The sequence below is a fragment of the Mycobacterium seoulense genome (assembly GCF_010731595.1).
Classification (GTDB): domain Bacteria; phylum Actinomycetota; class Actinomycetes; order Mycobacteriales; family Mycobacteriaceae; genus Mycobacterium; species Mycobacterium seoulense.
Genome location: NZ_AP022582.1, coordinates 1,145,559 through 1,203,229 on the forward strand (window position 1 = coordinate 1,145,559; position 57,671 = coordinate 1,203,229).

Annotated in this window: 45 protein-coding genes, 1 tRNA gene and 1 pseudogene (2 of these 47 cut by a window edge); 25 read left to right on the forward strand and 22 right to left on the reverse strand. The window is 69.0% G+C overall.

Translation table 11 applies throughout. From position 1 onward, the window contains the following. The 6 genes from trpA to G6N37_RS05420 all read left to right on the forward strand — a co-directional run. Positions 1 to 456 carry the 3' portion of a tryptophan synthase subunit alpha gene (gene trpA, locus G6N37_RS05395; RefSeq protein WP_163676965.1) on the forward strand. It extends 357 nt beyond the left edge of the window, so only the last 456 of its 813 coding nucleotides appear in the window; its start codon lies off the left edge, out of view; the stop codon is at positions 454 to 456. Further along, on the forward strand, positions 456 to 1,844 hold the full coding sequence (locus G6N37_RS05400; RefSeq protein ID WP_163676968.1) for a prolipoprotein diacylglyceryl transferase: 1,389 nt from the start codon (positions 456 to 458) through the stop codon (positions 1,842 to 1,844). Before trpA ends, G6N37_RS05400 begins: the two co-directional genes overlap by 1 nt. A 58-nt stretch (positions 1,845 to 1,902) precedes the next feature. Then, positions 1,903 to 2,313: a DUF2752 domain-containing protein gene (locus G6N37_RS05405; protein ID WP_232075477.1), complete on the forward strand. Its 411-nt coding sequence runs from the start codon at positions 1,903 to 1,905 to the stop codon at positions 2,311 to 2,313. A 65-nt stretch (positions 2,314 to 2,378) separates the two neighbouring features. After that, complete coding sequence (gene pyk, locus G6N37_RS05410) at positions 2,379 to 3,797, forward strand: pyruvate kinase (protein WP_163676974.1); 1,419 nt, start codon at positions 2,379 to 2,381, stop codon at positions 3,795 to 3,797. Between the two features lie 35 nt (positions 3,798 to 3,832). Then, positions 3,833 to 4,708, forward strand: coding sequence for an acyl-CoA thioesterase II (locus G6N37_RS05415; protein WP_163684640.1), 876 nt, complete (start codon positions 3,833 to 3,835; stop codon positions 4,706 to 4,708). Between the two features lie 143 nt (positions 4,709 to 4,851). Next, complete coding sequence (locus G6N37_RS05420; protein WP_163676977.1) at positions 4,852 to 6,249, forward strand: bifunctional lysylphosphatidylglycerol flippase/synthetase MprF; 1,398 nt, start codon at positions 4,852 to 4,854, stop codon at positions 6,247 to 6,249. Here the strand turns inward: G6N37_RS05420 and cydC are convergent. From cydC to G6N37_RS05450, 6 genes and pseudogenes are all read right to left on the reverse strand, one after another. Next, positions 6,162 to 7,894, reverse strand: a pseudogene (gene cydC / locus G6N37_RS05425) (thiol reductant ABC exporter subunit CydC). The gene G6N37_RS05420 and the pseudogene cydC overlap by 88 nt on opposite strands. Further along, positions 7,881 to 9,494 (reverse strand): thiol reductant ABC exporter subunit CydD, encoded by a 1,614-nt coding sequence (cydD, locus tag G6N37_RS05430; protein WP_232075480.1) that lies wholly within the window; start codon positions 9,492 to 9,494, stop codon positions 7,881 to 7,883. The pseudogene cydC and the gene cydD overlap by 14 nt, the downstream one beginning before the upstream one ends. Before the next feature lie 74 nt (positions 9,495 to 9,568). Further along, positions 9,569 to 10,609, reverse strand: a complete 1,041-nt coding sequence (gene cydB, locus G6N37_RS05435; protein WP_163676985.1) for a cytochrome d ubiquinol oxidase subunit II — start codon at positions 10,607 to 10,609, stop codon at positions 9,569 to 9,571. 33 nt (positions 10,610 to 10,642) lie between these two features. Next, a complete protein-coding gene (locus G6N37_RS05440) occupies positions 10,643 to 12,115 on the reverse strand; it encodes a cytochrome ubiquinol oxidase subunit I (protein ID WP_163676988.1) in 1,473 nt (490 codons plus the stop codon). 84 nt (positions 12,116 to 12,199) lie between these two features. Next, on the reverse strand, positions 12,200 to 12,796 hold the full coding sequence (locus G6N37_RS05445; RefSeq protein WP_163676991.1) for an HdeD family acid-resistance protein: 597 nt from the start codon (positions 12,794 to 12,796) through the stop codon (positions 12,200 to 12,202). A gap of 51 nt (positions 12,797 to 12,847) precedes the next feature. Continuing rightward, the gene (locus tag G6N37_RS05450; protein ID WP_163676994.1) at positions 12,848 to 14,176 is read right to left on the reverse strand and encodes an adenylate/guanylate cyclase domain-containing protein; all 1,329 of its coding nucleotides are present in this window, start codon (positions 14,174 to 14,176) and stop codon (positions 12,848 to 12,850) included. Between the two features lie 217 nt (positions 14,177 to 14,393). Here G6N37_RS05450 and G6N37_RS05455 point away from each other — a divergent pair, with 217 nt between their 5' ends. Further along, positions 14,394 to 14,582 (forward strand): hypothetical protein, encoded by a 189-nt coding sequence (locus G6N37_RS05455; RefSeq protein ID WP_163676996.1) that lies wholly within the window; start codon positions 14,394 to 14,396, stop codon positions 14,580 to 14,582. Positions 14,583 to 15,009: 427 nt separating this feature from the next. Here the strand turns inward: G6N37_RS05455 and G6N37_RS05460 are convergent. Continuing rightward, positions 15,010 to 15,086: transfer RNA gene (locus G6N37_RS05460), tRNA-Leu, on the reverse strand. 114 nt (positions 15,087 to 15,200) lie between these two features. Here G6N37_RS05460 and G6N37_RS05465 point away from each other — a divergent pair. Further along, the gene (locus tag G6N37_RS05465) at positions 15,201 to 15,815 is read left to right on the forward strand and encodes an ANTAR domain-containing response regulator (protein WP_163676999.1); all 615 of its coding nucleotides are present in this window, start codon (positions 15,201 to 15,203) and stop codon (positions 15,813 to 15,815) included. Positions 15,816 to 15,908: 93 nt separating this feature from the next. On the opposite strand, the gene G6N37_RS05470 is transcribed toward G6N37_RS05465, so the two are convergent. After that, a complete protein-coding gene (locus tag G6N37_RS05470; RefSeq protein WP_174813911.1) occupies positions 15,909 to 17,117 on the reverse strand; it encodes a lipid-transfer protein in 1,209 nt (402 codons plus the stop codon). Continuing rightward, positions 17,114 to 17,554, reverse strand: a complete 441-nt coding sequence (locus tag G6N37_RS05475) for a Zn-ribbon domain-containing OB-fold protein (protein WP_163677005.1) — start codon at positions 17,552 to 17,554, stop codon at positions 17,114 to 17,116. The genes G6N37_RS05470 and G6N37_RS05475 overlap by 4 nt, the downstream gene beginning before the upstream one ends. Positions 17,555 to 17,699: 145 nt before the next feature. Here G6N37_RS05475 and polA point away from each other — a divergent pair, with 145 nt between their 5' ends. The 3 genes from polA (at position 17,700) to coaE (ending at position 23,255) form a co-directional block, all read left to right on the forward strand. Beyond that, a complete protein-coding gene (polA, locus tag G6N37_RS05480) occupies positions 17,700 to 20,360 on the forward strand; it encodes a DNA polymerase I (protein ID WP_163684641.1) in 2,661 nt (886 codons plus the stop codon). 228 nt (positions 20,361 to 20,588) lie between these two features. Beyond that, positions 20,589 to 22,028, forward strand: a complete 1,440-nt coding sequence (gene rpsA / locus G6N37_RS05485; protein WP_163677007.1) for a 30S ribosomal protein S1 — start codon at positions 20,589 to 20,591, stop codon at positions 22,026 to 22,028. Between the two features lie 12 nt (positions 22,029 to 22,040). Further along, on the forward strand, positions 22,041 to 23,255 hold the full coding sequence (coaE, locus tag G6N37_RS05490; RefSeq protein ID WP_163677010.1) for a dephospho-CoA kinase: 1,215 nt from the start codon (positions 22,041 to 22,043) through the stop codon (positions 23,253 to 23,255). Here the strand turns inward: coaE and G6N37_RS05495 are convergent. The 4 genes from G6N37_RS05495 to G6N37_RS05510 all read right to left on the reverse strand — a co-directional run bounded on the left by G6N37_RS05495 (position 23,252) and on the right by G6N37_RS05510 (position 26,206). Beyond that, positions 23,252 to 23,668, reverse strand: a complete 417-nt coding sequence (locus tag G6N37_RS05495; protein WP_163677013.1) for a hypothetical protein — start codon at positions 23,666 to 23,668, stop codon at positions 23,252 to 23,254. The genes coaE and G6N37_RS05495 overlap by 4 nt on opposite strands. A 243-nt stretch (positions 23,669 to 23,911) precedes the next feature. After that, positions 23,912 to 24,802, reverse strand: coding sequence for a non-homologous end-joining DNA ligase (gene ligD / locus G6N37_RS05500; protein ID WP_163677016.1), 891 nt, complete (start codon positions 24,800 to 24,802; stop codon positions 23,912 to 23,914). Next, the gene (gene ligD, locus G6N37_RS05505) at positions 24,789 to 25,781 is read right to left on the reverse strand and encodes a non-homologous end-joining DNA ligase (RefSeq protein WP_163677019.1); all 993 of its coding nucleotides are present in this window, start codon (positions 25,779 to 25,781) and stop codon (positions 24,789 to 24,791) included. The genes ligD (G6N37_RS05500) and ligD (G6N37_RS05505) overlap by 14 nt, the downstream gene beginning before the upstream one ends. Then, positions 25,766 to 26,206: a DUF402 domain-containing protein gene (locus G6N37_RS05510; protein ID WP_163677023.1), complete on the reverse strand. Its 441-nt coding sequence runs from the start codon at positions 26,204 to 26,206 to the stop codon at positions 25,766 to 25,768. Before G6N37_RS05510 ends, ligD (G6N37_RS05505) begins: the two co-directional genes overlap by 16 nt. A 145-nt stretch (positions 26,207 to 26,351) precedes the next feature. On the opposite strand from G6N37_RS05510, the gene G6N37_RS05515 reads away from it, so the two are divergent. Further along, entirely contained in the window at positions 26,352 to 27,098 is a 747-nt protein-coding gene (locus tag G6N37_RS05515) for an SDR family oxidoreductase (protein ID WP_163677025.1), read from the forward strand. Between the two features lie 12 nt (positions 27,099 to 27,110). Here G6N37_RS05515 and G6N37_RS05520 read toward each other — a convergent pair whose 3' ends face one another. Then, on the reverse strand, positions 27,111 to 29,690 hold the full coding sequence (locus tag G6N37_RS05520) for an ATP-binding cassette domain-containing protein (protein WP_179961877.1): 2,580 nt from the start codon (positions 29,688 to 29,690) through the stop codon (positions 27,111 to 27,113). Positions 29,691 to 29,911: 221 nt separating this feature from the next. Here G6N37_RS05520 and G6N37_RS05525 point away from each other — a divergent pair, with 221 nt between their 5' ends. From G6N37_RS05525 to G6N37_RS05535, 3 genes are all read left to right on the forward strand, one after another. Next, positions 29,912 to 31,945, forward strand: a complete 2,034-nt coding sequence (locus tag G6N37_RS05525) for a serine/threonine-protein kinase (RefSeq protein WP_163677027.1) — start codon at positions 29,912 to 29,914, stop codon at positions 31,943 to 31,945. A 179-nt stretch (positions 31,946 to 32,124) separates the two neighbouring features. Then, positions 32,125 to 34,284 (forward strand): excinuclease ABC subunit UvrB, encoded by a 2,160-nt coding sequence (gene uvrB / locus G6N37_RS05530; RefSeq protein WP_179961878.1) that lies wholly within the window; start codon positions 32,125 to 32,127, stop codon positions 34,282 to 34,284. A gap of 57 nt (positions 34,285 to 34,341) precedes the next feature. Continuing rightward, positions 34,342 to 35,751, forward strand: a complete 1,410-nt coding sequence (locus tag G6N37_RS05535; protein ID WP_163677029.1) for an MFS transporter — start codon at positions 34,342 to 34,344, stop codon at positions 35,749 to 35,751. 45 nt (positions 35,752 to 35,796) lie between these two features. On the opposite strand, the gene G6N37_RS05540 is transcribed toward G6N37_RS05535, so the two are convergent. After that, positions 35,797 to 37,368, reverse strand: coding sequence for a mannosyltransferase (locus G6N37_RS05540; RefSeq protein ID WP_163677031.1), 1,572 nt, complete (start codon positions 37,366 to 37,368; stop codon positions 35,797 to 35,799). Positions 37,369 to 37,653: 285 nt separating this feature from the next. Here G6N37_RS05540 and G6N37_RS05545 point away from each other — a divergent pair, with 285 nt between their 5' ends. Beyond that, complete coding sequence (locus G6N37_RS05545) at positions 37,654 to 38,097, forward strand: universal stress protein (protein ID WP_083171936.1); 444 nt, start codon at positions 37,654 to 37,656, stop codon at positions 38,095 to 38,097. A 174-nt stretch (positions 38,098 to 38,271) separates the two neighbouring features. Here G6N37_RS05545 and G6N37_RS05550 read toward each other — a convergent pair whose 3' ends face one another. Beyond that, a complete protein-coding gene (locus G6N37_RS05550; protein WP_179961879.1) occupies positions 38,272 to 38,970 on the reverse strand; it encodes an MBL fold metallo-hydrolase in 699 nt (232 codons plus the stop codon). A gap of 111 nt (positions 38,971 to 39,081) precedes the next feature. Between G6N37_RS05550 and uvrA the strand changes: the two genes are divergently transcribed. Then, on the forward strand, positions 39,082 to 41,985 hold the full coding sequence (gene uvrA / locus G6N37_RS05555; protein WP_163677033.1) for an excinuclease ABC subunit UvrA: 2,904 nt from the start codon (positions 39,082 to 39,084) through the stop codon (positions 41,983 to 41,985). Between the two features lie 7 nt (positions 41,986 to 41,992). On the opposite strand, the gene G6N37_RS05560 is transcribed toward uvrA, so the two are convergent. The 5 genes from G6N37_RS05560 to lysX all read right to left on the reverse strand — a co-directional run bounded on the left by G6N37_RS05560 (position 41,993) and on the right by lysX (position 49,383). Beyond that, positions 41,993 to 43,735: a serine/threonine-protein kinase PknH/PknJ gene (locus G6N37_RS05560; protein WP_163677035.1), complete on the reverse strand. Its 1,743-nt coding sequence runs from the start codon at positions 43,733 to 43,735 to the stop codon at positions 41,993 to 41,995. Positions 43,736 to 43,764: 29 nt separating this feature from the next. Beyond that, positions 43,765 to 44,013: a PspA/IM30 family protein gene (locus tag G6N37_RS05565; protein WP_163677037.1), complete on the reverse strand. Its 249-nt coding sequence runs from the start codon at positions 44,011 to 44,013 to the stop codon at positions 43,765 to 43,767. A 10-nt stretch (positions 44,014 to 44,023) separates the two neighbouring features. After that, positions 44,024 to 44,461, reverse strand: a complete 438-nt coding sequence (locus tag G6N37_RS05570; RefSeq protein WP_276066066.1) for a DUF6653 family protein — start codon at positions 44,459 to 44,461, stop codon at positions 44,024 to 44,026. A 6-nt stretch (positions 44,462 to 44,467) separates the two neighbouring features. After that, positions 44,468 to 45,949 (reverse strand): alpha/beta hydrolase, encoded by a 1,482-nt coding sequence (locus tag G6N37_RS05575; RefSeq protein ID WP_179961880.1) that lies wholly within the window; start codon positions 45,947 to 45,949, stop codon positions 44,468 to 44,470. A gap of 77 nt (positions 45,950 to 46,026) precedes the next feature. Further along, positions 46,027 to 49,383, reverse strand: coding sequence for a bifunctional lysylphosphatidylglycerol synthetase/lysine--tRNA ligase LysX (gene lysX / locus G6N37_RS05580; RefSeq protein WP_372514652.1), 3,357 nt, complete (start codon positions 49,381 to 49,383; stop codon positions 46,027 to 46,029). A gap of 428 nt (positions 49,384 to 49,811) precedes the next feature. On the opposite strand from lysX, the gene infC reads away from it, so the two are divergent. From infC to G6N37_RS05600, 4 genes are all read left to right on the forward strand, one after another. Next, on the forward strand, positions 49,812 to 50,420 hold the full coding sequence (gene infC / locus G6N37_RS05585; protein ID WP_163684662.1) for a translation initiation factor IF-3: 609 nt from the start codon (positions 49,812 to 49,814) through the stop codon (positions 50,418 to 50,420). 44 nt (positions 50,421 to 50,464) lie between these two features. Next, positions 50,465 to 50,659 (forward strand): 50S ribosomal protein L35, encoded by a 195-nt coding sequence (gene rpmI / locus G6N37_RS05590; protein WP_083171942.1) that lies wholly within the window; start codon positions 50,465 to 50,467, stop codon positions 50,657 to 50,659. A gap of 63 nt (positions 50,660 to 50,722) precedes the next feature. Beyond that, the gene (gene rplT, locus G6N37_RS05595; protein ID WP_046184507.1) at positions 50,723 to 51,118 is read left to right on the forward strand and encodes a 50S ribosomal protein L20; all 396 of its coding nucleotides are present in this window, start codon (positions 50,723 to 50,725) and stop codon (positions 51,116 to 51,118) included. A gap of 3 nt (positions 51,119 to 51,121) precedes the next feature. Then, entirely contained in the window at positions 51,122 to 51,913 is a 792-nt protein-coding gene (locus tag G6N37_RS05600; protein WP_163684664.1) for a TrmH family RNA methyltransferase, read from the forward strand. On the opposite strand, the gene G6N37_RS05605 is transcribed toward G6N37_RS05600, so the two are convergent. Then, positions 51,900 to 52,955: an oxygenase MpaB family protein gene (locus G6N37_RS05605; RefSeq protein WP_163677042.1), complete on the reverse strand. Its 1,056-nt coding sequence runs from the start codon at positions 52,953 to 52,955 to the stop codon at positions 51,900 to 51,902. The genes G6N37_RS05600 and G6N37_RS05605 overlap by 14 nt on opposite strands. 191 nt (positions 52,956 to 53,146) lie before the next feature. Between G6N37_RS05605 and G6N37_RS05610 the strand changes: the two genes are divergently transcribed. From G6N37_RS05610 to pheT, 4 genes are all read left to right on the forward strand, one after another. Further along, a complete protein-coding gene (locus G6N37_RS05610) occupies positions 53,147 to 54,061 on the forward strand; it encodes an adenylate/guanylate cyclase domain-containing protein (RefSeq protein ID WP_163677045.1) in 915 nt (304 codons plus the stop codon). Between the two features lie 17 nt (positions 54,062 to 54,078). Beyond that, positions 54,079 to 54,882: a rhomboid-like protein gene (locus G6N37_RS05615; RefSeq protein WP_163677048.1), complete on the forward strand. Its 804-nt coding sequence runs from the start codon at positions 54,079 to 54,081 to the stop codon at positions 54,880 to 54,882. Positions 54,883 to 55,002: 120 nt separating this feature from the next. Beyond that, complete coding sequence (pheS, locus tag G6N37_RS05620; protein ID WP_163677051.1) at positions 55,003 to 56,046, forward strand: phenylalanine--tRNA ligase subunit alpha; 1,044 nt, start codon at positions 55,003 to 55,005, stop codon at positions 56,044 to 56,046. Then, positions 56,046 to 57,671: the 5' portion of a phenylalanine--tRNA ligase subunit beta gene (gene pheT, locus G6N37_RS05625; protein ID WP_163677054.1), read on the forward strand. Its footprint extends 873 nt past the window's final position; the window shows 1,626 of its 2,499 coding nt (coding positions 1–1,626); the start codon lies at positions 56,046 to 56,048; its stop codon lies beyond the right edge, outside the window. Before pheS ends, pheT begins: the two co-directional genes overlap by 1 nt.

The following is a 57,671-nucleotide window of genomic DNA, read 5'->3' on the forward strand; positions in this document are numbered from 1 at the left end:
GCGCGGGATCTCGCGTCGGCCGGAGGGCACGGCCTCATCACTCCGGACCTCATCCCCGACGAGGCCGGGCAGTGGCTGGCGGCAGCGGAGGAGCATCGGTTGGATCGCATTTTCCTGGTGGCACCGTCGTCGACGCCGCAACGGTTGGCGATGACGGTCGAGGCATCGCGGGGATTCGTCTACGCTGCTTCCACGATGGGGGTAACCGGAGCGCGTGACGCGGTGTCGCAGGCCGCGCCCGAACTGGTGCAACGGGTGAAGGCGGTGTCGGACATACCCGTCGGCGTCGGCCTGGGCGTGCGCTCACGCGAGCAGGCCGCGCAGATCGGCAGCTACGCCGACGGCGTCATCGTCGGTTCGGCGCTGGTGTCGGCGCTCGGCGACGGTGGGTTGCCCGCGTTGCGGGCGCTGACCGAGGAGCTGGCCGCCGGTGTCCGGCAGAGGGCGTCCGCCTGATGACGATGTTGCCGGAATACTTTCCCAGTCCTCCCCAGGGTGTCTGGCACCTCGGCCCGCTGCCCATTCGCGCCTACGCGTTGTTCATCATCACCGGCATCGTGGCGGCGCTGCTGATCGGCGACCGGCGCTGGGAGGCCCGCGGCGGGCAGCGCGGAGTCATCTATGACATCGCGCTGTGGGTAGTGCCGTTCGGACTGGTCGGCGGCCGGCTTTATCACCTGGCCACCGACTGGCGAACCTATTGGGGACCGGGCGGCGCCGGGTTGGGTGCCGCGGTGCGCATTTGGGACGGCGGCCTGGGCATCTGGGGCGCGGTAGCCCTCGGCGGCGTCGGCGCCTGGATCGCTTGCCGGCGTCACGGCATTCCGCTGCCTGCCTTCGGCGACGCGATCGCGCCGGGAATCATTCTGGCGCAGGCCATCGGCCGGCTCGGCAACTACTTCAACCAGGAGCTCTACGGCCGGGAAACCACACTGCCGTGGGGTCTGGAGATCTTCTACCGCCGCGACCCCTCGGGATACATCGACCCCCATTCGCTGGACGGTGTCTCGACGGGGCAGGTGGCGCTCGTCGTCCAGCCGACCTTCCTCTACGAATTGATTTGGAACGTCCTGGTTTTCGCCCTCTTGATCTACGCGGACCGACGGTTCAGGCTGGGCCACGGGCGGCTGTTCGCACTGTATGTGGCCGCCTATTGCATCGGGCGCTTCGGCGTGGAGTTGCTGCGCGACGACACCGCCACCCACATTGCGGGCATCCGGATCAATTCGTTCACATCGACTTTCGTGTTCATCGGCGCCGTGGTGTACCTCATGGTGGCGCCCAAGGGGCGGGAGGACCCCGAGAGCCTGCGCGGCACCGGTCACGTTGCCGAGGAGGAGCCCGCGGAGGCGGTGCCGGCGGACGAGTCACCGACCGTCGTCTCGGCTGAGGCGCCGACTACGGCGGTCGCGGCGGGTGCCGGCGGAGACGACGATGAACCCGCCCCCACGCCGGCTGAGGATGAGACTCCCGAGGACGCCGAGCCCGAGACCGTCAAAGCGGAGGCCGCGGAAGAGCCCGAAGCCGAGGAGTCGGAAGCGGAACAGGCCGAGCCCGAAGCCGAGGAGTCGGAAGCGCAAGAGCCCGAAGCCGAAGCCGAGGAGCCCGAAGCGGAGGAGCCGGAAGCCGCCGAACCGGAAGCGGAGGAGCCGGAAGCCGCCGAACCGGAAGCGGACGAAGAGCCGGAAACGGAAGAGGCCGAGGAGTCGGAGGCCGAAGGCGAAGAGCCGGACGAAGACTCCGAACCGGTGCAGGAGCCCGGCGAAAACGCTTCCGCCACCGAGCCGCAGACGCAAACCCGCGGCCGGTGGAGGCTGCGAAGGAACCGGTCGTCGAACCCCTGATGGCCGCGCGGTCTGGCATGCTGAACACGTGACGCAGCCCAACCCCGCCGGACGAGCGGTGGAACAGTGTCACGGACCGCGCCGTCGGCGCCGGTACGCCGCGGCCGGTACCGCGTTGGTGCTGGGCGGCGCACTCGGCTACGTCGGCCTGGTCGACCCGCACGACACGAATTCGCTGTATCCGCAGTGCCCCTTCAAGTTGCTCACCGGCTGGAACTGCCCGTTCTGCGGTGGTCTGCGCATGACGAACGACCTGCTGCACGGCGACCTGCTCGCCGCCATCAACGACAATGTCTTCCTGCTCGTCGGCATCCCGCTGCTGGCCGGATGGCTGCTGACGCGTCGCCGCAGCGGCAAACCGGCGCCGTCGACGCCGGTTTGGCTGACGATGGTGGTGGCCGTCATCGCATGGACGGTGCTGCGTAACCTGCCCGGCTTCCCGCTTTTTCCGGCGATTAAGAGTGGTTAGGCGCCCAGAGCGCGAACCCCGTTCGGTCGGACCGGGCGGCCCGCACGCGACTATGCTGTGTCGGCGTGAGTAGACGCGGGAAGATCGTCTGCACCCTTGGCCCTGCGACGAATTCGGACGAAGTGATTCTGGCGCTGGTCGAGGCCGGAATGGACGTCGCCCGGCTGAACTTCAGTCACGGCGACTACTCCGACCACAAGGCCGCCTACGAGCGGGTGCGGGCCGCTTCCGACACCACCGGCCGCGCGGTCGGTGTGCTCGCCGACCTGCAGGGCCCGAAGATCCGGCTGGGGCGTTTCGCCACCGGGTCCACGTACTGGGCCGACGGCGAAACCGTGTGCATCACCGTCGCGGACTGCGAGGGCACCCACGACCGCGTGTCGACCACCTACAAGAAGCTGGCCGCGGACGCGACGGTCGGGGACCGGGTGCTGGTCGACGACGGCAAGGTCGGGCTCGTCGTCGAGCGCATCGACGGCGACGACGTCATCTGCACCGTCGAAGAGGGCGGCCCCGTCAGCAACAACAAGGGCATCTCGCTGCCCGGCATGAACGTGTCCGCGCCGGCCCTGTCGGAGAAGGACATCGAGGACCTCGCCTTCGCGTTGGAACTCGGTGTCGACCTGGTCGCGCTGTCATTCGTGCGTTCGCCGTCCGACGTCGAATTGGTGCACGAGGTGATGGACCGGATCGGGCGGCGGGTGCCGGTGATCGCCAAGCTGGAAAAGCCGGAGGCTGTCGACAATCTGGAAGCGATCGTGCTGGCCTTCGACGCCATCATGGTGGCCCGCGGCGACCTCGGCGTCGAGCTGCCCCTCGAAGAGGTGCCGCTGGTGCAGAAGCGGGCCATCCAGATGGCCCGGGAGAACGCCAAACCCGTCATCGTGGCGACCCAGATGCTCGACTCCATGATCGAGAACTCACGGCCGACGCGCGCCGAGGCCTCCGACGTCGCCAACGCGGTGCTCGACGGCGCCGACGCGGTGATGTTGTCCGGCGAAACGTCGGTCGGGAAGCATCCGTTGGTGGCCGTCCGCACCATGTCGCGGATCATCTGCGCGGTTGAGGACAACTCGACCGCCGCCCCGCCGTTGACGCACGTGCCGCGCACCAAGCGCGGCGTGATCTCCTATGCCGCCCGCGACATCGGCGAGCGCCTGGACGCCAAGGCGCTGGTCGCGTTCACCCAGTCCGGCGACACCGTCAAGCGGCTGGCACGCCTGCACACCCCGCTGCCGCTGCTGGCCTTCACCGCGTGGCCCGAGGTGCGCAGCCAGCTCGCCATGACCTGGGGCACCGAGACGTTCATCGTGCCGATGATGACCTCGACCGACGGCATGATCCGCCAGGTCGACAAGTCGCTGCTCGAACTCGGCCGCTACAAGCGCGGCGACCTGGTGGTGATCGTCGCCGGCGCGCCACCTGGCACAGTGGGTTCGACCAACCTGATCCATGTGCACCGGATCGGGGAGGACGACGTTTAGCGCCAAGCCCATAGGACCCAGTAGGAGACGCCGCGATCAGCACCAATTCTGATTTCGAGGAACTGCTGGCGGTTCTCGACCTCAACCGCGTCACCGATGAGCTCTTCGTCGGATCGCACCCCAGCAAGAACCCGATGCGGACCTTCGGCGGGCAGCTCATGTCGCAATCGTTCGTCGCGAGCAGCCGCACGCTGGTCCGGGACGACCTGCCGCCCAGCGCGCTGTCCGTGCACTTCGTCAACGGGGGTGACACCGCCAAGGACATCGAGTTCCACGTCACCAGGCTGCGGGACGAGCGGCGCTTCGCCAATCGGCGGGTGGACGCGGTGCAGGACGGTGTGCTGTTGTCCTCGGCGATGATCTCCTACATGTCCGGCGGCCGCGGCCTCGAACACGCCGTCGACCCGCCGCAGGTGGGCGAGCCCGAAACGCAGCCGTCGATCGGCGAGCTGCTCCGCGGTTACGAGGAGACCGTCCCCCACTTCGTCAACGCCCTGCAGCCGATCGAGTGGCGCTACACCAACGACCCGGCCTGGGTGATGCGCGAGAAGGGCGACCGGCTGCCGCACAACCGGGTCTGGATGAAGGCGGGCGGCATCATGCCCGACGACCCGGTCCTGCACACCGCGACCATGGTGTACTCCTCGGACACCACGGTGCTGGACTCGGTGATCACCACCCACGGCCTGTCGTGGGGTTTCGACCGCATCTTCGCCGCCTCCGCCAACCATTCCGTGTGGTTTCACCGGCAGGTCGACTTCGACGACTGGGTGCTGTATTCGACGTCATCGCCGGTGGCCGCGGATTCGCGGGGGCTCGGCACCGGCCACTTCTTCGATCGCTCCGGGCAGGTCGTCGCCACGGTGGTGCAAGAAGGAGTGCTGAAATACTTTCCGCCCGCCCGCCGATAGACAGGGCGGAATACCCGCAGGACATCGCCGTGATTTGGGCCCGGCAGGGCCGAGGCCGCGCGTATGTTCGTAGCAGCCGGGTATTCGGTGCAGTGGCGGCAAACAGCCGCCCAGCTGGAACATCAGCGCATCGGGAGGTGAGTGTGAGCGGCCCTTTGGTCGACGTCTCAGCGAAGGCCCGCGCGCGGGAACGCGTGGTCGTCTCGGTCGATTCGCGGGCGGCCCGGTTGATCGGTGCGCTGGCCCTGCTCAGCGCCACCTGCTGGTTGGCGGAAATCCTTGTTCGCCACCACGACCAGCCGGCGTGGCACTACACCGACCGGTTGGCCTGGTCGCTGACGGTTCTGGTCGCGGTGGCGTGGATCGCGCGCGGCATCTTCCTGGGCCGTCCGGTCACGGTCACGCACGCCGCCGCCGCCGGCTTCTTCGTGCTCGCCGGGCTGGGCCTGCACGTGCTGGCCTTCGACCTGCTCGGCGACGTGGTGATCGCCAGCTCCGGTGTGGTGCTGATGTGGCCGACGTCGTCGCATCCGCGTCCCGGGGATCTGCCCCGGGTCTGGAAACTGATCCAGGCCACCGCGGACGATCCGCTGGCGCCGTTCGCGATGCAGACCGGCAAGAGCTACCACTTCACCGCGGACGGCAGCGCGGCGCTGGCCTACCGGACGCGCCTGGGCATCGCCGTGGTCGGCGGCGACCCGATCGGCGACGAGACCCGATTCCCCGAGCTGGTCGCCGACTTCGCCGCCATGTGCCATACCCACGGGTGGCGCATCGCGGTGGTCGGCTGCGGTGAGCGGCGGCTCGACCTGTGGAACGACGCCGCGGTGATCGGGCAGTCGTTGCGCGCCGTGCCGATCGGGCGCGACGTCGTGGTCGACGTCACCGATTTCGACATGGTGGGGCGCAAGTTCCGCAACCTGCGCCAGGCGGTGCAGCGCTCCCACAACTGCGGCATCACCACCGAGATCGTCGGGGAGCAGGAACTCAGCCCCGAGCAACTGGCCGAGCTGACCGACGTGGTGCGGGCGTCGAGCAAGGGGGCCCACACCGATCGCGGATTCCACATGAACCTTGACGGTGCGCTGGAGGGCCGGTTCCCCGGCATCCAGCTGATCGTCGCCAGGGACGCCTCGGGCAAGGTGCAGGGGTTCCACCGGTACGCGACGGCCGGCGGCGGCAGCGACATCACCCTCGACGTGCCGTGGCGCCGGCGCGGGGCGCCCAACGGCATCGACGAACGGCTCAGCGTCGACATGATCATGGCCGGGAAAAACAATGGCGCACAACGGCTTTCGCTCGCGTTCGCGGCCTTCCCGGAGATCTTCGACGAGAAGAATCGCAGCCGCGCCCAGCGCGTCTTCTATCGGTTGATCCATGTCCTCGACCCGTTGATCGCGCTCGAGTCGCTGTACCGGTACGTGCGCAAGTTCCACGCCCTGGACGCCCGGCGCTACGCGCTGATCTCGCTGACGCAGATCGTCACGTTGTTGATCGTGTTGCTCTCGCTGGAGTTCATGCCGCGCCGACGACACCTCTGAGCGCATCGATGCGCAGTTCGCGACAGCCGATGTCGTTGGGAAGGTGGTGGGTGGCCACCACCACGGTCCGATCGGCGGACATCAGAACGGAATTCGGCCCCAACAGGTCGCGCAGCATCGGTTCGGCGTCCGCGGCGTCCAGGTGTTCGGTCGGCTCGTCGAGCAGCACGATCCGCGCGGGTGAGAGCACCGCCCGCGCCAGCAGCAGCCGCCTGCGCTGACCGCCCGAAAGCGCTTGCGCGCCGCCGGTCAGCACCGTCGACAGGCCCGCGGGCAATCCGGCGAGCCAGTCGCCGAGCCCGACCGTATCCAGCGCGACCTCCAGTTCGCCGTCCCGGCAGTCCCCGCGGGCGACCAGCAGGTTGTCCCGGACGGTGGTGGCGAAGACGTGCGCATCCTCGGCGAAAAAGCCGACGGCGGCGCGCAAGTCCTCTTCCCGAAGGTCGATCACGTCGATGCCGTCGAGCGTCACCCGTCCCTCCAGCGGCGGCAGCAGCCCGGCGAGCGTCATCAACAGCGTGGTCTTGCCGCAACCGCTGGAACCGGTGACGGCCAGCCGGGCGCCCGGGGGCAGATCCAGGGTGACGCGGTTCGAGCGGGTCGCCGCCGCGTGCCCGGACCGGATGTCGGCGGACAACTTGGCGGTGCCGGCGGCTCCCGGCGGGGCCGCCGGCTGCTCGGGCCGGCCTGAGTCGTCGGTCGTCAGATCGAGCAGCCGGCGCGCGGCGATGCGCGACCGCGTCAGCTGGACCGCGGCGGCCGGCAGCGGGGTCATCGCCTCGAACGCCGACAGCGGCAACAGCATGAGGACCGCGAGTGTGGTGGGCGCGACCGACGGCGCCAAGCCGATGCCCGCCACCACCGCGCCGAGCACGCTGGCCCCGATCGCGGCGGTCGGCACCGCTTCGGCGACGGCGGCCGGCCTGGCGGCGGCGTCCAGTGCGGCGCCCCAGGCGCGTTGGCGGCGTTGCGATTCGGCGATGACGCGAGGAAGAAGGCCGGCGACGCGGAGCTCGGGCGCGTGTTCCAGCGCGATCATCGCCGCCGTGTCACGCTGCGAATGATGCTGCCGGGCAAGGGTTTCCTGCCTGGCGGCGGCCTTGCCCGCGAGCCGCGGCGCGACGAGGCCCGCGACCAGCAGGCAGATCGCCAGCACCGCCGCGGCCGGCAGCGAGATGGCCGCGACCACCGCGGTCGCCGCCAGCCCCAGCACCACCGCGACGCCGATGGGCACCACGGCACGCACCAACACGTTGGCCAGTTCTTCGACGTCGGAGCCCACGCGCGCGACGAGCTCGCCGCTGTGCAGCCGAACGGCGGCCGCCGCGGGCCCGTGCGCCAGCCGCTGATAGATCGCCGCGCGGGCGGTTCCGGCCGCGCGTAGCGCGGTGTCGTGGGTGACCAGCCGCTCGCAGTAGTGCAAGACGCCCCGCGATATCGCGAGCGCGCGCACCGCGACGGCCGCGACCGACAGGTCCAGCACCGGCGGCATCTGCCAGGCCCGGGTGATGAGCCAGGCCGAGACGCCCGCCAGCGCGAGCGCGCTGCCCAGCGACAGGACGCCCAGCGCGATGGCCGCCACGATGCGGGGGAGCCGCGACCGCAGCAGCGCCGCGGCCGCCAACAGCGGATCAGACTGGGGCATAACGCGCTCCACTGTCGGCGGCCACTTCGACCACCCGGTCACCGATGGCGAGGACCGGCTCGCGGTGCCCGACGACGACCACGGTCGCACCGGCCCGGGCGCGCTCGACGATCGCCCGCAACACGCGGTCCTCGGCGCGGGTGTCCAGGTGTGCGGTGGGCTCGTCGAGCAATAGCACGGCCGCCGTCGATCCGAGCGCCCGGGCCAGGCCCAGCCGTTGGCGCTGCCCCAGTGACAGTCCGACGCCGCCGCGGCCGAGCACGGTGTCCAGCCCGTCAGGCAGCTCGGCCAGCACCGTATCGAAACCGGATGCCGCGCATGCCCTTTCGAGGTCGTCGAGCTCACCGAACAGCACCAGGTTGTCCCGGACCGTGCCCGGGACCAGCGCCGGTCGCTGCGGAAGCCAGGACAACTGCCGCCACCATGCGCCGGGCTCCAGGTCGGCCACGTCGACTCCGGCCACGGTGACCCGGCCGGAGGACGGCACGGTGACCCCGGCGATTGCCTGCAGCGTGGTGGTCTTGCCCGCGCCGTTGCGCCCGGTCAGCACCGTCACCGAGCCGGGTTCGACGACCGCGGTGAGGTCGCGCGGCGCGTGGCCGTCGCGGCCGGCGACGCTGAGCCCCTCGAGGCGGATCTGGGCCCCGCGGGCGGTGACCGTGCGCTCCCGGGTCTTTGCGGGGGTCGGCTCGCCGATGAGGGCGAAGGCCTTGTCGGCGGCGGTCCGTCCATCTTGCGCGGCATGGAATTCCACGCCGATGCGGCGCAACGGCCAGTACACATCGGGTGCCAGCAACAGCACCGTGAGGCCGGTCGCCAGCGTCATCTCGCCGAACACCAGGCGGAGGCCGATCCCGACCGCGATCAGCGCCACGCCCAGGGTCGCCAGCAGTTCCAGCACCAGCGCCGACAGGAAGGCGATCCGAAGCGTCGCCATGGCCGAGCGGCGATGCGCGGCAGCGAGTTCGGCGATGCGGCGTTCCGGTCCCCGGCCGCGTCCCAACGCCCGCAGGGTGGGGATGCCGGCGATGAGGTCGAGCAAGCGCCCCTGCAACGTCGTCATGGCGGCCAGCGCCGCGGCGGACCGGTCGGCGGTTGCCAGCCCGATGAGCACCATGAAGATCGGTATGAGCGGCAAGGTGATGGCCACGATCGCCGCCGATTTCAGGTCGTAGACCGCGATCATGGCGACGGTCGCCGGTGTCAGGATCGCGGCGAGCAGCAAGGTGGGCAGGTACCCGGTGAAGTAGGGTCGCAGGCCGTCGAGGCCTCGGGTGACCACCACCGCGGCCTCATCGCGTTGGGCCGCGAGTTCACCGGGCTGGCGGGCGGTGACCGCCGTCAGCACCTGACCGGACAGATCGGCGATGACCGAGCTGGCGCCCCGTTGGCCCAGGCGGCCCTGCAGCCACTGCGCCAGCGTGCGAACGGTCCACAGCGCCAACAGGATCGACAGTGGCCCGAGCCACGCCCGCAGGCTGTGCGACGAGCGATCGTTCACGGCGCGGGCGACCACGCCCGCCAGCACGATCGCCGAGCCGATCGCGCAGCCGGCGATCACCACCCCGCAGCAGACCGTCGCGGTCAGGTAGCGGCGCAACGCGCCCGATGCCCGCCACAATCGCGGGTCCAGGGGGCCCCGCGCTCGTGATCCGGGCGGCGAGTCCGTTGCGCTCAGGACATCCGCCTCGCCAGGCCGATGGACGGCGGTATCCGGTCCGCCGAGATCCGTTGCCGGAACACCCAGTACGTCCATGCCTGGTACACCACCGTCAGCGGAGCCATGAATACGGTCACCCACGTCATGACCTTGAGGGTGTAGGGCGTCGACGAGGCGTTGTAGATGGTCAGGCTCCACTGCTCGTTCAGCGTCGAGGGCACCAGGTTGGGGTACAGCGCGCCGAACAACAGGATCACCACCGACAGAACGACGGTCGCCGCGCACGCGAACGCCCAGCCGTCGGACCCGCGCCGCCACACCAGCAGGACGGCCGCGAGCTGCGCCACCACCGCCACCGCGAGGACCAGCCACGTCCAGTCCTTGCCGTGGGCCAGTTGCGTCCAGATCCCGAAGCCCGCAACCAGTCCGGTCACCGGAAGCGACAGCCACACCGCCAGCCGGTGGGCGTCGTCGCGGATGGCGCCGGAGGTCTTCAACGAGATGAACACCGCGCCGTAAAGCAGAAACAGTCCGGCCGTGGCCAACCCGCCCAGCAGGGTGTACGCGTTGAGCACGTCGGTGATCGACAAGTGGACCTGGCCGTCGCCGCCCACCGGGAGCCCGCGCACCAGGATGGCGAACGCCACTCCCCACAACACGGCCGGCAGCCAGGAACCGGCGGCGATGCCGAAATCGGCCCAGGCCCGCCATTTTGTGTCGTCGACCTTGCCGCGCCACTCGATGGAAACGGCGCGCAGGATCATGCCCAACAGGATGGCCAGCAGCGGCAGGTACAGCGCGGAGAACACCGTGGCGTACCAGCCGGGGAAGGCCGCGAACATGGCGGCGCCGCCCACGATCAGCCACACTTCGTTGCCGTCCCAGACGGGGCCGATGGTGTTCAGCGCCGTCCGTCGGATGGGCTCGGGCTCACCGATACCGACGCGGGCGAGCGGCTCCATCAACATGCCGACGCCGAAGTCGAAGCCCTCCAGGACGAAGAAACCGAGGAACAGCAATCCGATGATGCCGAACCACAACTGCTGCAGTCCCATCGGTCAGCTCCTTTCTGCCGTTGGTGGGCCGGGCTAGTAGGCGAACGAAAGTGGCGCCACTTCGTCCTCGCCGGGTGCCGGCGGGGGAGCCGGTTCGGCGTCGTGCTCCCGCGGCCCTTCGGTGACGTACCGCTTGAGCAGCCAGAACCAGATGACCGCCAGCACCGCGTAGACGAGGGTGAAGGTCACCAGCGAGGTGATGACCATGCCCGGCGCATGCTGCGAGACGGCCTCCTGGACGGTGAACCGAACCTGTTGGTCGCCCGTGGGATTCGGCGCGACGATCCAGGGCTGCCGGCCCATTTCGGTGAACACCCACCCGGAGATGTTCGCCAGGAACGGGGTGGGAATCGTCAGCAGCGCCAGCCAGGAAAACCACCGCTGGTTGGGCACCCGCCCGCCGCGGGTGAGCCACAGCGCCGCGAGCGCGAACAGGATCGGAACGGCGAGGAAACCGATCATCGCGCGGAACGACCAGTAGGTGACGAACAGGTTCGGCCGATAGTCGTTCGGCCCGAATCGATACTCGAAGTCCCGCTGGATATCCCGCACGCCCTGCAACGTGACGTCGCTGATGCGGCCCTCGGCGAGGAACGGCAGCACGTAGGGCACCTGCAGGACACCTTTGACCCCGTCACAGTTGTTGTGCCGGCCTACCGTCAGGATGGAGAAGTCCGGGTCTGTTTGGGTGTCGCACAGCGTCTCGGCCGACGCCATCTTCATCGGTTGCTGGACGAACATCAGCTTGCCCTGCCGGTCGCCGGTGAAGAACAGGCCGACGGCCGCGAGCAGCACCACCCAGCAGCCCAGGATGGCCGCCGGGCGGAACATGGTGCGGGCGTCCGATTCGGCGGCCGGGGTGGCGGTCGCCGCGCGGCGGGAGCGGACCAGGAACCAGGCGCTGACGGCCGCGACGAACGTCGCAGCGGTGAGCAACGCGCCGGTGACCGTGTGGGTAAACGCCCATCGCGCAGTGTTATTGCCCAGCAGCGCGGTGATGCTGTCCAACTCGGCGCGATGCGTCGTCGGGTTGTAGTGCGCGCCGACCGGATGCTGCATGAAGGAGTTCGCCACGATGATGAAGAACGCGGACACGTTGACACCGATCGCGACGATCCAGATGCAGGCCAGGTGGATCAGCTTCGGCAGCCGATCCCAGCCGAATATCCACAACCCGATGAAGGTGGACTCGAAGAAGAAGGCGAACAGCCCTTCCATCGCCAGCGGCGCGCCGAAGATGTCGCCGACGAACCGCGAATACTCGCTCCAGTTCATGCCGAACTGGAATTCCTGGACGATGCCCGTCGCCACGCCGATGGCGAAGTTGATCAAGAACAACTTGCCGAAGAATTTGGTCAGGCGGTACCACGCGGTGTTACCCGTGGCCACCCACACCGTCTGCATGACGGCGAGCAGCGGTGCCAGGCCGATGGTGAGCGGCACGAAGATGAAGTGGTAGACGGTGGTGATACCGAACTGCCACCGCGAAATATCGACGACATTCATCTGTCACTCCCGGGACCGCGTAGCAGCAGGCGCGCTACTACGCAGTGTAGTAGAAGGGTCGGGACGGCGCCACCACGAGCCGCCTCAGCCGGTCAGGGTCTTCGAAGCTTTCCGGATGGCGAAGGACGACACGATCTCGAAGACGCCCAGGACCACGAACCACACCCCGACCACCAGCGCCAGCGTGACGATCGATTCGAGCGGCGACGCGAGGACGACGATGCCGGCGAGCAGGCTGATCACGCCGATGAAGATCGCCCATCCGCGCCCCGGCAGATACGGATCCTGGATGGCCGAAACCGTCGTCCCGACGCCACGGAAGATGAATCCGATGCCAATCCAGATGGCCAGCAACAGGATTGCGTAGCCCTGACCGAAATGGCGAAACGCCAACAACGCCAAGATGAGTGAGGCCGCGCCGCTGATGAACAACAGGATCCGGCTTCCCGCCGAGACGTGCAGGCTGAAAGCGAAGAACACCTGTGCGGCGCCGGTGATCAGCAGGTACACGCCGAAGGCGACCGCCGCGACGACGATCGATATTCCGGGCCACGCCAGCACCACCACGCCGAGGGCCAGCGAGAGAAATCCCGACAGCAGGGTCGATTTCCATAGATGCGGCAACAAACTTGGAACGGGGGGAGATCCAGGTGTGGTTTGCATGGGCGCAGTCTGACACAAACGCCGCCCTCGGTATAGGGCACTTCGGCGATACGTGATAGGGCACTTCGGCTATACGCGGGCGGTGCGTGAATCGTCGGCCGGCACCTCGGCCGGCTCGTCGGCCGCCTTGCGCCCGATCAGGTACCAGGTGCGCATGAGGCCCTTGCCTTTGACGTCGATGTGGCCGCGTTCCTGCAGCACGAATTCGTCCTCGAGGCGCTCGTACATGGCCTCCGGCACCTGAATTCGGCCCACCGAGTCGGTGGACTCCATCCGGGACGCGACATTGACCGCGTCGCCCCAGACGTCGTAGAAGAAGCGCCGGGAACCGACGACACCCGCAACCACCGGTCCGCATGCCATGCCGACCCGCAGGGGAACCGCGTTGCCGTGCGGATCCCGAAGTCCGCCAACCACATTGGCCATGTCGAGGGCGAAGTCCGCCAGCGCCTGCGCGTGGTCCGGCCGTGGGCGCGGAACCCCGCTCACCACCATGTAGGAGTCGCCGCTGACTTTGATCTTCTCCAGCCCGTGCTTGTCCACGAGCGCGTCGAACGCGCCGTACAGCCGGTCGAGGAAGCGCACGAGGTCGGCGGGCGCCGTGCCGCTGGCCCGCTCGGTGAAGCCGACGATGTCGGCGAACAGCACGGAGGCGACGTCGTACTTGTCGGCGATGACGCCGCGCCCGGGTTCCTTGAGCCGCTCGGCGATGCTGGCCGGCAACATGTTGGACAGCAGCGCCTCCGAGCGCGCGTACTGCGCCTCCATCACGCTCTCGGCGCGGGCGGTGTCGCGCAGGGCGAACCACACCGTCACGACCACCATCACCACACTGGAAATCGTCGTGATGACAAAACCGGTCGACTGGACCCAGGCCGGCTGCAGCCCGGTGTCGCGGGGGACCAGGAACTCGACGGCCACGATCAGGCCCGCGGCGACGGCGGCGAGCGCGGAGGCCAAGACGATGTGCTCGATACCCAGTAGCAGCACGACGATGCAGGCGCCCACCAGAAAGAAGAACTGAGCCCCCGAGCCGGTGCCGACGTCCACGCAGCTGGCGAAGACCGACACGTAGGCCGTTACCAGGAAGGTAAGCGGCGCAACCAGTTCGCCGAACCGTTGCAGCCACGGGACCAGCGCGAAGACCATCGCGCCCAGGACGTTGATTGAGCTCACCTGCCACAGCCAGGCTCCGCTGAGGATCTGCACGAGAACGAAGCTCACGCTTACCGTGACGGCGAGCCACGACGTGATGGTGAGGATCCTGGCACGGCGCGCGGCGCTGGCCGCGTAATGCTGATTGCGGTCGCGCGTCTGCGCCCGCACCGCGGCTACGCAGTCCGGGCTTCTCGACGAGCCATCTGGCACGGGTGGGGCGCCGCACTTCTTAGCCGCCACGTTCAAAGCGTAACCCGCTGAGCTCGGATTTGTCGGCCCGGTCAACGGCGAATCGGGGCCCCGTACCGGATGCCCGGCGCAGGGCTTGGCCTCGCCGGGCGTCGAGGAATTAAAAAAGATTTTCCGTCGAGGGGTGTCACAAAATTTTCCGACATGTTATTAAACATATGTATGGCTGTGATGCGGGTCACTTGTTCCTCTAATGCGGGGGTGCGGTATGGCAAATCTGCGCAGCAGGATCGGCATCGCGCTAATGCTGGCTTGCACCGCGGCCGCAACGCCCGCCTGCGGGGTGGGGTGTGGCGGAGCGGCGTCATTGTTGCGGGTTGCCACCGACTCCATGCAGAACGATCCGATGCAGGTCAACGTGGTGCACTCAGAAGAACAGGTGTGCATCAGCCACTGACGCGGCAATGACACCACCCTGTCGGCGCCCGCTCGCCCGGTGGGCGAATGGGCCCTCGTGAGAGTGCTGGGATCCGCTTCGAATTGTGTATTTGCATCGTGAGTCGGCGGCACCGGAAATATTATGAATTCATCGTGTGTGTGTCGCGCTTCTGTTGAATCCAACGCGCAGCAGTAAATGCGTCCGGTATCTAAATTCAGACGAACTCATACTTTTGGCACGCATTTTGCCGATTTCCCAAGCCGCAGGGTTGGGGTGGCCCGGATCGCCGCTACATCGGTATCGGAAATCGGCCTGGCGGCCCCCGGCCGGTTTGCCGTATGGCCCCGCGATGGGAGCGGGATGGCCGCGCACGACATCGGTGTGGGCGGCGGCGCGACCGGGGCCACCGGTACGCCGTGACGGGGTTGCTTGCCAATCGCGTCTGTGGTGCCCTCGGTGGGATTCGAACCCACACTGGACGGGTTTTGAGTCCGTTTCCTCTGCCAGTTGGGATACGAGGGCTAACTCGGCCTCCTACCTTAGAGGCAGCCTCCCACCATAGAGGATCTGGCGGCGCCCACCGTCTCACCGCCCCCGAGGTCGCTGGTCTCACGCGTTCACGACACAATATCCGTCATGACAGGCCCCACGACCGACACCGACGCCGCTGTGCCGCGCCGGGTCCTGATCGCCGAAGACGAAGCGCTCATCCGTATGGACCTCGCCGAGATGCTGCGAGAGGAGGGTTACGAGATCGTCGGGGAGGCCGGCGACGGGCAGGAAGCCGTCGAGTTGGCCGAACAACATCGACCCGACCTGGTGATCATGGACGTCAAGATGCCGCGCCGCGACGGGATCGACGCGGCGTCCGAGATCGCCAGCAAGCGCATCGCGCCGATCGTCGTGCTGACCGCCTTCAGCCAACGGGACTTGGTCGAGCGCGCGCGCGACGCCGGGGCGATGGCCTATCTGGTGAAGCCCTTCACGATCAGCGACCTGATTCCGGCGATCGAGTTGGCGGTCAGCCGTTTCAGCGAGATCACCGAGCTGGAGCGGGAAGTGGCGACGCTGTCCGAGCGGCTGGAGACCCGCAAGCTCGTCGAGCGCGCAAAGGGCTTGCTGCAGACCAAACAGGGCATGACCGAGCCCGAGGCGTTCAAGTGGATTCAGCGCGCCGCGATGGACCGGCGCACGACCATGAAGCGGGTGGCCGAAGTCGTCCTGGAAACCCTGGACACCCCCGACGAATAGCCCCGCTCTGTCGCGAGCGTGCGTGTCTGTACATCGACACGCCGTTGCGGGCGTACAACTGCGCACGCTCGCGGTTAAAGAGCCCGGCGAGCCTCAGCGCGCCACGATCACCGACGAGCCGTGTCCGAACAGGCCCTGGTTGGCGGTGACGCCGACCGTCGCGTTCTCCACCTGCCGGCCGGTCGCCTGACCACGCAGCTGCCAGGTCAGCTCGCAGACCTGGGCGATGGCCTGCGCGGGGATGGCCTCGCCGAAGCAGGCCAGCCCGCCCGACGGGTTGACCGGGACCCTGCCGCCGATGGTGGTGGCGCCGCTGCGCAACAGCGCCTCGGCCTCACCCTTGGGGCACAGCCCGAGGTGCTCGTACCAGTCGAGCTCCAGCGCGGTGGACAGGTCGTACACCTCGGCCAGGCTGACGTCCTCGGGCCCGATGCCCGCCTCGGCATACGCCGCATCGAGGATCTGGTCCTTGAACACCCGGTCCGGTGCGGGCACCGCCGCCGTGGAATCCGTTGCGATGTCCGGCAATTCGGGCAGGTGCTGCGGGTAGCGGGGGGTGACGGTGCTGACCGCGCGCACCGACGGGACGCCGTCGAGGGAGCCGAGGTGCTTGCGGGCGAACTCGGCGCTGGCCACGATCAATGCCGCCGCACCGTCGGAGGTGGCGCAGATGTCGAGCTGTCGCAGCGGGTCGGCCACCACCGGGCTGGCGAACACGTCGTCGGCCGAGGCCTCCTTGCGGTAGCGGGCGTTCGGATTCTGCAGGCCGTGCCGCGAGTTCTTCACCTTCACCTGGGCGAAGTCCTCGGGGGTTGCGCCGTAGAGGTCCATCCGCCGGCGCGCCAGCAGCGCGAAGTACACCGGGTTCATCGCGCCGATCAGGTGGAACCGCTGCCAGTCGGGGTCGTTCTTGCGTTCCCCGCCGACGGGGGCGAACGCGCCCTTCGGGGTGGTGTCGGCGCCGATCACCAGCGCGACGTCGCAAAAACCGGCCAGGATCTGCGCCCGGGCGCTCTGCAGCGCCTGGGAGCCGCTGGCGCAGGCGGCGTAGCTCGAGCTGACCGGCACGCCGTTCCAGCCCAGCTTCTGGGCGAACGTCGACCCGGCGATGAAGCCCGGGTAGCCGTTGCGGATGGTGTCCGCCCCGGCGACCAACTGGATCTGCGTCCAGTCCAGGCCCGCCTCGGCCAGCGCGGCGCGCGCGGCCACCACCCCGTATTCGGTGAAGTTGCGGCCCCACTTGCCCCACGGGTGCATGCCGGCGCCGAGGATGTAGAGCGGTTCGGGCGTGCTCATCGTCAGGCCACCTTCCACGCGTGCACCATGCGCTGCACGCCGTCGTCGTCGGTGAACAGCGGCATGGTGGTCAGCTCCATCTCCATGCCGACCTTCAGATCGGCGGCCAGCGTGCCCTCGACCACCTTGCCCAGCACGATGAGCCCCTCGTGGGCGAGTTCGACCGCGGCAATGGCGAACGGCTCGAAGGGATCCGGGGCGGGGTAGGGCGGCGGCGGCGGATACCGGTTCTCGGTGTAGCTCCACAGCGTTCCCCGGGTGGACAACGCGACGGACTCCAGGGTGTCGCTGGCGCAGCCCGGGTTGGGGCAGTTGTTCTCCCGCGGCGGGAAGACGTAGGTGCCGCACTCGGGGCACTTGCTGCCGATCAAGTGGGCGCTGCCGGCTTCGTCGGTGGCGAACCATCCGTCGATCGCGGGTTCTTGGCTGGTGACCTCTGGCACCCGGCCAGACTACCCAGCCCCGATACAAAACTGAAACGTGTTGCAGTTCTGGCTCGGGGCGGTTGGGGCGCGTGCTTCGTCGTACCGGGTGCCTAGAGTGTGAGCCGTGAGTATCGCCAGCGGGGAGCAGACCAAGCCGACGCTGATGCTGCTGGACGGCAATTCGCTGGCTTTCCGCGCTTTCTACGCGCTGCCCGCCGAGAATTTCAAGACCCGCGGCGGCCTGACCACCAACGCGGTCTACGGCTTCACCGCGATGCTGATCAACCTGCTGCGCGACGAGGCACCCACGCATGTGGCCGCGGCGTTCGACGTGTCGCGGCAGACCTTCCGTTCCGAGCGGTACCCGGAGTACAAGGCGAACCGGTCGTCGACGCCGGACGAGTTTCACGGGCAGATCGACATCACCAAGGAAGTGCTGAACGCGCTGGGCATCACGGTGCTGGCCGAGCCCGGCTTCGAGGCCGACGACCTCATCGCGACGCTGGCCACCCAGGCCGAGAACGAGGGCTTCCGCGTGCTGGTGGTCACCGGGGACCGGGACTCCCTGCAGTTGGTGAGCGACGACGTGACGGTCCTCTACCCGCGCAAGGGCGTCAGCGAACTCACCCGGTTCACGCCGGAGGCCGTCGTCGAGAAGTACGGGTTGACCCCGACCCAGTACCCCGACTTCGCCGCCCTGCGTGGGGATCCCAGCGACAACCTGCCCGGCATCCCGGGGGTGGGGGAGAAGACCGCGTCGAAATGGATCGCCGAATACGGTTCGCTGCAAGGGCTGGTGGACAACGTCGACTCGGTGCGCGGCAAGGTCGGTGACGCGCTGCGCGCCAATCTGGCCGGCGTGATCCGCAATCGCGAGCTCACCGACCTCGTCAAGGACGTGCCGCTGGCGCAGACCCCGGACACGCTGCGCATGCAGCCGTGGGATCGCGACCACATCCACCGGCTCTTCGACGACCTGGAATTCCGGGTGCTGCGCGACCGGCTGTTCGACACCCTGGCCGCCGTGGAGCCCGAGGTCGACGCGGGTTTCGACGTGCGCGGCGGCGCGCTGCAGGCCGGCGAGCTGGCCGTGTGGCTGGCCGAGCACAGTTCGGGCAAGCGGTTCGGCCTGGCCGTCGTCGGCACCCACCTGGCCTACGACGCCGACGCCACCGCGCTGGCCATCGTGTCCGCCGACGGGGAGGGCCGCTACATCGACACCTCCGCGCTGGATCCCGACGACGAGGCGGCGCTGGCGTCCTGGCTGGCCGACCCGGGTCCGCCCAAGGCGCTGCACGAGGCGAAGCTGGCGATGCACGACCTCGCCGGACGGGGCTGGACGCTGGCCGGGGTCACCTCCGACACCGCGCTGGCCGCCTACCTGGTGCGGCCCGGGCAGCGCAGCTTCTCCCTCGAGGACCTGTCGCTGCGCTACCTGCGTAGGGAGCTGCGCGCGGAAACCGCCGAACAACAACAACTTTCGCTACTCGACGACCCCGAGGGCACCGACGACCAGGCGGTACAGACGCTGATCCTGCGGGCCGTGGCGGTGCTGGATCTGGCCGACGCGCTCGACGAGGAGCTGGCCCGCATCAATTCCACATCGCTGCTGGGCGGCATGGAGTTGCCGGTGCAGCGGGTGCTGGCCGGGATGGAACACACCGGCATCGCAGTCGATTTGGATCTGCTCGGCGAGCTGCAGAGCGATTTCGCCCACCAGATCCGCGACGCCGCCGAAGCGGCCTACGCGGTGATCGGCAAGCAGATCAACCTGGGCTCGCCAAAACAGTTGCAGGCGGTGCTCTTCGACGAGCTGGAGATGCCGAAGACCAAGCGGACCAAGACCGGCTACACCACCGACGCCGACGCCCTGCAGTCGCTGTTCGACAAGACCGGCCATCCCTTCCTGCAGCACCTGCTCACCCACCGCGACGCCACCCGCCTCAAGGTGACCGTGGACGGGTTGCTCAATTCGGTGGCCTCCGACGGGCGCATCCACACCACGTTCAACCAGACCATCGCGGCGACGGGCCGGCTGTCGTCGACCGAGCCGAATCTGCAGAACATTCCGATCCGCACCGAGGCCGGCCGGCGGATCCGCGACGCGTTCGTGGTCGGCGGCGGCTACAGCGAGCTGATGACCGCCGACTACAGCCAGATCGAGATGCGGATCATGGCGCACCTGTCCCGGGACGAGGGCCTCATCGAGGCCTTCAACACGGGGGAGGACCTGCATTCGTTCGTCGCATCCCGGGCGTTCGGCGTGCCGATCGACGAGGTCACCGCCGAACTGCGCCGCCGGGTCAAGGCGATGTCGTACGGCCTGGCCTACGGGCTGAGCGCCTACGGGCTGTCGCAACAGCTGAAGATCTCCACCGAGGAGGCGAAGGACCAGATGGACGCCTACTTCGCCCGTTTCGGCGGGGTGCGCGACTACCTGATGAACATCGTCGAGCAGGCCCGCAAGGACGGCTACACCTCGACGGTGCTGGGCCGCCGCCGGTACCTTCCCGAACTGGACAGCAGCAACCGCCAGGTGCGGGAGGCCGCCGAGCGGGCGGCGCTCAACGCCCCCATCCAGGGCAGCGCCGCCGACATCATCAAGGTGGCGATGATCGAGGTCGACAAGGCGATCAACGAAGCCGGGCTGAAATCCCGCATGCTGCTGCAGGTGCACGACGAACTCCTGTTCGAAGTCGCGCCCGGCGAACGGGACCAGCTCGAGGCGCTGGCCCGCGAGAAGATGGGCGGCGCCTATCCGCTCGACGTCCCGCTCGAGGTGTCGGTCGGATACGGCCGCTCATGGGACGCCGCCGCGCACTAGCCCGGCTCGGCAGCGCATTTACCGGCGCGGCGGTCCCCGACTGTGATCTCATAGTGAAAAAATTGGCCCGAAATTCGCGCTGGCGACACTTTCGCCCTGGCCGAACGCCCGGTATGGCGCCGGTGACGCGCCGCCCGGGTTTGGCCAGCGTGTACGCAGTCGAGTAGCCTCAATAGGTAAATCCCAGTTTTATCCCTACGACCCAACCTGTCCGGAGCAACCCACCACATGCCGAGTCCCACCGTCACCTCGCCGCAAGTAGCCGTCAACGACATTGGCTCCAGCGAGGACTTTCTTGCCGCAATAGACAAAACGATCAAGTACTTCAACGATGGCGACATCGTCGAGGGGACGATCGTCAAAGTGGACCGGGACGAGGTGCTCCTCGACATCGGCTACAAGACCGAGGGCGTCATCCCCGCCCGCGAGCTCTCCATCAAGCACGACGTCGACCCCAGCGAGGTCGTTTCCGTCGGCGATGAGGTCGAAGCCCTCGTCCTCACCAAGGAGGACAAAGAGGGCCGCCTGATCCTGTCCAAGAAGCGCGCGCAGTACGAGCGCGCCTGGGGCACCATCGAGGCGCTCAAGGAGAAGGACGAGGCCGTCAAGGGCACCGTCATCGAGGTCGTCAAGGGTGGCCTGATCCTCGACATCGGCCTGCGTGGCTTCCTGCCCGCGTCGCTGGTCGAGATGCGTCGGGTCCGCGATCTGCAGCCGTACATCGGCAAGGAGATCGAGGCCAAGATCATCGAGCTGGACAAGAACCGCAACAACGTGGTGCTGTCGCGCCGGGCCTGGCTGGAGCAGACCCAGTCCGAGGTGCGCAGCGAGTTCCTCAACCAGCTGCAGAAGGGCGCCATCCGCAAGGGTGTGGTCTCCTCCATCGTCAACTTCGGCGCGTTCGTCGACCTCGGCGGTGTGGACGGCCTGGTGCACGTCTCCGAGCTGTCCTGGAAGCACATCGACCACCCGTCGGAGGTCGTCCAGGTCGGCGACGAGGTCACCGTCGAGGTGCTCGACGTCGACATGGACCGCGAGCGGGTCTCGTTGTCGCTCAAGGCGACCCAGGAAGACCCGTGGCGGCACTTCGCCCGCACGCACGCCATCGGCCAGATCGTGCCCGGCAAGGTCACCAAGCTGGTTCCGTTCGGCGCGTTCGTCCGCGTGGAAGAGGGCATCGAGGGCCTGGTGCACATCTCGGAGCTGGCCGAGCGCCACGTCGAGGTGCCCGACCAGGTGGTCGCCGTCGGCGACGACGCGATGGTCAAGGTCATCGACATCGACCTGGAGCGCCGCCGGATCTCGTTGTCGCTCAAGCAGGCCAACGAGGACTACACCGAGGAGTTCGACCCCGCCAAGTACGGCATGGCCGACAGCTACGACGAGCAGGGCAACTACATCTTCCCCGAGGGCTTCGACGCCGAGACCAACGAATGGCTCGAGGGTTTCGAGAAGCAGCGCACCGAGTGGGAGGCCCGCTACGCCGAGGCCGAGCGCCGGCACAAGATGCACACCGCGCAGATGGAGAAGTTTGCCGCGGCCGAGGCGGCCGGGCACGCCGAGCAGTCGTCGGCCAACGGAGCCCCCGCGGAGAAGGCGGCGGGCGGGTCGCTGGCCAGCGACGCCCAATTGGCGGCTCTGCGGGAGAAACTCGCCGGCAACGCCTGATTCCGTTCCCGCATGCTGCGTATCGGGCTGACCGGTGGCATCGGTGCCGGCAAGTCGGCGCTGTCGACCACCTTCGCGAAATGCGGTGCGGTCATCGTCGACGGCGACGTCATCGCGCGCGAGGTGGTCCAGCCGGGCACCGAGGGACTGGCGGCGCTGGTCGAAGCGTTCGGTGCCGACATCCTGCTTCCCGACGGCTCGCTGGATCGTCCCGCGTTGGCGGCCAAGGCCTTTGCCGATGACGAGGCACGTCAACGGCTGAACGGCATCGTCCACCCGCTGGTCGGCAAGCGCCGCGCCGAGATCATCGCCTCGGTGCCCGAGGATTCGGTTGTCGTCGAAGACATTCCGCTGCTGGTGGAATCGGGGATGGCGCCGCTGTTCCCGCTCGTCGTCGTGGTGCACGCCGACGTCGAGGTGCGGGTGCGGCGGCTGGTCGAGCTGCGCGGCATGCCCGAATCCGACGCCCGCGCCCGGATCGCCGCGCAGGCCAGCGACGAACAGCGCCGTGCGGTCGCCGACATCTGGGTGGACAACTCCGGCGGCCCGCAGGAGTTGGTGCGACGGGCACAGGAGTTGTGGGACAACCGGATCCTGCCCTTCGCGCACAACCTCAGCAAGCGTGAGATCGCCCGCGCCCCGGTACGTCTGGTGGCACCCGATCCGACGTGGCCGGACCAGGCCCGGCGCATCGTCAACCGCCTGCAGACCGCGTGCGGCCACCGCGCGTTGCGGGTCGACCACATCGGCTCGACCGCCGTGCCGGATCTTCCCGCCAAGGACGTCATCGACATGCAGATCACCGTCGAATCCTTGGCGGTCGCCGATGAACTCGCCGGGCCCCTGCTGGCCGCGGGGTATCCCCGCTGGGAGCACATCAACGAGGACACCGCCAGGGCCGACGCCCGCAGCACCGTCGACCGCTTCGACCACCAGGACGACGCATCGCTGTGGCAGAAGCGGATTCACGCCTCGTCGGATCCCGGCCGTCCGACCAACGTGCACATCCGGGTGGACGGCTGGCCGGGGCAGCAGTTCGCCCTGCTGTTCGTCGACTGGCTGCGGAGCGACGCCGACGCGCGCGCCGACTACCTGGCCGTCAAGCGCGAGGCCGAGCGGGCGGCCGGCGGCGACATCTCCGCGTACGTCGCCGTCAAGGAGCCGTGGTATCGCGACGCCTACCAGCGCGCGTGGGCCTGGGCGGATTCCACCGGCTGGCGGCCCTAACCGGGCAGGGGTGCGCCGCATTGCAGCGCACCGTTGTTGGGATCGGCGTTTCCGGGCGTCGGCCTGACCATCTGATCGGTCTGGGTGAAAACGTTGTCGTCGACGTCGATCTCGCAGTGCACGTTCGCCGAGTAAGGGAAATGAAGCACTATCCGCATGCCGGCCTGCTGCGGGTCGGGCAGTACCGTGTTGGCCTCGAATGCGTTGCCGGGCATGGACGGCAGGCTGGTGGTGTTCGTCTGGCCGCCGTTGATGATGAAGGTCGCCTGGCTGCCGGTCGTCAGCGCGTCGATCCTGGCCCGGTAGGTGATGTTGTGCAGGTCTGCCCGCGCGGTCGCCGGACTCAACTGGGAGCCGACGGCGACGATCGTCACCGCGGTGATCGGCAGCAGCCTGTGGCCGGTGCAGCTCATGGTTGCTGACATTACGCTCAGCGGGTTCGGCGGACCAAGCGGTCAAGCCGGGCAGCGGGGGCGCCAGAACGTCGTCCGTCCGCCCACCCGACGGAGGGGTTTCGGCGGGCGTCGCACCGCGGTGCGCAGCACCTGCGTCATCGCGCCGTGGTTGCCGAGCCAGGCGATGACGGTCTGGTCCGTCAACGCGGTCTTGAGCCGCCCCCGACGTCGCGCCGCCGAAACCCCTCCACGTCGGGAAGTTCAGGCACGGAGTTTCGCCAAACGTCGCATGGGGCCGGGCAGCGAGCTGGCGTGCCGCGACATGTTCGTCCACGGATCGGCCTGGCCCGCCAGCCGTTTGGGAACGTCGCGAAGTGTGAATCGGTCCGCCCGCAGTCCACGAGTATCCAATTCGTCCCACTCCAGTGGTGTGGCGACCGGGGCGCCATTGCGGGCCCGGACCGAATACGGCGCAACCGCGGTCTGCGCGTAGGCGTTTCGCATGATGTCGAGATACACCCGGCCGCTTCGCTTTTCCTTGCGGACTTCGACGGTGCGGTGGGTGGGGTCGTCCGCGACCACAACTTCGGCGACGTCGCGGGCGAACTGCCGGGCCGTGTCGAAGTCGGTGTCCGCCCGCACCGGCACCACGACGTGAAGTCCGCGCGAACCGGTGGTCTGCACGTAACACGCCAGGCCGAGGTCGTGCAGCACACCGGCCACCGCATGCGCGGCCGCGCGCACCGCCCCGAAGTCACTGTCGGACGGGTCGAGATCGAAGACCAGCCGGTCGGGATTGTGCAGCCGGCCCCGCCGCGATTGCCAGGCGTGCAGGGTGATCGCGTTCTGGTTGGCCAGCCATGGCAACGCCTCCCGCCGTTCGGCGACCGGATGCACCACGGTGCCGCCCTCTTTGGTGACCTCGACGCGGCCCATCCAGTCCGGCATCGAATCGGCGAAATCCTGCTGGATGAAGCCGTTCTCCCCGATTCCGCGCGGAAATCGCTGGACGTTGAGCGCCCGGCCCCGCACATGGGGCAACATCGCGTCGGCCACCTGACCGTAGTAGGCGACGAGGTCGCGTTTGGTGATCCCGTCCGCGGGAAACATGATCCGGTCCGGATGGGTGACCTCGACGTCAATGCGGGGCATCAGGGGTCTCCCGCACGACGTCGGTGGGGTCCTTGTCGGTGCGGATGCCGAGGTAACGCGGATGGCGCAGCTTTCCGTCACGGGTCCACTCGGTGAAACCGATCTGGACCACCAGTTCCGGGCGGGCCCAGTGGGCGCCGGCTTCCCGCACCAGACCTCGGCCGAAGGGCGGAGTGTCCCGCGCGAGCGGGGAGAGCCGCTCGCGCAGGCGGTGCAGCGTGGCTTCGTCGAAGCCGGTGCCCACCTTGCCGGCGTACACCAGGTCGCGACCGTCGTAATAGCCCAGCAGCAGCGCGCCCAACTCGACGCGGCTGCCCCTGGGGCTGGTGTAGCCGCCGACCACGAACTCCTGATCACGCACGCACTTGAACTTCAGCCAATTCTTCGAGCGTCCGCCCTCATATCTCGACTCGGCCAGCTTCGCGATCACCCCTTCGTCGCCGCGCTCGCAGGCCGCGCGGTAGGCGGCCAGGCCGTCGGCGACCCGGTGCGGGGTGTAGCGCAGTGGGTCACCGAATTCAATCGCCTTGCGTAGCAACCGCTTACGCCAGATCAGCGGCGCGTCGACGGTGGACTTGCCGTCGAGGTGCAGGAGGTCGAAGACGTAGTAGAAGACGCGCACCGGCGATGCGCGGGCCACCTGGGGGTTGGTGATGCCCAGCCGGCCCTGCAGCCGGGCGAAGCTGGTGCGGCGCCCGTCGAAGGCCACCACCTCGCCGTCGACCACGAAGCGGGTCGTGCCCTGGGCGGCAAGCGCGTCGATCAGTTCCGGATAGGTTCCGTTGAGCGGCTGGCGGTTTCGCGACAACAGCCGCACCCGGCCGCCGTCCCGGAACGCCAGGCAGCGCATCCCGTCGAACTTGCGCTCGAAGATCCAGCGCGGATCGGAGAACCGCTTGTCGGTCAGGGTCGCCAGCGTGGGGGATCGCCAGTCGGGCACGGGTTCGTCGGGCAGCCCCGCGGCTACGTCTTGCGCCACGTCAGCTCCATCCCGTGGCCGGCCAGCCAGCGCGAGAGGTCATACCCGTTGCGGGCCAAGCCCGCAACGGCGTCCACGGCGCGCCGCACCGCCCGCTCGGCGACCTCCGGGGTCAACAAGCCGTGCCGGACGGCGTCCAGCAACTCGTCGACGTCGGCCAGGTCCGCGCCGTCGCCCGTGCGGACCTCGATGTCGAGGTAATGGTCCTCCGAACGCCACACCTCGGGTCCTGGGGTGTATTCGCCCACGTCGAGGTAGAAGTCGTGATCGCGTTCGTGGCCGGGATTGAAATGAAACACCGTGGCGCGCAAGCCGAGTGAGGGCAGCAGCCACGACTCGAGGTAATGGAACTGGGCGCGGCCGGGGGTGGGCCGGGCCACGTAGAGCCCCCACGGCTGGACCGCATAGTCATCCACGTCCCGCACGATGCCCTTGGGATCGGTGTTAGTGCGGGCGATCAGGTCGAACGTCTCGTGCTTGGGCGGATGGATGGACCTACTCTAGTTGGCGGGGCCGTTGGGAGGCCACGTCGGAGTCAATACGGGCAGCGGGCCACTTGGGAGGGTCACAGTGAGCGACCTCAGCGGAAAGACAGCCCTCGTCACCGGCGGGAATTCGGGCATCGGGTTGGCGGCCGCGCGCCGGCTGGCCGACGCGGGCGCCCACGTCATCCTGACCGGTCGCAATCAGCAGACCATCGACGCCGCCGTGGCTTCGATCGGAGAACGGGCGACGGGCATCCGCGCTGACGTGGCCAACCTTGACGACGTGGCGGCCATCGCCGACGTCATCGCGTCCCGCGGAGAAGGGCTCGACGTGCTCTTCGCCAACGCGGGCGGCGGAGAATTCGCGGCGCTGGGCGACATTTCGGTCGAACACTTCACCTCGACGTTCATGACCAATGTGGGCGGCACGTTGTTCACGGTGCAAGCCGTGCTGCCACTGCTCAACCGCGGCTCGTCGATCGTGCTGACCGGCTCGACCGCGGCCTACAACGGCACCCCCGCGTTCAGCGTGTACGCGGCGACGAAGGCGGCGATCCGCTCCTTCGGGCGGACCTGGGCCGCCGAACTCGTGGGCCGCGGGATACGGGTGAACACCATCGTTCCCGGACCGGTCGAGACGCCGGGGCTGCTGGGGCTGGCGCCCGCCGGCCGGGAGCAGGAGCTGCGAGAAGGCGAGGCGGCCAAGGTCCCGATGGGCCGCCTGGGCAGGCCCGAGGAAGTCGCCGCGGCGGTGCTTTTCCTCGCGTCGGACGAAAGCAGCTTCATGACCGGCGGCGAGATCTTCGTCGATGGCGGTGCGGAACAAATCTAGGGTGGTCCCGGCCTATCGGCGCAAGCGGATTCTCCAGCGCACGAAACCGGCATAGAACAGCGACAAGGCCGCCAGCATGCCCATGTCCAGCAGCCAGGCCTTCGACGTGTGCTGCCAGAACCGGTCCTGGGACAGCAGCGAATCGGGCACCAGGTGCCGCAGATCCACCGTCGACGCCGCAGCGGCGTAGCCCCAGCGCGCGGGCATCGCGAAGGAGAGCTGATCCAAACCCAGCCGGCCGGTCACGGGCACCATGCCGCCGCAGAGCACCAGCTGGGCCATCACCGTCACCACGAACAGCGGCATGATCTGCTCGCTGGAGCGGACCAGCGACGAGATCGCCAGGCCGAGAATCGCCGAGGCGACACACGTCGCCGCGACGGTGGCGAACAATTCGACGGTCGCCCCGGCGGTCGAATGGCCGAGCAGAACGGCGCCACGCGTCGGCGCGCTCTTGCCGATCACCACGATCGCGGTGATGATCGCCGACTGCAGGATCGCGAACCCGCAGAACACCGCGGTCTTCGCGAGCAGGTAGGCCGTCGTCGACAGCCCGACCGCCTGCTCGCGCTGGAAGATCGCGCGCTCGCCGACCAGGTCGCGGATGGTCAGCGCGGTGCCCATGAACGCCGCGGCCGGCATCAGCAGCGCCAGGATCTGCGCTGCTTCGTCGGGGGTGCCGGCGGTCGCGCCGGGCAGATGGAATCCGTTGCTGCCCGGGACGGTCAGCGACAGGGAACCCAGGATGAACGGCAACAGCGCCAGGAAGACGAAGTAGGCGCGGTCGGCGACGACCAGGCGGATCTGCCGGCGGGCGACCGTCGAGATCTGGCGCCGCACACTGGTATGTACCGGTTCGCCGAGGGCGCCCGGTTCGTCCGCCTTGCCCGGCAACGGCTTCTGTGGCCGCCTCTCGGCGTCACGCTGTTCCAGGAAGCGCCGGTTGGCCTCGTCGGGGTCGGCGCCCACCTTGGTGAAGATCTTCGCCCAGTTGGTGGTGCCCATCGCGGGACCGATCGCCTCCGGCGGGCCGCAGTAGGCCGTCTTGCCGCCCGGGGCCACCAACAACAGCTGGTCGCAGGTGTCGAGGTAGGACAGCATGTGCGTCACCACGATCACCACGCGACCCGCGTCCGCGAGCTGCCGCAGCATCGTCATGACCTGGTGGTCGAGCGCCGGGTCGAGGCCCGACGTCGGCTCGTCGAGGATCAACAGCGAGGGGCCGGTGAGCAACTCGAGCGCCACCGAGGCCCGTTTGCGCTGACCGCCGGACAACTTGTCGACGCGGGTGTCGGCGTGTTTGGTCAGGTCGAGCTCGTCTAGGACGTGCGCGACGACGCTGGCCCGGTCGGACTTGCCGGTGTCGGGGGGCAGGCGCAGTTCGGCGGCGTAGCCGAGCGCCTGGTTGACCGTCAGCTGCCGGTGCACCACGTCGTCTTGCGGGACCATGCCGATGCGGCTGCGCAGGGACGCGTATTCGGTGTGAATGTCGTGGCCCTCGAACGTGACCGAGCCCGAGCTGGGGGTGGTGTAGCCGGCGATCAGCCTGGCCAGCGTGCTCTTGCCGGCGCCCGACCCACCGATCACGGCGGTCAGCGTGCCGGGCCGGGCGATCAGCGAGATGTCGTCCAGCAGTTGTTTGCCGTTGTCGACGACGTACTTGACGTTGCGCACCTCCAGGCCGCCGGTGCGCGTCGCGGCCTCGCTGCGTTTCGTCAGGGTGCCGTCGCGAAAGACGAGGTCGACGTTGCCGATGGTGACGATGTCGTCGTCGGACAGGATCGCCGACCCGACGCGGGTGCCGTTGACGAAGGTGCCGTTGATGCTGTTGTCCCGAATTTCCATGCCCAGCGGCGTCTGCACCAACGTCGCGTGCTGACGTGAGGCCAACACATCGGAGACCACGATGTCGTTCTCCGCGGCGCGACCGACCGTCATGGCGCCCGGGGTGCCCGCGGCCGCCGACGAACGCGGCGAGAGCAACTTCACAAAGCGCGTCGCGAGGTTGGACACGTCGGCCGTCTTGGCGTCGACCACGGTGAGTTCGGTCGGCGGCGTCGAGCCCGGCTCGGCCGGCACCCCGGCGTGCACGACGGTCCGCCCCTCGGGTGGCGTGCCGCGGATGCCCGACGTGGGCACGGGCCTGCGGGGCGGTGGCGCCTGTGGGGGCGGCGAAACCGGCTGACGGGGCGGTGAATTCGGCGGCGCGGACCACGCAAGCGTCGGCGGCCCGGGCTCCGGGCTCGGCCGGATCCGGCCCGGCCGGTCGGCGTAGCCCTGCTGCGGCCCGATGGCGAAGGTCAGGCGCGGTCCCCGCGGATTGCCCACGTGAATGCTCTGACCGTCGTGGATGTCGATGACCGGCATCCGATAGCCGTTGAGGTAGGTGCCGTTCAGCGAGCCGTTGTCGATTGCCAACCAGCGGCCCTGGTCGAAACGCATGATCAGGTGGGCACGCGAGATGCGTGGATCGGCGATGCGCATGTCGGCCTGCGTGTCGCGGCCGACGACCACTTCGTGTCCGGCCGCGAAGGATCGTTGGTACCCGTCGAGCCGAATCGTCAGGATGGGCGGGGCGGGGCGGGTCACCACTCAAGTATCGGTGCGCGCCGGGGGTGCTCTCATTGGGATCGCCTGTGATTTCGCTATGTTTCGGCGCGGGCACTCATAACCGTTTCATAGCTTGGTGAGGCGAACCCCCCACCGGGATCCGGCATGATCTTGAACGTAGGGGGGTGCATCAGGGCTGTTTTCGTGCGCGCGCCGGGCCAGGTTGTGAAAAGACGGGGAAGAAACGAGGGGGGAGGCGACAGATGAACGAGGACAACGGGACCACCCGCCGCATCGGTGCCGGGCGCCGGCTGTTGAGCAACCCGCGTCAGGCCCGCGCGGCGCTGAGCGCGGGATTTCACTCGGTGCCCGCGGTAACCCTCTCCCACCTGTTCCGTCGCATCCCGCCGGTCAGTTCCGCCCCGAGCGCGCGGTCCGGCGACGTCGACGCTGCCCGCCTGTCGGTCGACAGCGGGGCGCCGTTCGCGGGGTACACGATCTTGCGACAGCTGGGCGCCGGGGGCATGGCCGAGGTGTATCTGGCACTGCATCCGCGGTTGCCGCGCCGCGACGTCATCAAGGTCTTGGCCGAGGCGGTCACGGCCGATCCCGAGTTTCGTGAAAGATTCAACCGCGAGGCCGATCTCGCCGCGACGCTGTGGCATCCCCACATCGTCGGCGTGCACGACCGCGGCGAGTTCAACGGCCACCTCTGGATTTCCATGGACTACGTCGAGGGCACCGACGCCTCGCGGCTGGTGAAAGAGCGCTACCCGGACGGGATGCCGATCGATGAGGTGTGCGCCATCGTCCACGCCGTTGCGGGCGCCCTCGACTACGCCCACGACCGCGGGCTGTTGCACCGCGACGTCAAACCGGCCAACATCCTGCTCACCCATCCCGACGACGGGGAACGACGAATCCTGTTGGCGGACTTCGGCGTCGCACGCCACCTCGGTGACATCAGCGGGATCACCGAGACCAACGTGGCGGTGGGGACGGTGGCCTATGCCGCGCCCGAACAGTTGACGGGATCCAACATCGACGGGCGCGCGGACCAATACGCTTTGGCCGCAACGGCTTTCCACCTGCTCACCGGTGCGCCGCCGTTTCAGCATTCGAATCCGATCGCGGTGATCAGCCAGCACCTGCACGAGGAGCCGCCCCGGCTCAGCGAATACCGCCCGGAGCTGGTCCACCTCGATGAGGTGTTCGGCAAGGCCCTGGCCAAAGAACCCGAGGACAGGTTCGAGCGGTGTCGCGGGTTCGCCGCCGCCGTCAGTGAGCCGTTCGACGCCGTCGCCGCAGCCGGCCCGCACGCCCGGCCCGACGCCGCGTCGATGGTGTCGCGGCGCGGCGTCGTCGCGGCGATGAACCACCGGTTCTCGTCGCGGACGCGGTGGGCGGTCGGGTTGGTGTGCGCGATGCTCATCGCCGTGGCGGCCACCTGGTCGGTGCTGTACTCGTTCGAGCCGGACACGCCGCCGGGCAACCCCGCGCTCGCGTCCAAACCGTCCGTCGCCGCGCCCAGCGCCGCGCCGGCCGGCTCCGGCGGACCGGTGCTCAACGGGACCTACCAACTCGACTACGACCAGAGCAAGCGCACCACCAACGGCGTCGCGATCCGCCACGACGGCCCCGCCACCGGGTGGTGGGCGTTCCGTTCGGTGTGCACCACCAACGGGTGTGCGGCCACCGCAGCACGGCTGGACAACGCCACCCATCAGACGGCCGCCGGGCAGACGGACACCTTGCGCTTCGTCGGCGGCTACTGGCAGGGCGCCCCGCAGCAGGACCGGCTGGGCTGCACCCCGCCCCACGGGCAGGCCCAGGCCACGCAGCAGGAGACCCTGGCCTGGTCGCTGGCGCCCCAGGCCGACGGCAGCCTGCGCGGCACCGTGACCGAGACCGTGCTCAGCAACGAGTGCGGCGCGCAGGGTGCGGTGGTGCGGGTGCCCGTGGTGGCCACCCGGGTCGGCGACGTGCCGGCCGGGTTGCACCTGGGCGATCCCGCCCAGGCCGTCAGCGCGTCGACGGCGGCAGCGGCACCGGGGCCGCCCGTCCTCGGCGCGGTCTGCGGCGACGTCGACAAGCTGGCATACGACCCCACCAACAGCGAGCAGATCGTCTGCGAGGGCAGCAGCTGGGCCAAGGCCCCGATCACGATGGGCGTGCACGCCTCCGGCAGCTCCTGCGACCGGCCGGGCACCTCGGTGTTCGCCATGACCACCTCGAACGACGGCTATCTGCTGCAGTGCGATCCCGTCACCCGGACCTGGACGCGACCCGGGGGATAGGGTGCGGCGGGCGTCGCCGGCCGCGGCGACAGCGGTGTCCGCACCAATAGGTGACTCGCGAATTTGATATCGCCCGCGCTATCACGTTCACCGACCGACCGGTCGTGCTCCCACGGTGTCGATGTGGCTGCACCGACCAGCGCCCGACACTTGTCGGTGCGCGGTTCTACCCTGGGTGCATGGCTTTCGCCACGGAACATCCGGTAGTCGCACATTCGGAATACCGCGCGGTCGACGAGGTCGTGCGCGTCGGCGGCCGCTTCGAGGTGGTCAGCCCGCACCAGCCCGCCGGCGACCAGCCGGCCGCCATCGACGAGCTGGAACGGCGCATCAGGGCGGGGGAGCGCGACGTGGTGCTGCTCGGCGCCACCGGCACGGGAAAGTCGGCCACCACCGCCTGGCTCATCGAGCGGCTGCAGCGGCCCACGCTGGTCATGGCGCCGAACAAGACGCTGGCCGCACAGCTGGCCAACGAACTCCGAGAGATGTTGCCGCACAACGCTGTCGAGTACTTCGTGTCGTACTACGACTACTACCAGCCGGAGGCGTACATCGCGCAGACCGACACCTACATCGAAAAGGACAGCTCGATCAATGACGACGTGGAGCGGCTGCGGCACTCCGCGACGTCGTCGCTGCTCTCGCGGCGCGACGTGGTCGTGGTGGCCTCGGTGTCGTGCATCTACGGCCTGGGCACGCCGCAGTCCTATCTGGACCGCTCCGTGGAACTCGGCGTGGGCACCGAGGTGCCCCGCGACGCGCTGCTACGGCTGCTGGTCGACGTGCAGTACACCCGCAACGACCTGTCGTTCACCCGCGGCTCGTTCCGGGTGCGCGGCGACACGGTCGAGATCATCCCGTCCTACGAAGAGCTGGCGGTGCGCATCGAGTTCTTCGGCGACGAGATCGAGGCGCTGTACTACCTGCACCCGCTCACCGGCGACGTGATCCGCCAGGTCGACTCGCTGCGCATCTTCCCCGCCACGCACTACGTCGCCGGTCCGGAGCGGATGGCCCACGCCATCTCGACCATCGAGGAGGAGCTGGCGGAGCGGTTGGCCGAGCTGGAGGGCCAGGGCAAGCTGCTGGAGGCGCAGCGGCTGCGGATGCGCACCAACTACGACATCGAGATGATGCGCCAGGTCGGCTTCTGCTCCGGCATCGAGAACTATTCGCGCCACATCGACGGCCGTGGCCCGGGCTCACCGCCGGCCACCCTGCTCGACTACTTCCCCGAGGACTTCCTGCTCGTCATCGACGAGTCCCACGTCACGGTGCCGCAGATCGGCGGCATGTACGAGGGTGACATGTCCCGCAAGCGCAACCTGGTCGAATACGGGTTCCGGCTACCGTCGGCGTGCGACAACCGCCCGCTCACCTGGGAGGAGTTCGCCGACCGGATCGGCCAGACGGTGTACCTGTCGGCCACCCCGGGCCCCTACGAACTCAGCCAGGCCGGCGGAGAGTTCGTCGAGCAGGTGATCCGGCCGACCGGCCTGGTGGACCCGAAAGTCGTGGTCAAGCCGACCAAGGGGCAGATCGACGACCTGATCGGCGAGATCCGCAAGCGCACCGACGCCGACGAGCGGGTGCTGGTCACGACGCTGACCAAGAAGATGGCCGAGGACCTCACCGACTACCTGCTGGAGATGGGCATCCGGGTGCGCTACCTGCACTCGGAGGTCGACACGCTGCGCCGCGTGGAACTGCTCCGCCAGCTGCGCCTGGGCGAGTACGACGTGCTCGTCGGCATCAACCTGCTGCGCGAGGGTCTGGACCTTCCGGAGGTGTCGCTGGTGGCGATCCTGGACGCCGACAAGGAGGGTTTCCTGCGGTCGTCGCGCAGCCTGATCCAGACCATCGGCCGTGCCGCCCGCAACGTGTCCGGCGAAGTGCACATGTACGCCGACTCGATCACCGACTCGATGAAGGAGGCGATCGACGAGACGGAACGGCGGCGGGCCAAGCAGATCGCCTACAACGAGGCCCACGGCATCGACCCCCAGCCGCTGCGCAAGAAGATCGCCGACATCCTCGATCAGGTCTATCGCGAGGCGGACGATACGGAAACGGTGGGAGTCGGCGGGTCCGGGCGCAACTCCTCCCGGGGCCGGCGAGCCCAGGGCGAGCCGGGCCGCGCCGTCAGCGCCGGCGTCTTCGAGGGCCGCGACACGACCAGCATGCCGCGCGCCGAACTGGCCGACCTGATCAAGGACCTGACCGAGCAGATGATGGCGGCCGCGCGTGACTTGCAGTTCGAGCTGGCCGCGCGCTTCCGCGACGAGATCGCCGACCTGAAGAAGGAACTGCGGGGGATGGACGCGGCCGGCCTGAAATGAGTTTGCTGGCAGCACATCTCGGATTGGCACCCCGAAGACGCCCCATACGGTAGAAGGGTGACCGACACCGTGACCGTCACCGGCGGCTGGAACGAGCTGCTGGGGCCGAGGTATCTGAGGACCTCCATCCTGCTGGCCGGCGGGGTGGCGCTGTACGCCACCAACGAGTTCCTGACCACCAGCTTGTTGCCCAACACCATCGCCGAAATCGGCGGCAGCCGGCTCTACGCCTGGGTGACGACCCTGTACCTGGTCGGGTCGGTGGTGGCGGCGGCGATGGTCAATCCGATGCTGCTGCGCGCCGGGGCACGGTCGTCGTACCTGACCGGGCTCGCCGTGTTCGGTGTCTCCAGCCTGGTTTGCGCGGCCGCGCCGACCATGCAGGTGTTGATAGCTGGGCGCGCCCTGCAGGGCGTCGCAGGGGGACTGTTGGCCGGCCTCGGCTATGCGGTCATCAATTCGGCTCTGCCGCAGGAGCTGTGGACGCGGGGATCGGGGCTGGTGTCGGCGATGTGGGGCGTGGCCACGGTGGTCGGCCCCACGACGGGCGGCCTGTTCGCCCAGCTCGGCCTGTGGCGGTGGGCCTTCGTGGCGATGGCGGTGCTGACCGGCCTGATGGCCATGCTGGTGCCGGTGGCGCTGGCCGGCGCCACGCCCCGCACGGCCACCTCGCCGATGAAGGTGCCGGTGCGGTCGCTGCTGCTGATCGGCGCTGCCGCGCTCGCGGTCAGCGTCGCCCAGATTCCGCGCAACACCCTGGCGACGTTCGCCCTGCTCGCCGCCGGCATCGCGCTGGTGGTGCTGTTCGTGCTCGTCGACTGGCGGATGCACGCCGCGATCCTGCCGCCGAGCGTGTTCCGCCCCGGGCCCCTGAAGTGGATCTACCTGACGATGGGCGTGCTGATGGGCGCCGCCATGGTCAACACCTACGTGCCGTTGTTCGGGCAGCGGTTGGCGCATCTGACCCCGATCGCGGCCGGGTTCCTGGGCGCGGCGCTCGCGCTCGGCTGGACGGTCAGCGAAATCCTCAGCGCGTCGTTGGAGAACCCCCGCACGATCGGGCGGGTGATCGTGGCGGCCCCGATCGTCGCCGCCTCCGGCCTGGCCCTGGCCGCGGTCGCCCGCCGCGGGGACACCTCGCCGTGGACGGCCACGCTGTGGGCGGTGGCGCTGCTGGTGGCGGGGACCGGGATCGGGATGGCCTGGCCGCATCTGTCGGCGCGCGCGATGGCCTCGGTCGACGACCCGGCCGAAGGCGGGGCCGCCTCGGCGGCGATCAACACCGTCCAGCTGATCTCCGCGGCGATCGCCGCCGGTCTGGCCGGGGTGGTGGTCAACACCGCCAAGGGCGGCGACGGGATGGCGGCGCACTGGCTGTTCACGGTGTTCACCGCGCTCTGCGCCGCCGGGGTGGCGGTGGCCTACGGCGCGACCCGCGGCGTCCGCCAGGTGCAGCCGGTCGGCTAGCCACTGCCCGACAAATGGTGGTTCAAGCCGCCGGCAAAGCGCGAATCAGCGCGTCGACTTCACCACCTGCGAGTAATGGAACTGCCAACGTTCGACAATGCGGAACCCGAGGTAACTCGGGAATCGATAGGCCGGGGCGCGCCCGAATGCCGGTCCCGGCGGCAATGACCGTCCGACTTGATGGTCGGGCAGCGATGTTTCTTTATTGGTAATGGTCCAGATCGCCGGACATTTGTTGATTTTGGCCGTCGTCAGCCACACGGCAACGTGGCCGTCCCACAGCGCGCCCACCTTTGGCCCGTACGCCCCCCGCTCGACGTCGATCAGTGACCGGAAGGCCGCGGGCCGGGTGGCCAGCAGGGCGCGGATCGGACCGGGCCGCCACGGCACGGTGTTGTCCACCATCAGACAGTCACCCGGCGCCGCGTGGGAGCTGATCAGATCGGCGACCTGGCTGTAGTCCCAGCCCTCCTTGGCGTACGGCCAGCGCTGGATGAACAGGTAGTTCGGCACGGCGGCGACGGCGCAGACCAGCACCACACCGGCGATGGGCCACGGTTTGCGGGCGACGGTGGCGATGCAGACGGCCAGCACGACGGCCATCGCGGGCGCGGTGAAGATCAGGTAGCGCGGGTAGTAGATCGGTTCGTTGACCGCCGAGTAGATGACCACGAGCGCGGTGGGGATGACGAGCCACGCCGCGCAGACGATCAACAGCCGACGCACGTCGCCGGCCGGGGGCCGGACGCCGGCCAGCCGGGCGGCGACCGCCGCCACGATGAGCACGGCGGAAACAATGGCGAACGGAACGCTGTGATCGAAATACTGGCGCAGGATGATGTCGAACGCGTAATGCCAGCTGACCGGGTAAATCCAGTTGACCTGCCACACCTGGGCGTGCGCGAACACCATGAACGGCGTCATGGCGGCGACCGCGACGGCAGAACTGACCGCCCACCGAATCACCGGCGATTTCCGCGCTTTCGGGGGCGCCAACAGCGGCACCATTACGGCGTAAACCGGCACCAACAGCACCATATTCAGATTCAGCAGGATCGAGAGCATCAACGCCAGCGCATAGCAAGCCCACAGTCGCGGCCTGTTGCGCCGGACGGCGGAGACCAGCAACACCGTGAGCCAGGCCGCCGCGGCGGCCGCGAAGGCGTACGGACGCGCCTCCATACCGGCCCAGGTGGTGCGCGGCAGGATGGCGAACATGACACCCGCGCACACCGCGACCGGCCGCGTCGAGAACTGCCTGGTGAAGACCGTGACACCCGCGGCGGCGGCGCCCACCGCCAGGGCGCTGGGCGCCCGTGACCAGAATTCGGTCGGCGGAAATACCGCGAACCACCCGTGCATCAGCAGGTAGTACAGGCCGTGCACGGCGTCGATGTGGCCCAGCAGTCGCCACAGCTCCGCCAGAGTGCGGCTCGCCGCGGCCGATATGGTCGCGCCCTCGTCGAACCACAGGGAGGGCCGACAGGCCCAGGCGCCGCTGACAACCGCCGCGAACGCGGCGATCGCCCACGGATCGAGCAACCTGCCGGGCGAACGGGCGGGCGCGGGCTGCTCGATCTGGGCCGCGACGGGCTGCTCGACGGTGGGCATGGACATGATGCTTGTCACTGTAAAGCTGAATCCGGGAGCCGCGTCACAAATGGCCCGGGCCAATTCACCGCCCGGCGTCCGCATTCCGCGAAAAGCGGCGTTATGCAACGCTTTCCGCCTCGGGTCCGGGCGTTTGAATGTTTTGTCACCGGCGATATTGTCGGTTGGCGCAGCGCTGGCCCGCAAATTGTGGACACGCCGCGCCACGCGGTGTCGCTAATCTGTTCCCTCTACAACGGGCAAACGCGATACTGTCTTGGGTTGGCTGACCAACCGAAACTGGGAGGGTAGATGGGCGCCTATCGGACTGTGGTGGTGGGAACCGACGGCTCGGACTCGTCAATGCGCGCGGTAGACAGGGCGGCGCAGATCGCCGGGCAGGACGCCAAGCTGATCGTCGCCTCGGCGTACCTGCCCCAGCACGAGGACACCCGGGCCGCCGACGTGCTGCGGGACGAGAGTTACAAGGTGTCCGGCACCGCGCCCATTTACGCGATCCTGCAGGACGCCAAGGAGCGCGCGCACAAGGCCGGGGCCAAGAACGTCGAGGAGCGCCCGATCGAGGGCGCTCCGGTCGACGCGCTGGTCAAGCTGGCCGAGGACGAGAAGGCCGACCTGCTGGTCGTCGGGAACGTCGGACTGAGCACGATCGCCGGCCGGCTGCTGGGATCGGTGCCGGCCAACGTGTCGCGCCGGGCCAAGGTCGACGTGCTGATCGTCCACACCACGTCCTAGCTTTCTTGGTGGCGACCCGACGTCGCCCGGCTACGCCGCGCTCGCGATCGCCACGGCTTTCTTGGTGGCGACCCGACGTCGCCCGGCTACGCCGCGCTCGCGATCGCCACGGCTTTCTTGGTGGCGACCCGACGTCGCCCGGCTACGCCGCGCTCGCGATCGCCACGGACCCGCTTACCAGCCTCGCTCGCGCCATTCGCCCAGGTGGGGGCGTTCGGCGCCGAGAACCGTGTCGTCGCCGTGGCCGGGATAGATGACCGTGGCGTCGTCGTACACGTCGAACACCCGGGTGGTGACGTCATCGAGTAGCCGGGTGAAATCGCCCTTCTGCCACGTCTTCCCGACGCCGCCAGGGAACAGGCAGTCGCCGGTGAACAGCTGGGTGACCCCGCCCGTCGCCGGGCCGTCGAGCGCGAGAGCGATCGATCCGGGAGTGTGTCCGCGCAGGTGGATGACGTCGAAACGCAGCTCGCCGATCTGGACGGTGTCACCGTGCGCCAGCAAACGGTCCGGTTTGACCGGCAGCGGCTCGGCGTCGATCTCGTTGGCGGCGGTCGGCGCCCCGGTGGCCGCGGCCACGGCCTCGAGCGCCTGCCAGTGGTCGAAGTGCTGATGGCTGGTCACGATCAGCGACAGCTTGGGCGCGTTCCGCCGGATCAGGCCGATGAGGGTGTCCGCGTCGTTGGCGGCGTCGATCAGCAGGCTCTCTCCGGTCGCGGAACACGTCACCAGATACGCATTGTTGTCCATGGGGCCCACCGATGCCTTTAGGATCGTGGCGCCGGGTAGGGTCCGGCGGGCCGCGGTGCCAGGGTCGACGTGTCCGGTGTAGTCGTCGCTCGGCTCGACAGCGGACTGGTCTGAGGCGGTCATAGCGGCCACGTTACTGGTCAAACGTTGCTTGTCGGTATGGGCACATAGCATGGAATGCGCCGTGCGCATCAACGGCTGCAATACGCAAAAGATCCACTGAGAGAGGGCAGCGTGGCTGACCGCCTGATCGTCAAGGGCGCCCGCGAACACAACCTGCGGGGCGTCGACCTCGACCTGCCGCGCGACGCGCTGATCGTCTTCACCGGCCTGTCGGGATCGGGTAAATCGTCGCTGGCGTTCGACACGATTTTCGCCGAGGGGCAGCGCCGGTACGTGGAGTCGCTGTCGGCCTACGCCCGCCAGTTCCTGGGCCAGATGGACAAGCCGGATGTCGACTTCATCGAGGGCCTGTCCCCGGCGGTGTCCATCGACCAGAAGTCGACCAACCGCAACCCGCGCTCGACCGTCGGGACCATCACCGAGGTGTACGACTACCTCCGGCTGCTCTACGCGCGCGCCGGAACGCCACACTGCCCCGTCTGTGGTGAGCGGATCGCCCGTCAGACGCCCCAGCAAATCGTCGACCAGGTGCTGGCCATGCCAGAAGGCACCCGATTCCTGGTCCTCGCCCCGGTGGTGCGCACCCGCAAGGGCGAGTTCGCCGACCTGTTCGAGAAGCTCAACGCGCAGGGCTACAGCCGGGTGCGGGTCGACGGCGTGGTGCACCCGCTGACCGACCCGCCCAAGCTGAAGAAGCAGGAGAAGCACGACATCGAGGTGGTGGTGGACCGCCTGACCGTCAAGGCCTCGGCCAAGCAGCGGCTCACCGATTCGGTGGAGACCGCGCTGAATCTGGCCGACGGGATCGTGGTGCTCGAGTTCGTCGACCACGAACACGACGCCCACAACCGCGAGCAGCGGTTCTCCGAGAAGCTGGCCTGCCCCAACGGGCATGCGCTGGCGGTCGACGACCTGGAGCCGCGCTCGTTCTCGTTCAACTCGCCCTACGGCGCCTGCCCCGAGTGCACCGGCCTGGGGATCCGCAAGGAGGTCGACCCCGACCTGGTGGTGCCCGATCCCGAGCGCACGCTGGCCGAGGGCGCGGTGGCGCCATGGTCGACGGGCCACACCGCGGAGTACTTCACCCGGATGATGGCCGGGCTCGGCGACGAGCTGGGCTTCGACGTCGACACGCCCTGGCGCAAGCTGCCGGCCAAGGCGCGCAAGGCGATCCTCGAGGGCTCCGACCACCAGGTGCACGTGCGCTACCGCAACCGCTATGGCCGAACCCGTTCGTACTACGCCGATTTCGAGGGCGTGCTGGCGTTCCTGCAGCGCAAGATGGCCCAGACCGAGTCCGAGCAGATGAAGGAACGCTACGAGGGCTTCATGCGCGACGTGCCCTGCCCGGAGTGCGAGGGGACCCGGCTCAAGCCGGAGATCCTGGCCGTGACGCTGGCAGCCGGGGACAGGGGCGCCAAGTCCATCGCCGAGGTGTCGGAACTGTCGATCTCGGACTGCTCGGACTTCCTGAACGCCCTCACCCTGGGGCCCCGCGAGCAGGCGATCGCCGGGCAGGTGCTCAAGGAAATCCAGTCGCGGCTGGGCTTTCTGCTCGACGTGGGGCTGGACTACCTGTCGTTGTCGCGCGCGGCGGCGACGCTGTCCGGCGGTGAGGCACAACGCATCCGGCTGGCCACCCAGATCGGGTCCGGCCTGGTGGGTGTGCTCTATGTGCTCGACGAGCCGTCGATCGGGCTGCACCAGCGCGACAACCGTCGGCTCATCGAAACCCTCACGCGGCTAAGGGATTTGGGCAACACGCTGATCGTCGTCGAACACGACGAGGACACCATCGCCCATGCCGACTGGATCGTCGACATCGGTCCGCGGGCCGGTGAGCACGGCGGCGAGATCGTGCACAGCGGAACCTACAGCGAGCTGCTGGCCAACAAGGACTCGATCACCGGCGCCTTCCTGTCGGGCAAGGAATCCATCGCGATGCCCGCGATCCGGCGTGCGATAGACCGCAAGCGCCAGCTCACCGTCGTCGGCGCCCGCGAGCACAACCTGCGCGGCATCGACGTCTCGTTCCCGCTCGGTGTGCTCACCTCGGTCACCGGTGTGTCCGGCTCCGGCAAGTCGACGCTGGTCAACGACATCCTGGCCACGGTGCTGGCCAACCGGCTCAACGGGGCCCGGCTGGTCCCGGGGCGGCACACCCGGGTGACGGGTCTGGACCACCTGGACAAGCTGGTGCGGGTGGACCAGTCGCCGATCGGTCGCACGCCGCGGTCCAACCCGGCCACCTACACCGGCGTGTTCGACAAGATCCGCACCCTGTTCGCTGCCACCACGGAGGCGAAAGTCCGTGGCTACCAACCGGGGCGGTTCTCGTTCAACGTCAAGGGCGGCCGCTGCGAGGCGTGCACGGGTGACGGCACCATCAAGATCGAGATGAACTTCCTGCCCGACGTGTACGTGCCGTGCGAGGTCTGCCACGGCGCGCGCTACAACCGCGAAACCCTCGAGGTGCACTACAAGGGCAAGACCATCTCCGAAGTGCTGGACATGTCGATCGAGGAGGCGGCGGGGTTCTTCGAGCCGATCACCGGCATTCACCGGTACCTGCGCACGCTCGTCGACGTCGGCCTGGGCTACGTCCGGCTGGGCCAGCCCGCCCCGACGCTGTCCGGGGGTGAGGCGCAGCGCGTCAAGCTGGCCGCGGAGTTGCAGAAGCGCTCGACGGGGCGGACCATCTACATCCTCGACGAGCCCACCACCGGCCTGCATTTCGACGACATCCGCAAGCTGCTGAGCGTCATCAACGGGCTGGTCGACAAGGGCAACACCGTCATCGTGATCGAGCACAACCTGGACGTCATCAAGACGTCGGACTGGATCGTCGACATGGGGCCCGAGGGTGGCGCCGAGGGCGGAACCGTGGTCGCCGAGGGCACTCCGGAGGACATCGCCGCGGTGCCGGAGAGCTACACCGGGAAGTTCATCGCCGAGGTCATCGGCCGCGCCACCCCGCCGCAGCGATCCAACCGGCGGCGCAAAGTCACCGCCTGACCGGTCGTCAGCCGGGGATCCTCGTCCCCATCTGGTTGGCGATCAGCCTGGCTTCGTTGATGATCCCGGGTCCGCAGACGTTGACGTCGAGGACGACGTTGGCCACCGCCAACAGGACGTGCTGGCACACCACCGGGCTGTTGGCCAGCGTGTGCTGCAGGGCGATATCGGGCGGATTGCCGCTGATCTGCCCGAAGGTCCATTCGAACGGGGCCTTGTCGCCGGGTTGGGTCACGGTTTTCCCCCCGCAGTCCCGCCATTGCGCCCATTGGTCCTTCACGAACCCCCGGGCCTGGTCGGCGGACGCGAATAGCACGGCACCCTGGACCACGGCGTAGGGCGGATTGCTCTGGGGCTTCTTCATCAGCTGGGCGACCATCGCGGTGTAGCCGCTGCTCTTGTACGTCCGGGTTTGGAAACCGATGAGCGCTCCGAGGCACTTGTCGTCCGACAGCGTATTGCCGGGGCCGGGGTCGGTCATGTCCGTCACGTTGTGGTCGACGACGATGCCGGTGGTACCGACGAGGACGTTGATCTGGTCGACCGTAAGCAGCAGCGAATTCAATTGTGCGGGAGCCACTGTGGGGGCGGCGCTGGTGGTCACTGCGCTCGAGGTGGGTGCCGCGATTGTCGTGCTGGTGGTGGGGCCCTCGGGCTGCGTGGCCCCGGACTTGTCGACGGCCAACCACACCCCGGTGCCCGCGATGACCGCGACGACGAGCGCCAGAGCGCCGATGACCAGCCCCAGCCTGCGCTTGGGCGGCACCACCGGGGGCGCCCACGGCGCGACGGGCGGAGCGGCGAACCACGTCGGATGCGGCGGTGCCGGCTCGGGCCGAAACTGCTCCACGCGCGCCGGCGGCGCGAAATGCTGGCTGTGCTGGATCAATTCGGTCGCCTGGCGTTGGTCGGGCGTGCTCAGCGCGCGCAGGGCCGCTTTCGCCAGATCGCCCGCCGTGACGTAGCGGTCGTCGGGGTCTTTGGCCATGCCGCGCGCGATGACGTCGTCGAACGCCGCCGGGACGGCGGGATTGCGTTGGCTGGGGCGCGGGATGGGTTCGACCAGGTGGGCAGCCATCAGCGCGCTCAGGCTGGTGGTCTGGAAAGGCCTTGTGCCCGTGAGGCATTCGAAAAGGAGGCAGGCCAGAGCGTAGATGTCGACCCGGTAGGTGGTGTCGTCGTCGCCGAATCGCTCGGGGGCCATGTAGTTCCAGCTGCCGATGGCGGCGCCGGTCTTGGTCAGCCGCTGATCGGTGGCCGCGGCGGCGATGCCGAAATCCACCAGATAGGCGAAGTCGCCCTCGGTGAGCAGGATGTTCTCGGGTTTGATGTCACGGTGAATGACGCCGGCGCGGTGCGCGGCGTCCAGGGCGGAAGCGACTTGTTCGACAATCGCGACCGCGCGCGGGGGTGGCAGCGGCCCAGATCGGCTCAGCACGGTGCCCACGTCACGCCCCTCGATGAGGCGCATGTCGATGAACACCTGACCGTCGAGCTCGCCGAAATCGTGGATCGGCACGATGTGCGGTTCCTGCAGTCGGCCCGCGGTCCGGGCTTCGCGTTGCATGCGCCGGCGGAAGACGTCGTCGGAGCTGACCTGTTCGGACACCAGCTTGAGCGCCACCACGCGATCCTTGACGGTGTCGTAGGCCTCGTAGACCTCGCCCATTCCGCCGCGGCCCAGCAGCCGCCGCAGCCGGTAGGGCCCAAACTGGCTCCCAATCCGCGAATTCGGCTGCGTTTCACTCATCGACGTCCCCCCGACGCTGCGCGACTTCCCTAGCCCTCGTCCGGACGCATCGACGCGCGAATCTGGGCCAACCGCTCGGCAGCGGCGCGCTCGCGCTCGTCGTATTGCTCGGCGACGGAACGGCCCTCGGGGGACTCGGCGTCCAGCTCCGCGTCGCCCAGAGACGTCGCGTAGCGATTCTCGATCTTCTCGCGCACGGACTCGAAGGTCGGCACGCCGCCGCTGTCATACCCGGGGTCGGGTGGGGTGCTGCCGGGCGTTTCCGGTTCGTCGGGCATGGTCGTTACGCTACTGAACCCCGGCGTGGTCCCGCCGCTCCCGTTCCCGATACCGCACCATCTGTTCCCAGTACACCAGTGTCAGCGCCATCTGTACCGCGACGGCGGCCGCCGCGGGCAGCGCACGACGCCGCCCGGCGGCGACGACGGCCCCCAGCGCCGCCACCGACGTCAGCGCGCTGACCACCAGGGCCGCGTCCCGTGGCCGGCGGCTGATCCACATCTCCTCGCCCAGCATCGCCCGGGTCGACCAGGCCCGCTCGTGCGCCGGCTTGCCGAAGACGAACGGGTTGACCGCCATCCACAACGCGATCCACGCCGCGTGGCTCCAGCGCCGCGTCCAGGGGGGCACCAGGATCAGCGGGGTGCTCGCCCAGCGGGTCCAGGCGCTCCACGGATTGCAGTGCCGCGCAAAGATCGCACGCCGAATCGGCGCAACGGACGGCACCCGCGCCTACCGCCTGGCGGGGGAATGGTCGGCCGGTACGACGATCGGGGTGGGGAGCGCGGGCGGGGCGGCGCCGGGCAACGCCGTCCGCGGAATTCCCGGCGTGCCCAGCCGGCCCGCCAGCCACGGCAGCGCTGTGGCGAAGACCTGGTCCGCGAACTGCCAATCGTGCCTGCCGGGCTGCGCGAGCACCGCGCAGTCGATCCCGTTGGCGCGCCCCACCGCGCACAGCGAATAGGCGGCCGCCGTCTGGTTACCGGGATCGGCGGCCGCCTCCCGGCTGGCGAGTCGGACCGCCCCGATGTCGGTGCCGCCCACCTCGCGGCGTGTCGCCGGCGTGCTGTCGGAGGAGATCGCGAACCAGCCCGCGACGTCGCTGTAGGGGCCGTGCCGGTCGATCACCGTGGTCGGGTCGAATGCCGCCCACGCGTCGGCGTTTCCGCCGAACAGCCGGGCGATGGTCTGGGCCTTGTTGCCGGCGTTCGGGTAGAAGTCGCCGGCAACGTCGACGAACGCGCTGAACATGTCGGGGTGCATGACGGTCAGGTCCACGGCGCAGGTTCCGCCCATCGACCAACCGGCGATGCCCCAGTGGGATCGATCGCGGCTGACGCCGAACTTGGACACCATGTAGGGCACCACGTCCTTGGTCAGATGATCCGCGGCGTTACCGCGGACGCCGTTGACGCATTCGGTGTCGTTGTTGAAGGCCCCGCCGGAGTCGACGAACACCAACACCGGCGCCTTGCCGTCGTGGGCGGCCGCGAAGTCGTCGATCGTCTTGACCGCGTTGCCCGCCCGGGTCCAGTCGGCGGGGGTGTTGAACTGGCCGCCGATCATCATCACCGTCGGCAGCGCCGGCGGCGGGCTGCTGGTGAACCATTCGGGCGGCAGGTAAACCAGCTCGCCGCGGTGTTTGAAATGCGATGCGTCGGAAGGGATCACGACGGGAACCACGCTGCCGTGCGGCGGCCGCGCCCGTTTGGCGGCCATGGCGGTGACGGTGGCGGGGTCGGTCTGATCCGGCAGGGGCCCGGAGGTCAGCTGGTTCCACGCCGCCTGCACGGTGGGGAAGTAGCCCACCCACAGGTTGAGCACCAGCGCGGCGCACAGGGCGCACAGCGGGACGGCCAGCAGCCCGGCCCCGCGGCGCCAGCCGCGAGCGCCGCGCCACCCCAGGATCAGGACCGCGACCGCCATGCCGGTCAAGGTGATCCACACCCACAGCGCGGGCGGCGCGGGTTCTTCGGACAGGCCGCGGTCGACGATGTACCAGTGCGTCAGGTAGGCGGCGGCGGCACCCGCCAGCGCGGCGGCCGGCAACCACACCGTCCGCCACCGACGCGACCGCCAGCCGACGGCCAGCGTCAGGACCACCGCGGTCACCACCTGGATCGTGGTGGGCACCCACCCGTGCATCAGCGACGTGTGACTACTTGCCAGCAACTGCGTCATGGCTGTGGTCGTCGGCGCAATCACGGCATTCATTGTGATCCATTGTTAACCGGCCTGGAACATATTCACCGAATGTTCGCGATGCGACCGGCCGCGCGTCCCGCGGCCGGCTAGTGCGGCTTGGCCAGCGGAAACGGCAGGGTCTCGCGGATGCTGCGGCCGGTTATGAGCATGACGAGCCGATCGATGCCCATGCCCATCCCGCCGGTGGGCGGCATGGCGTATTCCATGGCTTGCAGGAAGTCCTCGTCGAGCTCCATCGCCTCGGGGTCCCCGCCGGCGGCCAGCAGCGACTGCTCCTGCAGGCGGCGCCGCTGCTCCACCGGATCGGTCAGCTCGCTGTAGGCGGTTCCCAGCTCCACTCCCCACGCCACCAGGTCCCACCGCTCGGCGACGCCGCGCCGGCTGCGGTGCGGCCGGGTCAGCGGCGAGACGGAGGTGGGGAAGTCGATGTAGAAGGTCGGCCGCTCGGTCCGGTCCTCGACCAGGTGCTCATAGAGCTCCAGCACCACGGCGCCGGCGTCCCACTGCGCCCGATACGGAATGTGCGCGGCGTCGGCCAGTTTGCGCAAGGCGGACAACGGGGTGTCCGGATCGACGTGTTCCCCGAGGGCTTCGGACACCGCGTCGTGCACGGTCTTGACCGGCCAGTCGCCGGAGATGTCGACCGGTTGCAGGCGGCCGTCGGCGCCGTCACCAGGCCGCAGCACGCTCTGCTCGCCGTGGGCGGCCTCCGCCGCGTTTTGGATGAGCTCCCGGCAGCCGTCGATCCAGACCTTGTAGTCGGCGTGCGCTTGGTAGGCCTCCAGCAGGGTGAACTCCGGGTTGTGGCTGAAGTCGACGCCCTCGTTGCGGAAGGCCCGGCCCAGCTCGAACACCCGCTCGACGCCGCCGACGCACAACCGCTTGAGGTACAGCTCCGGCGCGATGCGCAGGAACAGGTCCATGTCGTAGGTGTTGATGTGGGTGACGAACGGCCGGGCGGTGGCTCCGCCGTGGATCTGCTGCAGGATCGGCGTCTCGACCTCGATGAAACCCTTGGCGAACAACGTTTCCCGCACGGAGCGCAGGACGCTGCTGCGCGCCGTGATCAGCTCGCGCGACTCCGGGTTGACCGCCAGGTCGACGTAACGGGTCCGCACCCGCGCCTCCGGGTCGGTGAGGCCGTTCCACTTGTTCGGCAGCGGTCGCAGGCACTTACCGATCATCCGCCAGTCGCGCACGATCAACGAGCGGGTTCCGTTCTTGGAAAACCCCATGTGCCCGGTCATCTCGATGAGGTCGCCGAGGTCGATCGCGGCGGTGAAATCCGCGGTGCGCCCACGCTCCAGGCGTGAATTGTCCAGCAGCACCTGCAATTCGCCCGACCAGTCCCGCAGCTGGGCGAACAACACCCCGCCGTAGTCGCGTATCCGCAGGATCCGGCCCGACACGGAGATTGGTTCCTGGTCGTCGGCTTCCAGCGCGCGGGCGACGGTGTGGCTGGGCGGAGACCCCACCGGGTAGGCGTCAATGCCCTTGCGCCGCAGTATCTTCAGCTTGGCCAGGCGCACCCGCACCTGCTCGGGCAGGCGGGCCCTCGACTCTTCCAGCTCCGCGTCGTCGCGTCGCTGCTGCAACTCGCTGACGTCCGGCGCCGACCCGTCGTGGTGCAGCAGGCCCGACTCCACCAGCCTGGACGGCACGGCGGGGTGATGACCGGTGTGCACCCGGTCGCGCCGGGTGAACGGCAGCACCAGGAAGCCCTCCGCGATCACCGAGGCGACGCCGACCCGGGGAATCAGGCGCGCGTCCTCGTAGCAGGCGTAGCGCGGAACCCATTCGGGTTGGTACTTCATGTTCGAGCGGTACAGCGTCTCCAGCTGCCACCACCGCGAGAAGAACAGCAACAGCCCTCGCCACAACCGGGCGACCGGTCCGGCGCCCAGCTGGGCGCCCTGTTCGAACGCCGAGCGGAACATCGCGAAGTTCAGTGAAATGCGGCTGATGCCAAGGGTTTCGGCGGTCAGGGCGAGCTCGCTGACCATGAGCTCGATGGTGCCGTTGGGGGACTGCGGGGAGCGGCGCATCAAATCCAGGGAGACGCCGGTGGTTCCCCACGGAACCAGCGACAGCATCGCCGCGACCGCGCCGTCGCGGTCCAACGCCTCGACCAGCAGGCAATCGCCGTCCGCCGGGTCGCCGAGCCGGCCCAGCGCCATGGAGAAGCCGCGCTCGGTCTGGGTGTCGCGCCAGGCGTCCGCACGGGCGATGGTCTCGGCCATCTCCTCGGCCGAGATGTCGCGGTGCCGCCGGATGCGCAAGGTCAGCCCGGCCCGGCGGGCCCGGGTCACGGCCTGGCGCACCCCGCGCATGTCGGGGCCGGACAGGCGGAAGTCGGCGGTTCGCAGAATCGCCTCGTCGCCCAGCTCGAGCGCGTTGAGCCCGGCTTCCCGATACACCCGCGCCCCTTGCGTGCTGGCCCCCATGACGCCCGGCGCCCAGCCGTAGCTCTGGCACAACCCCAGCCAGGCGTCGATGGCCTGGGGCCAGGCCCGCGGGTCGCCGATCGGGTCGCCGCTGGCCAGGCAGACCCCGACTTCGACGCGGTAGGTGATGGCGGCGCGACCGCTCTGGGCGAACACCACCGACTTGTCGCGGCGGGTGGCGAAGTAACCGAGCGAGTCGTTCTTGCCGTACAGCTCGAGGAGCCCACGGATGGCCGACTCGTCCTCACCGGTCAGCGCGTTCTCCGCGCGCTGGGACTGGAAGAGCACGATGGTCGCCAGGATCAGCGCCAATGCGCCGAAGAGGCCGAAGATCGCGTTGAGGAAGACGTGCGGCTTGCCGGTGAACAGGTCCGGGTCGGCCAGGGCGAACCCGACGACCCGGTTGGCCACGTAGGGCAGGCGGTCCGGGCGGGCCAGCGTTCCCGGCCACAACTCCACCATTCCCCAGGACAACAGGATTCCGACCACGTCCCCGGCGACCAGCACCGCGGCCGCCTTGACCAGGGCGCCCTTGCGGACCTTCGCCCAGAACTCCCGGTAGGCCAGCACCAGCAGGACGATCGCGACGATGTGCACCGCGAACCCGAGGTTTTCCCCGAAGGTTTCGGCCGCGGTGTTGTCGCCCGCGGCCATGTCGGCGGCGTTCAACCCCGCGGCGATGATCATCTGGCCCAGTAACACCAGCCAGGCGATCCGTTTCCGGGCGGTCAGGGCCCCGGCCAGCAACGCCAGCACGAACGACCAGGCGATGCTCGTGTCGGGGAAGTTGAACAGGTAGTCGTTGATGAACTCGCGCGGGACCTTGATCAGCCACCGGATCGCGGGCGACACGCTGGCCACCAGCGACACCGTGGCGATGACGCCCACGATCCACCCGGCCGCCGCCGGCACCCAGCGATACCGGGAATGCGACCGTCCGCGGGGTCCCGAACGGGACCCCGACCGTGATGAAGCGAGTGTCACAGACCGCGAGGATATGCCCTCAGTCCGTGAAAAGCTTGACGAAGCGCTAAGAGCGGCCGGCAAGATTCGTCCGGTCGCGCACGCGTGCCGGTGCGCGCGGGACGAGGCGCCGGAGGCGAAGTACGAAAAGGCGTCCCGTGGCTGCTAAACTAGCGTTCGCGACCATCCCGGCGAAGGCCAGGAACAGTTAAGTGGAGTCCCACTCCCACCGCGAGCCACGAGAATCTTCAAGGCTTTGCGGTCCGGTCACAGGCATCGCGCATGTCTGTTCCGCGGGCGACGCGGGCGGCTTGACCAATGGCAAGCCGTGATCGGTCGGCATTGGGCCCTGCTATTGCAGGGCTTTTCTGCTGGTGGTGTGGTGTTTCCGCCGCTGAATCCGAATCGGACCCAGGCCCTGGCCGCCGCTGCAGGACACGTGTAAGCCCAACAAGGGAGGCCCCATCAGCACTGAGACCCGCGTCAACGAGCGCATCCGCGTACCTGAAGTCAGATTGATCGGACCAGGGGGAGAGCAGGTAGGCATAGTGCGCATCGAAGACGCACTGCGCGTCGCTGCGGACGCCGATCTCGACCTTGTCGAAGTCGCCCCCAATGCCAGACCCCCCGTCTGCAAGATCATGGACTACGGCAAGTTCAAATACGAGGCGGCGCAAAAGGCGCGCGAATCCCGCCGCAACCAGCAGCAGACCGTCGTCAAAGAGCAAAAGCTGCGACCGAAGATCGACGATCACGATTACGAGACCAAGAAGGGTCACGTGATCCGCTTTCTGGAGGCGGGTTCGAAGGTGAAGGTCACCATCATGTTCCGCGGACGTGAGCAGTCGCGGCCCGAGCTGGGCTACCGCCTGTTGCAGCGGCTGGGCGCGGACGTCGCCGAATACGGCTTCGTGGAAACGTCCGCCAAGCAGGACGGCCGCAACATGACGATGGTGCTGGCCCCGCACCGCGGCGCGAAGACTCGTGCCAGGGCGCGGCACCCCGAAGGCCCCGGCGAGGGGGCGGCGCCGGACGCCGAAGCGGCCGTCGACACCAACCCTTCGCCCAACTGACCCGGCACGACACGGAAGAACTCGAGAGCAGAAGTAGAGGAAACATGCCCAAGGCCAAGACCCACAGCGGGGCTTCGAAGCGGTTCCGGCGCACCGGAACCGGCAAGATCGTCCGCCAGAAAGCCAACCGCCGGCACCTGTTGGAGCACAAGCCGTCGACCCGGACCCGGCGTCTGGAAGGCCGCACCACCGTGGCGGCCAACGACACCAAGCGGATCAACAAGCTGCTGAACGGCTGACCATCGCGCCGGACCCGGTGCCGGCGCCCCACCATTGACTTTTCAACGAGAGTAGGAACACCCATGGCACGCGTGAAGCGGGCGGTCAACGCCCACAAGAAGAGGCGCAGCATCCTCAAGGCCTCGAAGGGCTATCGCGGCCAGCGATCGCGGCTCTACCGCAAAGCCAAAGAGCAGCAGCTGCATTCGCTGAACTACGCCTACCGCGACCGCCGCGCGCGTAAGGGCGAGTTCCGGAAGCTGTGGATCTCGCGGATCAACGCGGCCGCGCGCGCCAACGACATCACCTACAACCGGCTGATCCAGGGCCTCAAGGCCGCGGGCGTCGAGGTGGACCGCAAGAACCTCGCCGACATCGCGATCACCGATCCCGCGGCGTTCACGGCGCTGGTCGACGTCGCGCGGGCCGCGCTGCCCGAGGACGTCAACGCCCCCTCGGATTCCGGAGAGGCCGCCTAGCCCCTGCTGACCGAACGATCGGCCCGGGTCGCCGCGGCGGTCAAACTGCATCGCCACGTCGGTCGACGCCGGGCGGGGCGATTCCTCGCCGAAGGTCCCAACCTGGTCGAGGCGGCCGCCGCCCGCGGTCTCGTCCGCGACGTCTTCGTCACCGAAGCCGCCGGCGAGCGGTATGCGTCTTTGCTTGGTGCGCAAGCAGTTCCGGTGCATCTGGTCAACGAGCGGGCCGCGAAGGCGCTGTCCGACACCGTCACCCCCACCGGGCTGGTGGCGGTCTGCGAAATGCCGGCGACCCGGCTGGCGGACGTGCTGGCCGGTTCGCCCCGGCTGATCGCGGTCGCCGTCGAGATCAGCGAGCCGGGCAATGCCGGCACCCTCATCCGCATCGCCGACGCGATGGGCGCGCACGGTGTGATCCTCGGCGGCCACAGCGTCGACCCGTACAACGGCAAGTGCCTGCGCGCCTCGACCGGCAGCATCTTCTCCATTCCGGTGGTCGCCGCGCCCGACACGGCCGCCGCGCTGGATGCGGTTCGCGACGCCGGGCTGCGGGTGCTGGCCGGCACGGTGGACGGCGAGACGCGCCTCGACGAGGCCGGCCCGCTGCTCGCCAGGCCGACCGCCTGGCTGTTCGGGCCCGAATCGCAAGGCCTGCCAAGGCACATCGCGGGGGCGGCGGACCACCGGGTGCGCATCCCGATGTCCGGCGGTGCGGAAAGCCTGAACGTGGCCTCCGCCGCGGCCATCTGCCTCTACCAGAGCGCCCTGGCGCTGGGCACGTTCAAGCGGCCCTGACGCGCGCCCGGGCGGGCCGCAGCCCCGCCAGCGACAGCGTCCCGTGCACCAGCGAGCCTGCCCGCTCCATGAGCGCCTTCGCGGGGTCGAGCGGCGATCGGGGAGCGAGGCGGGAACGGGGAGGGAAATAGTGCATGGGCAGCCCGCGGCGGTCGCGGGGCGGCGCCATGAACGTCGGCGCCTCCACCAGCGGCGCGTCGCTGGGCAGCCGGCCCTCGGCGCGGCGGTAGGCGGCCAGCGCGCGCGGGTGCAGCCGGATCTCGTCGGGAACCGCCAGGAAGGCCAGTTCGACGAGCTTGCCGAACAGGCGCAGCAGCACCTCGTCGCCCGGCGTCCAGCGCATGCCGGCCTTCTCGCGGACGGCGGGCTCGAACAGGCCCGCGGCGATCCAGCGCTGGCCGGCGACCAGCGGCCTGAACATCTGGTCCCAGACCGGCGTGGGCATCAACACGAATTTCGGTTTGGGGATCCGGATTTGGAAGATGTCCAGCGTCGCGCGGTTGATTTCCAGCTCCTCGCGGCACACCCGGTCCCAGTACTCCTGAAACTCCTCCCAGGAGCCGGGCACCGGCCGCATGCTCATCCCGTACATCCGGTACCACCGCACGTGCTCGTCGAACAGCTGGCGCTTCTCGGCCTCCGTCAGGCCCCCGCAGAAGTACTCGGCCACCTTGATCACCAGCATGAAGAAGGTGGCGTGCGCCCAGTAGAACGTTTCCGGATTCAGCGCGTGATAGCGGCGCCCGGACGCGTCCACGCCCTTGATGGTGTGGTGGTAGCTCTTGATCTGCCGCCCCGTCACCGCGGCCCGGTCACCGTCGTAGACGACGCCCATGATCGGGTACACCGAGCGGGCCACCCGCTGCAGGGGCTCGCGCAGCAGGATCGAATGCTCCTCGACGCCCGCCCCCAGCTCCGGATACATGTTCTGGATCGCGCCGATCCATACGCCCATCATTCCGGTGCGCAGATCGCCAAAGTACTTCCAGGTCAGGGAATCTGGTCCGAGCGGATCGTCGGACGTCGCGGGAATGGCAGTCATCTCGGCCTCCTGCGCTCACGATAACTTTGACAACGTGCGTTGTCTACGATTTCGCCCCTGCGCGCCCGCGGCTGTTATCGAGCATCCACAGCGGCGTGGCGCCGCCGTGATCAGGCGATATCGTGCGAGCTGTGACACAAACCGCGCGGCGTTGATTGCCCGCCTCCGGCGGGAGGAAATAACCTGGCCGGGTGGAACTCGCGCGTCGGGAATCGGATTCGGGCGGGCCCGACGAGCCGACCGTGACGCCATCCGATCCGCCGCGGCGTTCCCCCGTCTCGGTGCACAGCGCGACGCAGTGGCTGCACGGCCGGAACCACAGCCCCGGCGCGGTGGCCTTCATCCGCCGGGCCCGACGGCTGCTCCCCGGCGACCCCGAGTTCGGTGACCCGCTCTCGACGGCCGGCGAGGGCGGTCCAAGCGCCGCGGCGCGGGCCGCCGACCGGCTGCTGGGCGACCGCGACGCGGTGTCGCGGGAAGTCAGCCTCGGGGTGCTGCAGTTGTGGCAGGCGCTGACCGAGTCGGTTGCCCGCCGGCCGGCGAATCCCGAGGTGACGCTGGTCTTCACCGACCTGGTCGGTTTCTCGTCGTGGTCCCTGCAGGCCGGCGACGAGGCGGCCCTCACCCTGCTGCGACAGGTGGCCCGGGCCGTCGAGCCGCCGCTGCTGGACGCCGGCGGCCACATCGTCAAGCGGATGGGCGACGGCCTCATGGCCGTCTTCGCCGATCCGACGGTCGCGGTGCGCGCCGTGCTGGCCGCCAAGGAGGCGCTGAAGTCGGTCGAGGTGGAAGGCCACACGCCGCGCATGCGGGCCGGGATCCACACCGGGCGGCCCCAGCGGCTGGGGTCGGACTGGCTCGGCGTCGACGTGAACATCGCCGCGCGGGTGATGGAACGCGCCACCAAGGGCGGGGTGATGGTGTCGAGTTCGACACTCGACCTCATCGCCCAGAGCGAACTCGACGCCATGGGCGTCGTCGCCAAACGCGCACGTAAACCCGTGTTTGCGGGCAAGACCACCGGCGTGCCGCCCGACTTGGCGATATATCGTTTGCGAACTCATAGGGAGTTGACAGCGCCCGATCACGGCGCCGAAACAAACTAGCCGACATAATGGAGGCAATGTTTGGGGGCATCCTTGCCCGGCTCGCCCGGGTCCAGTTCACGTTGGGTTACGTGGCGGTGCTGCTTGCCGTCAGCTGCGCCATCCTGGTCCTCGGCCCGCACGCCCATGACGTGCTGGTGGAGCGAGCCAGCACCAACCTGCACAACCTCGCCCACGGCCACGTGGGCACCCTGTTGGGCAGCGCGCTGGTCGTCGACGCCGGCCCGCTCTACTTCTGGCTGCCCTTCCTCACCTGCCTGCTCGCGCTCGGCGAGCTGCACCTGAGCACCATCCGGCTGGTGGTCGCCTTCGTCGTCGGGCACATCGGCGCGACGCTGGTCGTGGCCGCCGCCCTGGCCGCGGCGGTCGAGTTCGGCTGGCTGCCGCTGTCGATCACCCGGGCCAGCGACGTCGGGATGAGCTACGGCGCCCTGGCGGTGCTCGGCGCGATGACGGCGGTCATTCCCCAGCGCTGGCGGGCCGCCTGGGTCGGCTGGTGGGTGTCGGCGGGCGTGGCGTCGGCAATCATCGGCGGCGATTTCACCGACGCCGGCCACACCGTCGCCGTGGTGTTGGGCGTGCTGGTGTCCGCCCGATTCCGCCAGCCCATCCATTGGACGCCGGTGCGCCTCCTGATGATGGTGGCCTCGTCGGGCTTCGGCTTCCTGGTCCTCGCCCACCACTGGGGAACGATGGCCGCGGCGCCCGCGTTCGGGGTCCTGGGCGCGCTGGTGGCGCACAAGGCCGTGCAGTTCGGCACCGGGCGCGCCGCGCTCGGCGACGCCGCCCTGACCGGTGCGCAGCCGGCCACGGCGGGCTAGACACCGGGCCACCCTTACCCCGAAGCGCCCGCCGGGCCGCGCGCACCGCATCACTATGATCGGCACTTGCCGCTGGGCAACTTCCCCCCAGCCCTCATCCAGCAAGGAGAGTGTCGCCGCGTGGGTGCTCAGCCCGTCGACCTGTCGCCCAATGCCTTGGCCGAGGCGGTCGGCGCCGCCCGGGAGGCGATCGCGCTCGCCGGCGATCTGGACACGCTGGCGCGCGTGAAGACCGAGCACCTCGGTGACCGCTCGCCGCTCGCGCTGGCGCGGCAGGCGCTGGCCGGCGTCCCCAAGGAGGAGCGCGCCGACGCGGGTAAGCGGGTCAACTCCGCGCGGACCGAGGTCCAGTGCAGCTACGACGAGCGACTGGCCGCGCTGCGCGCCGAACGCGACGCGGCGGTGCTGGTCGCCGAGAGCATCGACGTCACGCTGCCGTCGACGCGTCAGCCACCCGGCGCCAGGCACCCCATCACCATGCTGGCCGAGCACATCGCCGACACCTTCGTCGCGATGGGCTGGGAGCTGGCAGAGGGGCCGGAAGTCGAAACCGAGCAGTTCAACTTCGACGCCCTCAACTTCCCCGCCGACCACCCGGCGCGCAGCGAGCAGGACACCTTCTACATCGCGCCGGACGATTCCCGGCAGCTGCTGCGCACCCACACGTCGCCGGTGCAGGTGCGCACCCTGCTCGCCCACGAGCTGCCCGTCTACATCGTCTCGATCGGGCGCACCTTCCGCACCGACGAGCTCGACGCCACCCACACCCCGGTCTTCCACCAGGTCGAGGGGCTGGCGGTGGACCGCGGCCTGTCCATGGCGCACCTGCGCGGCACCCTCGACGCGTTCGCCCGCGCCGAGTTCGGCCCCGAGGCGCGCACCCGGATCCGGCCGCACTTCTTCCCGTTCACCGAACCCTCCGCCGAGGTCGACGTGTGGTTCGTCGGCAAGAAGGGCGGCCCGGGCTGGGTGGAGTGGGGCGGCTGCGGCATGGTCCACCCCAACGTCCTGCGGGCCGCGGGGATCGACCCCGAGGTGTACTCCGGGTTCGCGTTCGGGATGGGCCTGGAACGCACCCTGCAGTTCCGCAACGGCATTCCCGACATGCGCGACATGGTCGAGGGCGACGTCCGGTTCTCGTTGCCGTTCGGGGTGGGTGCCTGATGCGGGTCCCCTACAGCTGGCTGCGGGAGGTCGTGAACGCCGGCGCGCCGGGCTGGGAAGTCACCGCCGGCGATCTCGAGCAGACGCTGGTGCGGATCGGCCACGAGGTGGAGGAGGTCGTCACCCTCGGCCCGGTCGACGGCCCGCTGGCGGTGGGGCGGGTGACCGCCATCGAGGAGCTCACCGGATTCAAAAAGCCGATCCGCGCCTGCCGGGTCGACGTCGGCGACGGCAGGGACCGCGACATCGTCTGCGGCGCAACCAATTTCGCCGTCGGTGAGCTGGTCGTCGTGGCGCTGCCCGGCGCCACGCTGCCCGGCGGATTCGCCATCACGGCGCGCAAGACCTACGGCCGCGACTCCGAGGGCATGATCTGCTCGGCGGCCGAACTCGGTTTGGGCGCCGACCATTCCGGGATCCTGGTGCTGCCGCCCGGCACCGCCGAACCGGGCGCCCCTGGCGCAGCGGTGCTGGGACTGGACGACGTGGTCTTTCACCTGGCGATCACCCCCGACCGCGGCTACTGCATGTCGGTGCGCGGCCTGGCCCGGGAGGTCGCCTGCGCCTACGACCTCGACTTCGTCGACCCGGCGGACGTCAAGCCGCTGCCCGCCGCCGGCGAGGCCTGGCCCCTGACCGTCCAGCCGGAAACCGGCGTGCGGCGGTTCGCCCTGCGGCCCGTGACCGGCATCGACCCCGCGGCGGTGTCGCCGTGGTGGCTGCAACGCCGGCTGCTGCTGGCCGGCGTCCGCGCGACCTCCCCGGCGGTGGACGTCACCAACTACGTGATGCTCGAACTCGGCCACCCCATGCACGCGCACGACTGCGACCGCATCTCCGGGGGCCTCGCCGTGCGGTTCGCCCGGCCCGGCGAGACCGTCGTCACCCTCGATGACGTCGAGCGCCGGCTCGATCCGGCCGACGTCCTCATCGTCGACGACCGCGCGACCGCGGCGATCGGCGGCGTGATGGGTGCGGCGAGCACCGAGGTGCGCGCCGAGTCCACCGACGTGCTGCTGGAGGCCGCCGTGTGGGACCCCGCCGCCGTCTCGCGCACCCAGCGCCGGCTGCACCTGCCCAGCGAGGCCGCCCGGCGTTACGAGCGCGGGGTGGACCCGGCCGTCTCGGTGGCCGCGCTGGACCGGTGCGCCGCACTGCTCGTCGACATCGCCGGGGGAGCGGTATCGGACGAGCTGACCGACTGGCGCGGCGACCCGCCGGTCGGCAACTCGGCCGCCGACTGGTCGCTGCCGCCGATCCGGATCCCCGCCGACCTGCCCGACCGCGTCGCCGGGGTGGCCTATCCCCCGGGGACCGCCGCGCGGCGCCTGGCGCAGATCGGGGCTGCGGTGACCGACGACGGCTCGGCATTGACCGTGACGCCCCCGAGCTGGCGGCCCGACCTGCTGCAGCCCGCCGACCTCGTCGAGGAGGTGCTGCGGCTGGAGGGGCTGGAGACCATCCCGTCGGTGCTGCCCGCGGCGCCCGCGGGCCGGGGCCTCACCGCGGGGCAGAAGCGTCGCCGCGCCATCGGCAGATCGCTCGCCCAATCCGGCTACGTCGAGATCCTGCCGACGCCGTTCCTGCCCGCGGACGTGTTCGACCTGTGGGGCTTGCCGGACGAC

Bases quoted from the DNA above. Each gene is read 5' to 3' on its own strand.
- G6N37_RS05465 (WP_163676999.1), top strand. From the start codon at position 15,201: ATGACAGGCCCCACGACCGACACCGACGCCGCTGTGCCGCGCCGGGTC.
- G6N37_RS05495 (WP_163677013.1), bottom strand. From the start codon at position 23,668: ATGAGCTGCACCGGCCACAGGCTGCTGCCGATCACCGCGGTGACGATC.
- G6N37_RS05560 (WP_163677035.1), bottom strand. From the start codon at position 43,735: ATGAGTGAAACGCAGCCGAATTCGCGGATTGGGAGCCAGTTTGGGCCC.
- cydB (WP_163676985.1), bottom strand. From the start codon at position 10,609: ATGGGACTGCAGCAGTTGTGGTTCGGCATCATCGGATTGCTGTTCCTC.
- polA (WP_163684641.1), top strand. From the start codon at position 17,700: ATGCTGCTGGACGGCAATTCGCTGGCTTTCCGCGCTTTCTACGCGCTG.
- G6N37_RS05400 (WP_163676968.1), top strand. From the start codon at position 456: ATGACGATGTTGCCGGAATACTTTCCCAGTCCTCCCCAGGGTGTCTGG.
- G6N37_RS05550 (WP_179961879.1), bottom strand. From the start codon at position 38,970: ATGACCGCCTCAGACCAGTCCGCTGTCGAGCCGAGCGACGACTACACC.
- coaE (WP_163677010.1), top strand. From the start codon at position 22,041: ATGCTGCGTATCGGGCTGACCGGTGGCATCGGTGCCGGCAAGTCGGCG.
- uvrB (WP_179961878.1), top strand. From the start codon at position 32,125: ATGGCTTTCGCCACGGAACATCCGGTAGTCGCACATTCGGAATACCGC.
- G6N37_RS05605 (WP_163677042.1), bottom strand. From the start codon at position 52,955: ATGACTGCCATTCCCGCGACGTCCGACGATCCGCTCGGACCAGATTCC.
- rplT (WP_046184507.1), top strand. From the start codon at position 50,723: ATGGCACGCGTGAAGCGGGCGGTCAACGCCCACAAGAAGAGGCGCAGC.
- G6N37_RS05565 (WP_163677037.1), bottom strand. From the start codon at position 44,013: ATGCCCGACGAACCGGAAACGCCCGGCAGCACCCCACCCGACCCCGGG.
- G6N37_RS05440 (WP_163676988.1), bottom strand. From the start codon at position 12,115: ATGAATGTCGTCGATATTTCGCGGTGGCAGTTCGGTATCACCACCGTC.
- G6N37_RS05575 (WP_179961880.1), bottom strand. From the start codon at position 45,949: ATGAATGCCGTGATTGCGCCGACGACCACAGCCATGACGCAGTTGCTG.
- G6N37_RS05615 (WP_163677048.1), top strand. From the start codon at position 54,079: ATGTTTGGGGGCATCCTTGCCCGGCTCGCCCGGGTCCAGTTCACGTTG.
- rpmI (WP_083171942.1), top strand. From the start codon at position 50,465: ATGCCCAAGGCCAAGACCCACAGCGGGGCTTCGAAGCGGTTCCGGCGC.
- ligD (WP_163677016.1), bottom strand. From the start codon at position 24,802: ATGCCCCGCATTGACGTCGAGGTCACCCATCCGGACCGGATCATGTTT.
- G6N37_RS05455 (WP_163676996.1), top strand. From the start codon at position 14,394: ATGGCAAATCTGCGCAGCAGGATCGGCATCGCGCTAATGCTGGCTTGC.
- rpsA (WP_163677007.1), top strand. From the start codon at position 20,589: ATGCCGAGTCCCACCGTCACCTCGCCGCAAGTAGCCGTCAACGACATT.
- G6N37_RS05545 (WP_083171936.1), top strand. From the start codon at position 37,654: ATGGGCGCCTATCGGACTGTGGTGGTGGGAACCGACGGCTCGGACTCG.
- G6N37_RS05540 (WP_163677031.1), bottom strand. From the start codon at position 37,368: ATGTCCATGCCCACCGTCGAGCAGCCCGTCGCGGCCCAGATCGAGCAG.
- G6N37_RS05525 (WP_163677027.1), top strand. From the start codon at position 29,912: ATGAACGAGGACAACGGGACCACCCGCCGCATCGGTGCCGGGCGCCGG.